Origin of the sequence: Mycoplana rhizolycopersici (assembly GCF_013378445.1) — a bacterium.
Taxonomy (GTDB): Bacteria; Pseudomonadota; Alphaproteobacteria; order Rhizobiales; family Rhizobiaceae; genus Mycoplana; species Mycoplana rhizolycopersici.
Genome location: NZ_JABXYK010000018.1, coordinates 1 through 57,235, shown reverse-complemented (window position 1 = coordinate 57,235; position 57,235 = coordinate 1). Strand labels below are relative to the sequence as shown.

Genomic DNA, 57,235 nt, shown 5'->3' with positions numbered 1-57,235 from the left:
TAGGAGCGGAAGATGAACACGTCCGTTGCGCAGAAAGTCCAGGTACCGGACATCGCAGCGCAAGTGACCTATGCGATGCGCGTCATGGGCATCGCTCCCATTCCCAGGAACTACGAGCTTTTCTATGAGGCCTATATCGGCTCCAATCCGAAGTTGACGCGGGAGATCGCCGCACTCGGCAACCGCGCCTCTCAGGAAGAGCTCGACGCGATCGGCCGCCAGTACTTCGGCCACCATCACCGCGCCGAGGCCATAGACGGCGCGCACACCAAGATGGTCGCCCAACTGGAAGGCCTGCTGCACCTGCTCAAGCAGGAGCAGAACTCGCTCGAAAGCTATAACCGCATCCTCGACGAGACCTACAGCCGCATCAGCAGCAAGAACACGACCAGCACCGAGATCATCCGCAGCGCGATCGACGTTCTCTCCGATGCCACCGGAGACTCGATCTCGCAAGGGCGCAACATGGTCGAGAACGTAACGCAGACGTCGCTGGAAATGGCGGTTGTTCGCCGCGAACTGGACGAATACAAGCGCATCGCCCACACGGATTCGCTGACGCAACTGTCCAACCGCCGGGCCTTCGACGACAAACTGGCCGCGATCTACGACAATGCGATGCTGCTGAACGTCACAGCGCTGGTACTCGTGGACATCGACCATTTCAAGAAGATCAACGACACCTATGGCCATCCCGTCGGCGACAAGATCCTCGCCTCGGTCGGCAGCATCATCCGCGCCAGCCTGCGTAAGGACATCTTCATCGCACGCACCGGCGGCGAGGAGTTCGCCATGATCATCGAGGGCAACAACCAGGACGAGGTCATGACGATCGCCGAGCGGGTCCGCATCGCGCTTGAACACACGCCGTTCAAGAACTCCAAGACCGGCGTCAACTATGGGCCCATCACCATCTCGCTCGGCCTGTGCATGGCAGCCGAAGCGGAAGCGCCGGCCGAACTCTACAGCAAGGCCGACATTGCGCTCTATTGCGCCAAGAATGCCGGCCGCAATCGCACGATGGCCTATGAGGACGGCATGAAGAAGGAATTCTCCAAGAGCTGGCTCATCTATCGAAAGTAGCCGGCCCGCCGCCGTGTTCGGTCGTATCTCGATACCTTGCAGACAGATCGACGGCGCCGGAAGGCGCCTTCTTTTGCGTGCAGTTCCGCTGGAAACCGCAAGGCAGCCCGCCGGACGCTAGGAGTTGTTCATCGCACTGAACGCCCGACGGCCTCCCGGCATTGCAGCGTTCGTGCGACAGGTGGGGCACCTGGGTGCGTGCCTCCGGATGCCGAGAGGCATTTCCGGGGGCACGCGTCCCGCCAGAAGACGAGCTGCGCTAGCCCTACCACATGGTCTTCGCCGCGCGGCCGGGCCATTCCTTGTCGTACGCCGCTCCGTCAAAGCCTTTCTTGGCGGAAGCCAGCATCTGTCCGACACTCGGTAGTTTGCCCGAATCGCGATGCTTCGCCGGGTTCCACAGGTCGGCGCGCAGGACTGCGCGCGCGCACTGCGAATAGGCCTCGTCCACCGTAATGACGACGACCGATCGCGGGTGGCGCCCCTCCATTTCGAAACGTCGGGTCAGTTCGTCATCGATGCGCAGGACGGCGCGACCGTTGACGCGCATCGTGGTGTTCGACCCGGGAATCAGGAATAACAGCCCGACGCGCGGATCGCGGACGATGTTGGAAAGCGAATCGACTCGGTTGTTGCCCCGCCAGTCCGGCAGCATGAGCGTGCGTTCGTCCTCGACATGGATCACATGACCAGCGTCGCCGCGCGGCGAACAATCGAGCCCCTCCGGTCCGACCGTCGCCAGCGTCATGAACGGCGAAGCCTCGATCATCGCCTGATATTCCGGCGTCAGAAAATTCGTGACCTTGACCAGCGAGGCTTCGCCGGGCTCGCCATAAAGTTCATTCAGTTGTTCCACGGATGTGACGACCGTCATGCTTTGCTCCAGTCAATGGGTTCGCTCCGCGATCGCACTCTCTCATGACAGGCGCACAACAGTGAAGCTTCTGTCTGACGCACCGAGTCCCTCATGCCCGACCGCTACGGCCTGAAATGACGGACGCGACCGGGAAAGCCTAGCGAGGCCTCTCGGCGCGGTCGCGGGTCATCCCCTTTTCGTCCAGTTCGCGCTCGTAGGCGGCGAAGAGCTCATCGCCCTTCTCACCCAGTTCGCGCAGATAGCTCCACGTGTAGATGCCCGTCTCGTGGAGATCGTCGAAGCCGATCCGCACGGCGTAGTTGCCCGTCTGCGTAACGGCGAGGATGGCGACGTTTCGCTTGCCGGGCACGGTGACGCGCTGGCCGGGACCGTGCCCCTGCACTTCCGCCGACGGCGAAAGCACGCGCAGCATTTCCGCAGATAGATCGAAGCGCTGTCCGTCGTCGAAGGCGACGGTCAGGCAGCGACGATCCTTCGATACCCGTAATTCCGTCGGCCAGTGCTCGCTCATCATCGCTCTCCGTGCATGCCCGGGCAGCAGTATGACGCGAACGGGACGTAGGCAAGGTTCAATTTCGTGAGATAATGCATGGATTGGCCTTGACGGTTGACGGCGACCGGCCAACATTGCGGATCAGAACGGAGCATGGAATTGAACAGTTTCGCAGGCACGATGGACAGGGCGAAGGCGCTTCTACACTCGGACGCGCCGATGGTCGATCCGTTCGGCCGCGCCGTCACCTATCTGCGCGTCTCCGTCACCGATCGCTGCGACTTCCGCTGTACCTATTGCATGGCGGAGAACATGACGTTTCTGCCGAAGAAGGATCTGCTGACGCTGGAGGAGCTGAACCGGCTCTGTTCCGCCTTCATCCACAAGGGGGTTCGTAAGCTTCGACTGACCGGTGGCGAGCCGCTGGTGCGCAAGAACATCATGTTCCTGGTGCGCGAGCTTGGCCGCCATGTCGAGGCCGGCCGCCTCGACGAACTCACGCTTACGACGAACGGATCGCAACTTTCCAGGCATGCCGCCGAGCTTGCCGATTGCGGCGTTCGCCGCATCAATGTCTCGCTCGATACGCTCGACCCGGACAAGTTTCGCGCCATCACCCGCTGGGGCGACCTTCAGAAGGTGCTGGAAGGCATCGATGCGGCGCAGGCAGCCGGCATAAAGGTCAAACTCAACGCCGTCGCGCTGAAAGACTTCAACGATCGCGAGATCCCGGCAATGCTGCGCTGGGCGCACGGCCGCGACATGGACCTGACCCTGATCGAAACCATGCCGATGGGCGAAATCGACGAAGACCGCACGGAGCATTACCTGCCTTTGTCGGAGATGCGCCAGCGCCTTGGCGAAGAGTTTACCCTGACCGACATCGACTATCGCACCGGCGGGCCGGCGCGCTATGTCCGCGTGGCTGAAACCGGTGGCCGTCTGGGCCTGATCACGCCGATGACGCACAATTTCTGCGAAAGCTGCAACCGGGTGCGCCTGACGTGCACGGGCACGCTCTACATGTGCCTCGGCCAGAACGACGCCGCCGACCTGCGCCTTCCGCTCCGTGCCTCCGAGGACGATGCGCTCCTTTCGCAGGCGATCGACGAAGCGATCACGCGCAAGCCGAAGGGTCACGACTTCATCATAGACCGCAACCGGCGGCCGGCCGTCGCGCGCCACATGAGCGTTACCGGCGGCTAACCTTTCGCTGGAAACCCCGGCGCGAAACTTCGCCGGGGCTTTCTGTTGCTGCACGCCGCTTGGTTCAGGCGGCGTAGTGATCCCGATAGCCCTCGCGCCTGCCATCGAAATCGCGCATCTTGAAGCGGTCGATCTTCTGGTTGAGCAGTTCCACGCGCCGGCGCAGCCCGTGAATTTCGGCCGTGTTTTCCTCCACCATGGTCGCATTCTGCTGGGTAATCAGTTCCACCTGATGCACTGCGGCATTCACCTCGTTCAGGCCTTCGTACTGTGCGGCCGCCGCCTGCTCGATATTTCCGACAAGCTGGTGGATCGTCGAGATGTGCTCGTTGATGACCGACAGTGCATTGCCGGTCTCTTCCACGAGCGACACGCCGTTTCGGACCTGCGCGGAGCTGTCCGAAATCAGCCCCTTGATCTCGCGCGCAGCTCCAGCGCAGCGCTGCGCCAGTTCACGCACTTCCTGGGCGACCACGGCAAATCCCCGCCCCGCCTCGCCGGCGCGCGCGGCTTCCACGCCCGCATTGAGCGCCAGAAGGTTGGTCTGGAAGGCGATCTCGTCGATGACACCGATGATCGTGCTGATCCTCTCGGAAGATGTGTTGATCTGCGCCATCGCCTCCACCGCCTTGGTCACGACCGCGCTGGAGCGGATCGCATAGTCGTGCGTCTCGTCCACGGAGAGCGCGGTGCGCTGGGCGCTTTCGGCCGTCGAGCGGACAATGTCGGTCAGTTGGCGAAGCGCACGGGAGCTTTCCTCCAGAGCTGCCGCCTGCTGCTCCGTCCGCCGCGCCAGGTCGTCGGCGGAAGTCGCGAGATTTCCGGCGCCGCCGTTGATCTCCAGGGTCGTCGCCCGGACATCGGCCAGCGTTGCCCGCAATGCTTCGACCGCATTGTTGTAGGTGCGGGCCATGGTCACGTATTCCGCAGCCAGCGTCTCGGTCATGCTTTCCTCCAGGTCGCCCTCGGCAAGCTTGCCGAGCACGTTGGAGAGGGCCGTGAGCGCTTCCATCTGCTCGGCCTCGATGCGCGCCTGCTCGGCGGCGCGCCGGGCCTGCTCCTGCGCCGTCTGCGCCCGCTGCGCCTCGGCCTCCTGCTCAAGCCGGACGTTCTCGACTGCGGCATCGCGGAACACGGCCACGGAGCGGACCATGTCGCCGATCTCGTCGCCGCGGTTGCGGCCTTCGATCGGCACGTTGAGATCGCCGCTGGCAAGGCGGGACATCACCTCGGTCACCCGCTTCAGCGGGCCGCGCAAGGTCTCGACCAGCATCAGGCCGCCGATGATCGCAAGCAACGTTCCCGCCACCATTGCGATGATGGAGACATCGGCCGAACGCTGGCTGTCGCGCTTGCCTGCCTCCTGGGCGCGGCTGACGAAGGCCTCCAATGTCTGGCTGGCGTCGGCGACGAGCGAACGGCCGAGGCTGCGCGCGTCGCGCCAGCGCTGGCCGACATCGATCAGAGCCTGTGACCCATCCTCGATCGCCGCAAGATGCGGCGCGATGCGCCCGGAAAGATCGCGCAGCGCCGCATTGCGGGCGCCAAGCTCGGAAAGCTGGGCAGCACTCGCCGCGACGGCCTGCACATCTGCAAGGATCAGATCCCGGCTCTCCTGGTCGAGCTTGCGGTGAAGCTCGCTGATGTGCAGTCGCGTCCGGTCGATATTGGTAAAGGTGTCGTTCATGATCGAAATCAGCGACTTGAGCAGGCCAATCTCTGCATCCATGGTCACAAACCGCTTTGCCGCGAGGTCCGAATTCTCCTGGGCCGCCTTTACGAAATCGGCATCGTACTTCGAAAGCTTGGAGAGTATGGGCGTGAAGGCCTGCTTCTTGGCTTCTGCGTCGTCCGCACTTGCCAGAACCTTCTGGATCGCTTCGATCTCCCGCTTCAGCAGCGCGAACTGCCCCAGCGCCTTGGGCGAGGCGATCTTTTCGGATTCGCCGACCTGCTTGATCAGCGCAGGCAGATAGGTCTGCGCGGCCTTGACCTTGTCTTCCGCCTTCATGGCAAGCGCAACGGGCTTGCGGAATTTGCCGACCCGCTCTGCGAGCCCCTGATATGCGGCCGCATCGAAAAGAAGCGTGCGGGCGAACTTTTCCTTCTCGTCGGATTCGCTGCGGATCACGCCGATCTGTTTTTCGGCGAACTGCCCCTGTTCGGCCAGCCCGGAAAGGGCTGACTCGAGATCGTTGGTGATCTTGTCCTGCTCCACCTTGATGGACCAGAGAAGGTCGGTCTCTTCGCGCATCTTCGGCGCAAGCGCAACGACCGAGGCGATCTTGTCCTTCACGGCCTGTTCCGGCAGCAGATCGTTGAGGGTCCCGATTCCGGCATTCTGATCGTCCACGCGCGCGCTCAGCGCGTCGCGATTTTCTTCCGTAGGCTCGTCGACGAAGTCTTGCAGCGCCGTCCTGAGCTTCTGGAAGTCCGACAGGCTGTTGATGGTCTCGCGCGTTACGGTCATGTGTCCGTTCAGCGTCCGGGCGGTAAAGAACCCGACGAGACCGATGCCGGCGATGAGGACCACCAGCGGAATGACGAAAAGCAGCACCTTGGTGACGATGCGGCGGCGCTGCAGCATGCGATCGATAATGGACATGGGTTCCCCGGATATTTTTCTTCTGTCCGATTGCATCCCCGTGAATGGCAGGATCGCCGGTCCTGCGGATAGGTCGCCGGCGCAAACTCGGGCGCAACAGCAGAAAAGAACAAGCGACGGTCGCTGCGAGAAAAATCGCGCGCACCGGCCATCCGTCGCATCATGCGAAGGTCTTTCGGGTGACGTAACGATAGGACGCGAACATTAACGAAATGCGAAGCGTGCATTGCAGCATCTTCCCATCTGCAGCAGCCCCCGCGGATCGGTCCCCGATCGCCGCGGCGGCCTGCATAGACAGCGGAAAGAGACAAGACTTGCTATAACTTCTGTCGCAGACTCATATGGATGGCCCGAGGCATTTGAGGAATGAAGGCATTACAGAGTTCGGCAGACAGCGGCACGGCATTTCCCGGTGTCGTGCTTGCGGGAGGCCGCTCCAGCCGCATGGGGCGCAACAAGGCGCTCCTGCCGTTCGGACCCGAATCGCTTGTCCTTCGCGCCACCCGCCGGCTGACGCCACAGGTTACCGCCGTCGCGATCAACGCCAACGACCGGCCGCCTGAACTGGAGGCGCTCGGCTTCTCCGTGTTCAGCGATCTGGACGACAGCCGCAGCGGGCCGCTCGCCGGCATCCTGGCATCGCTCCGTTATGCCGGCGTCGCCTCATGGTCCTCTTCGCATGTGGTGACCGTTGCGATCGACAGCCCGTTCTTTCCGACCGATCTCGTCGCCAGGCTTGCCGGTGCAATCGACCGCCCCGACCGCATCGCCGTCGCCGCCTCCAGCGGCGGCCTGCATCCGGTCTTTGGGCTCTGGCCGCTTGCGCTTGCCGACGACCTGGAACACTGGCTGAGCAGTGGGCGCAGCCTCCGGCTGCGCGACTGGCTCGCCCGCCATGGGGCTACCGAGGTGCATTTTGCCGACCACGAGACCGGGCTTGGCCGGCTCGATCCGTTCTTCAACGTCAACACGCCGGCCGATCTGGTCGCCGCGCAGCACTGGCTGGGAGCACTCGACCCATGACGGCAACACGTCCCCGGATTTTCGGCATCGCGGGCTGGAAGAACTCCGGCAAGACAGGGCTTGCCGTGCGCCTTGTCGAGACGCTCGTCTCGCGCGGCTACCGTGTGTCGACCATCAAGCATGCGCATCACGACTTCGATATCGACAAGGTCGGCGCCGACAGCTACCGCCACCGCCAGGCGGGCGCGCATGAAGTGACCATCGTATCCGGCACCCGCTTTGCCATCATGCACGAGTTGCGTGGCGAGCCTGAACCGAGCTTCGAGGATATCCTCGCCCGGATCGCTCCCTGCGACCTGGTGCTGATCGAGGGCTACAAGCGCGAGCCGATCCCCAAGATCGAGGCGCGGCGGCTGGAGGCTGCCAACCGGACGCCGCTGGCGCCGCAAGATCCCCACATTGTGGCGATCGCCGCCGACCATCGCGTCGAAGACAGCGCTCTGCCCGTCTTCGATCTCGACGATACGGACGCGATCGCTGACTTCGTCATTCGCACCGTGGGGCTGGATGCGGCCAAAAGCCGGACATAGAACGGCCGCCGGATCGCTCCGGCGGCCGCGAGGTCATTTCGTGGTGCCATGCCTATTCGGCTGATGCGACCGGCTTCACCAGCGGGGTAACCCGGCGGATGGTGACGCGGCGATTGAGCTGTTCCGGCCCGTCCGTCGTCACCTTCAGATAGCGCTCGCCATAACCCTGCGTCGACAGGTTCTCCGGCGGAATGTCGTAGACGTCGGTCAGAACGTTTGCCACCGATTCCGCCCGCTCGTCGGAAAGGATCAGGTTCGATTCGTCCGAGCCGACCGCGTCGGTGTGACCTTCGATCAGGAAGGTCTCGCTTGGATCCTGATCAAGCAGGTCGTTGATCGCATCGGCGACGCGGCGCAGCGTCGAGGCCTGCTCCATCGATATGTCGGCGCTTCCGGTCGCAAACGTGATCGTGTCGAGATCGATGCGGCGGACCTTGTCGCGGATACGCGCCGAATACTTCACTTCGTCCAGCGTGTAGACGCGTTCAACCGGTTCCACCGGCGGCAGATCGAGGAACGCGCGGTAGTCACGGTCATAGTCGGACGACGTGTCGATGATGTACTCATCGACCGGAATTCCAAGCCGCATCGGCGGCAGGTCGAGACCGGGATCGTAGAACGGGCGGTCATCCACATAGTCGACCTCCGGCACGTAGTAGAGCACATATTCGCGATCGCCGACGAAGCGCGAGCGCTGGATGACGGTGCCGTACTCGTTGCGGATCGTTACCACCCGGACGCCACCGGGACGCTCGATCGTCTCGCGGACGCGTCCGCCGCGCAGGGTCTCGTAATAGGTGTCGCCCCCCCGGCGCGACAGGCGGTCGCTGTCGTAGTGGCGCACGAAGGTGCGGTTGTCGATGTTGTAGATGACGCGATTGTCCTCGCGCCGGCCGATGCGCACGTTGTCCGGATCGCGATAGTTCGGCCTGCGGTCGCGCCGCTCGCCACGCTCGCGGTCGATCGCTTCCCGACGCTCGTAGCTGCGGCGGTTGCCGTCTCGGTCGACCTGGGCGTCGGCATCGGATCGGGGCACGCGCACGTTGACATTGCGGCGCTCTTCCTGGCGCTTCCTGCGGCTTTCCTCTCGGGACTCGCGCGATCCGGCGCGGCGGTCGGCGTCCTTGTCGCTGTCGAGAACGGCCGCGCCGCCCACGACGGGAAGGTCGATCGTCTCGGTCGTGCGCGACGGGTCGCGGGCAATGCGCTCGCGTTCGGGATCACGTTCGCGGCGCGGGCGCTCGCGGTTGTCTTCCGACGTGCGGCGATCGCGGTCCGCCTCGGCCTTCTTGCGGCGCTCCTCGCGCGCCTTTTCACGGTCCGACTGCTCGCGATCGGCCTGGTTTCGGTCCTGCGCACCGCGATTCTGGCCGGCATCCTTCCGGTCGCCCTGCTGCTCGGCCTGGTTGCGATCACGGTTGGGCCGGCCCTGCTCTTCGTTGCCGCCCTGCTGGGCTTCGCGCTGCTTGCGACGCTCTTCGCGCGCCTTCTCGCGATCGGACTGCTGTTCCTTCTGCGCCGGCCGGTTCTGGCCGTCGCCCTGCTGCTCAGCCTGGTTGCGATCGCGGTTGGGCTTGCCCTGCTCTTCGTTGGCACCGCCCTGCTGGGCTTCGCGCTGCTTGCGGCGCTCTTCCCGCGCCTTCTCGCGATCGGACTGCTGCTCCTTCTGCGCCGGCCGGTTCTGGCCGTCGCCCTGCTGTTCGGCCGGCTTGCGCTCGCGGTTGGGCTTGCCCTGCTCTTCGTTGCCGCCCTGCTGGGCCTCGCGCTGCTTTCGACGCTCTTCGCGCGCCTTCTCGCGATCGGACTGCTGCTCCTTCTGCGCCGGCCGGTTCTGGCCGTCGCCCTGCTGTCCGGCCTGCTTGCGCTCGCGGTTGGGCTTGCCCTGCTCTTCGTTGCCGCCGCCCTGTTGGGCTTCACGCTGCTTGCGGCGCTCCTCGCGGGCCTTCTCGCGGTCGGACTTCTGTTCGCCGTCCTGCGCCTGCTCGCGGTTCTTCTTGCGCTCCTGCTGCTGACCGCCCTGCTGTTCCTGTTGCTGACGCTGCTGGCGGCGCAGCTTGCGCTGCTCCTCTTCGGAAAGATCGCCGTCATTCGACTGGACGAGAATCACCCCCTGCTCGTTTCCAACCGTCTGCATGGCGCGATACGGAGCCGCATAGGCAGGCTGCAACAGCATCGACGCAATCGGCAGTGCGACCGTAGCAAGCAGTTTCGTTCGATTACCCATAATGTCTTCCTTGTCTCCGATGATCCCATCGTGGCGAGCGGTGAGTCAGTGATTCCGGGCGATTTTGTGTTTCAACCGCAGGATCCGATTCGTCATGTCGAGCCTATCCACACCGGCTGAACTGCCGATGAACGTTGCGTTGCCTCCACATTCATGCAGGCCCGGAATGAACGTCGCTCGCGTCCAACGGTTCCGAAATCCACAAGGCTGCGACGGCGCTTCATTTGTCATACGATTAGCCGTTGATTTTTGCTCAATAAGCAGTCGATTATCTGCCCAATCGGACCACACCGGCGTCCGTACGCATACCGGCGAAAATGAAAACAAACCCGCCGGATCAAAAAAGAGAGGATCGAAATGCGCATTTCAAAACGTCTCACCATGGCCGCGTCGGCCGCCGTCTTCACGCTGATGGCAGGGGCTGCGATGGCCGATGGTGAAAAGATCATCATCGGAACCGAAGGCGCCTACCCGCCCTTCAATAATCTTGAAGCGGACGGCACGCTGACCGGCTTCGACATCGACATTGCCAAGGCGCTTTGCGAAGAGATGAAGGCCGAGTGCACCTTCGTCACCCAGGACTGGGACGGCATCATTCCGGCCCTCGAAGCCAAGAAATTCGACGCCATCATCGCTTCGATGTCGATCACCGAAGAGCGCAAGCAGAAGGTCGACTTCTCCGCTAAGTACTATAACACGCCGCCGGCGATCGTGGTCCCGAAGGACTCCGACATCACCGCCGCGACCCCGGAAGCGCTTGCCGGAAAGATGCTCGGCGCGCAGTCCTCGACCACCCATTCCAACTATGCCGAAGCGCACATGAAGGGTGCAGAGCTCAAGCTCTATCCGACGGCCGACGAGTACAAGCTCGACATCGCGAACGGCCGCATCGACGCCGTCATCGACGACGTGGTCGTGCTTTCCGAATGGCTGAAGAGCGATGACGGCGCATGCTGCAAGCTGCTCGGCACGCTGCCGGTCGATCCGGTCATCAACGGCGACGGCGCCGGCATTGCCGTGCGCAAGGGCGAGACCGATCTTGCCGACAAGTTCACCAAGGCGATCGCCGGGATCCGCGCCAGCGGCAAGTACCAGGAAATCAACGCCAAGTACTTCCCCTTCGACGTCTACGGCGAGTGATCTGGCCGCCCGGCCATGCCGGGTTTTTGTGGCCCGGTAAGGGCCTATAGCGCATTCTGTGGACGGGAGGGCTTGCCCTCCCGTCTTTTTTGTTTGAGAACAGCCTGAAATGAAAGGCGTTCACAAGCGCCTTAACGACGAGCGCAAAGCGCCGTGGGGGTTCTTTTGGCATGAGCGGGTTCTTTTCCGCCATAGCGGAGGCGGTCTCCGCATTTTTAGGTTTCATCGATCCCCTGTGCGGTCCCGCCGGCGTGTTTCGCTGGTTCGCAGAGGGCACCCTGCTGGCTTGCGGCGACACCGGCTGGGGCGATGAGATCGCGGTCGGCTTTCTCGTCACCGCCAGCCTTGCCGTCGCCACGCTGCCGGTCGGCCTTCTGATCGGTTTCTTCATCGCGCTGGCGAAGCAATCCGAAGAACGCTCGCTGCGGATGGCTGCCGACATCTACACCACCATCTTTCGCGGCCTGCCGGAACTCCTGACGCTGTTCATCGTCTACTACGGCCTTCAGATCCTCGTGCAGAACCTGCTGTCCGCGCTGGGATATCAGGGCGCGATCGAAATCAATGCCTTCTTCGCCGGCATGATCGCGCTGGGCGTCGTCTTTTCCGCCTATTGCTCGGAAGTGCTGCTGTCCGCCTTCAAGGCGATACCGCGCGGCCAATACGAGGCCGGCTACGCGCTCGGCCTGCATCATGGCCGCACGATGCGCCTCGTCATCCTGCCGCAACTCGTCCGCATCGCTCTTCCCGGCCTCGGCAATCTGTGGATGGCGCTCCTGAAAGATACGGCACTCGTCTCCGTCGTCGGCCTCTCCGACATCCTGCGGCAGACCGGTATCGCCGCGCGCGTCACCAAGGAGGCCTTCCTGTTCTACGGCATTGCCTGCGCGCTGTTCCTCGTTCTTGCTTTCCTGTCGTCACTGGCTTTTTCAGCCATTGAAAGCCGCGTGAAGCGTTCGGAGGTGCGCCGATGAGCGTCGTCACCAACCTCATCCCGCCGCAGGCCCCGCCGCCTGCTCCGGCACAGCCCTATACGCTTTCCCGCTTTTTCGGCAGCGTCGCCCTTGGCATCTGGCTTGCGCTGGCCGTTGGCATCTTCCTGACGGTCGTGGACGGCTGGGATCCGGACAAGTTCGCCAAATACGGGCCGAGCTACCTGTCCGGACTCGGCGTGACGCTTCTGCTGGTGTCGCTGTCGGTGACGCTCGGGGCGATCGTTTCGCTGCCGATCGCCTTTGCCCGGATGTCGAACAACAAGGTCCTGTCCTGGCTGGCCTACGGCTATGTCTATTTCTTTCGCGGCACGCCACTGCTGACGCAGCTCTTTCTCGTCTATTACGGGCTCGGCAGCTTCTCGGCCGAACTGAAGGCGCTCGGGCTCTGGGGTTTCTTCCGCGACGCCTGGAACTGCGCGCTGCTGACGTTCACGCTCAATACCGCCGCCTATCAGGCGGAAATCCTGCGCGGCGCCATCGAAAGCGTACCGCGCGGCCAGCACGAGGGCGCCGCCTCCCTCGGGCTGCCCAAGCGGGTGACCTTCTTCAGGGTCATTCTTCCACAGGCGCTTATCGTCGCGCTTCGCCCCTACGGCAACGAAATCATCCTCATGATCAAGGGCTCCGCCATCGTCGCGATCGTCACCGTCTTCGACCTGATGGGCGAGACGCGGCGCGCCTTCTCGCGCACCTTCGACTATCAGACCTATCTGTGGGCAGCACTTCTCTACCTGATGATCGTCGAAATCATCCGCAACCTGTGGGCCTGGCTTGAAGCCCGCCTGACGCGTCATCTCAAGCGTTGAGGCGCAAAGTGAGGTCTTGGCAGCACTCGCGCCGATATGCTGCCAAGGCATTGTTTTCCAAGAAATATTTGTTTTCATCGATGATAATCAGCAATTGATTAACCGATGTGACGGCTCAATCATAAGGACCATCATTCGCGATGAAATGAGGTCCTGAATGACACCTGAACTGGAAATGCAGCTCAAGGGATACGGCCTGACGACGGCGCAGATCCTCTACCGCATGCCCGACCATCCTTCCCTGCTTCAGACCTACGTATGGCAGCACTACGATCTGGCGCCGGACTTCCCGGAAATGCGGCAATTCCTGAAATTTTGGCAGGAGGAACTGGACGGACCGCTTCATTCGGTGCGCTACGTCCATCGCAGGCTGATATCGGCGACGGAATGGCGGGCCCTTAAGGGCGAGCTCATCATACATTGACCGGTGAGGCACGGGCGCCGGTCCGCGGGGACGATGGGCAGGGCTGGCAGCGCTCGCCGCCCATCTCTTCGGACCGTCAGACATGCGCCTCGCCGCGCACCCGTTCACTCTCCTCGCGGTCCTGATGCAGCACGCCGATCAGAATGAGGCCATAGAGGCACGCCACCAGCACCAGGACCGCGCCGCCGGGAACGGGGCCGAGCGCGGCGTTCTTCAGCACCTGATTGAACGACAGGGCGACGTCGAAGGTGCCGGTTCCATCCGTCATCATCGAAGAGGATATCTTGAGCACCCAGGCCAGAAGCAGGATCAGATACATCCACGAATAGTTCCGCCTGAGCCTCCGGCACATGGCATTGCGATAGCTGATGAGAAAATGCGGCTTGCGCAGGCTGCTGGCGATCGAGGCGGCCCAGTCGGGCGCCAGATCGCCGCGCGGATGCAGGAACTCGGCGAAATACCGCTTCTCGATCTGGCGCACCCGCGTGCGGTAGAGGTCGAAGAATCGATAGCGCCGGGCCTCGATCAGAAGCAGCAGCGAGACCAGCAGCATAGCAAACAGGAGAACGCCATGGTGGGAGCTCGGCGTGGATAGCGAGACCGACAGCAGCGCCGCCACAACCGTAATCGCCCAGTTCGTCGTCCGGTCGATCCTGTCGCGCCAGCCCGCCATCCGCGCGATCTCGCCGCGATAGTAGTGCACCATCAGGTTGATCGTCTCGATGGACGTGCCAGGCAGTGCGGGAGACCGCGCCAGCTCCGTCTCTGTCTGCGTCGAGAACGCCGCAACCTCGCCAGGCATCTTCACCTCCCATATTCCTATTTGTGTTGAAGGGAATGATGCCCCTCTTTGTTCCGATTGTGAAATGTCAATTTCGGCTTACGCCGTGAAGGCGCACCGCCGACACGCACATTGCCAAACGGCTTCGCCGGCCCTATGAGACAGCCATGAAAAAGATCGACGAAGAAGCGCTTGCGGAAGCCTATAACCGCGCCCTTGCCCTGGAAAAGTCCGGCGATTTCGATGCGGCGGCGGCGGCCTATGCGCAGGTGCTGGCGCTCGATCCGGAAGATCACGGCGGGGCTGCCGTCCGCCTCGCTTCGATGGGACGCGGCGATACGCCGGAGAAGGCGTCGGACGCCTATGTGGCGACGTTGTTCGACCAGCACGCGGAAGTCTTCGAGGATGTGCTCGTCGAACAGCTCGGCTATGCCGTGCCGGTCCTGGTGAGGCAGCGGCTGCAGGCGCTGGAGCTCGGCCCGTTCAAGCGGATGCTCGATCTCGGCTGCGGCACCGGCTTGACCGGCGGCGCCCTGCGCGACATGTGCGACGACATCACCGGCGTCGACCTGTCGGAAAACATGGTCGAAGTCGCCCATGAAAAGGATCTCTACGAAACGCTCTATGTCTCAGAGGCCGTGGACTTCCTCGACGACAACGATGACGAGCCGTTCGACCTGATCACCGCAACCGACGTGCTGCCCTATCTCGGCGCGCTGGAGCCGCTGTTCTTCGGTGCTGCGGACAATCTCGTCCCCGGCGGCCTCTTCATCTTCTCCTCGGAGACCCTGCCGGATGATAGCTTTGCCGGCCGGGGCTTCATGGTCGGCCCGCACCAGCGCTTCGCCCACGCCGAGCGCTACGTCCGCGAGCGCCTCGACGCCACCGGCTTCGGTCTCGTCGAGATCTCCGACATCACCGTCCGGATGGAAGAAGGCGAACCCATCGCCGGCCATCTGTTGATCGCCCGCTACCGCGGAGAGCAGTAAAGCAACCCTTGATTGCGTCCGGTTTCTGGAACGGACGCAGGAAACCTCCTAGAGTTGCGCCTGTATCTCGCTAGCGGGGGCGACGCAGATGGAAGGCGCGGGGGCTGCATCCGACATTGCGACCTATGGATATATTCTGGGGCCACTGCTTTACGCATGGGATCATATCAACGGCTGGGCGCTGCTGATCGCAATCCTGACGCCGGCGCTGATCATTTTCAGCCGGCAGGAAATCCGGGTGAAACGGGTTCGGCAGATCTACGACTTCGAACACACGTTCGGCCACATTCTCGAATCGGGACAAGACAGGCGGATCAATCCCTCATTCGAGTTTGTGCGCAGCAAGTATCTCTCAGACGTCGATATCGAGAACGGATGGGATCCGCGCTCGCCTCTGCCTGTCGGCGTTCCGCTGACCGACCTGCTCAACCGAATCCGCCGGCAGGGGCTCCGGCGGGATCTTGGCCTGTTCGTTTCGGCAACCGGCCTGATGCTGATCGTCTATGTCGGTTTCGACGCATTGATGGCAGCGGTGCGCTGCGGTCTCGATAATGCGACCTGCGCCTGCGCAACCACGGCATTCACAGCCTGCCCCGCCGCCGTCGCCGCCGTGCCGGACGACGGGCGGAGGCTGAGTTTCGACAATCTGATCGTCATCGGGGCACTGGCCTTTGCGGGCGCCTATGTCGGCGCCGTTCGCAACTTCCTGCGCAATCTGTCGGTCTACGATCTCGGCTCCTTCACCTTCATCAAGTACAGCTGCGAAATCCTGGCCGCCAGCGTCTTTGCCATGATAGCCTTCGCCGCCCTTCCCGATCCCTTCTGGCTGTTGGCCCCGCTCAACAGCGATGCGACGGCACCTGAACATACCGGGCAGATCTCCGGTGTCTGGATCGCTCTGGCTCCCATTCTCGGCCTCACACCGCGCTCGGCAACACAGTTCGTCTACACCAAGACGCGAAATCTGATCAGCTGGTTCAAATCAGAGGACGACCGATTCGAGAAGGTGACGCGTATCACCCCGATGGACGTGATCGACGGTATCGACTTTGCGACGCGTTTCCGGCTCGAGGATTGCGGCATCTACGATGTTCAGAACCTTGCAGCGGCAAATCCGATCATGCTGCACATCGAGTCTCCCTATGGCATCTACCAGTGCATCGACTGGGTCGCACAGGCGCAGCTCTGCCACATCCTCGGCATCGAAAAATTCCTGATGATGCGCGAGCTCAACATCCGCACTATCTTCGACCTCGAACGAGCGATCGACAGCAAAGGCGAGCCTGATGAAGTGGACACGCTCTATGCGGGGATCCTCTTTGCCGCGACGAACAACCTGCGTACCGTGGCGGAAATCGGCAATAGTCATCCGATGATCATCGAAGATGGGAAGATCAGCCCCGCGTCCATCGACGAATTCTGCATCTGGGCGCGCAAGGTCATCGGGACCAGTCCCGAGCAGACCACGAAATGCATCGAGCATGTCATGCGCTGGATCGGCGACGATCTCCATGTCCGCCGCCTGCGGCTGATCTGGAACGACATCTCCGATTCTCTCGGCCCGAGGGCCGTCCGTCTCATGGACGCCAAGCCCGAAGACACGCCTCAGAACGACGGGCAGACGCAACCAGGCGATCCTCAATAGCTTGCTCCGGCTGCCGTCGCGGATATGCTGGCGAAATGGACACTGTCGAAGCCTTTCAGCGCCTTGGGGTGGCGCTCGCGATCGGGCTGCTCATCGGTATCGAGCGGGGTTGGCAGGAGCGTGAGGTCCGCTCCGGCGGGCGAACCGCCGGCGTACGCACGTTTACGCTGATCGGGCTGCTCGGCGGCCTTGCAGGCTATCTTCGGCCGTCGATGGGAACGATGTTCGCAATATCGCTGCTTGTCCTCGTCGGCGCGATCTACACGCTCCTCAAGTGGCGGGAAGCAAACGAGGACGGCGACTACAGCATCACCGGCCACGTCGCGGCACTCGTCGTCTTCGCGCTCGGCGCGCTCGCTGTCACAGGCGACCAGGCAGTCGCAGCCGCCGGCGGCGTGGCGGCGGCGGCGATGCTGGCAGCCCGCACACGGCTGCACGGCTTCCTGCGGCGGCTCACCTGGTTGGAGTTGCGATCCGCGCTGGTCCTTCTGGCCATGACGCTGATCGCCCTGCCGCTTCTGCCCGACCGAACCGTCGATCCGTGGGACGCGCTGAACCCGCACAGCCTGTGGCTGATGACGGTCATGATCGCGGCCCTCTCCTATGCTGGCTATGTCGCCGTGCGCGTGGCGGGACCCCATCGCGGCATCCTCTTTGCGGGCGCTGCCGGCGGTCTCGTCTCCTCGACCGCGCTGACCCTCTCCTTCGCCAATTTCTCAAAGGAGACCCCGGAGAACGGGGGCCAACTCGCTGCCGGCGCCATGATCGCCGGGAGCCTTTCCCTCGGCCGCGTCCTCGTCATCACGGCACTGCTTGCCCCGAACCTTGCCGCCGCGCTCGCCGTTTCGCTCATGCCGGCGCTGCTGGCCATGCTCGCGACCGCCTTCTGGTCGATCCGGCACGCGTCGAACCATGCACAAGCGCCGGCGCTGAAGCTGAAGAACCCGTTCGAGCTTCGCGTCGTCCTGCAGTTCGGCGCGCTGCTCGGCCTGATCATCTGGCTGTCCAAACTGATCATCGACTATGCGGGGCCTGCGATGTTTTACGTCGTCGCCGCCGTCTCGGGCCTGATGGACGTCGATGCGATCACCCTTTCCACGGCCAGAATGACCGCCAGCGGCCTCGCGCCTGCCACAGCACTGGACGCCATCCTGATCGCCGCCTGCGTCAACATGTTGACAAAAGTGGCGCTTGCCGGATCAATCGAGGGCAGGGGAACCTTTGCCGTCCGGCTCGGCCTTGCCACGCTCGCCAGCATCGGCGCAGGCCTCGCCGGCTATTTGCTGCTCCCGCAAAACCTTATTGCCGGGACGGGTCCGTAGTCCGGCGAAGGTCCATCGCACCCTTTTCCTGACGCGTCGTATCCGGTACACCTCGGCTACGTTCAGAGGAGAACTCAAGCATGGCAAACGTCGCTTTCATCGGTCTTGGGGTCATGGGCTACCCCATGGCCGGCCACCTCAAGGTCAAGGGCGGACACACGGTCACTGTGTTTAACCGGACATCCGCCAAGGCGGAGAAATGGGCGACGCAATATGGCGGCACGGCAGCGCCCACACCGGCCGAGGCCGCCCGCGACGCCGACTTCGTCTTCGTCTGCGTCGGCAATGACGACGATCTCAGGCAGGTGACGACCGGCAAGGACGGCGCCCTGCAGGGCATGAAGGCCGGCGCGATCCTGATCGACAACACCACCGCTTCGGCGGAAGTGGCGCGCGAACTCTACGAGGCGGCCAAGGCACGCGGCTGCGCCTTCATCGACGCCCCGGTTTCCGGCGGCCAGGCCGGCGCGGAGAACGGCGCGCTCACCGTCATGTGCGGCGGCGACGAGGCGGATTTCGAGAAGGCCCGGCCGGTCATCGAGGCTTATGCGCGCATGGTCGGGCTGATGGGAGCCGCCGGCGCCGGGCAACTGACCAAGATGATCAACCAGATCTGCATTGCCGGCCTCGTCCAGGGCCTGGCCGAAGGCATTCATTTCGGCAAGCGCGCCGGTCTCGACATCGAAAAGGTGGTGGAGGTCATCTCCAAGGGGGCCGCCGGTTCCTGGCAGATGGAGAACCGTCACAAGACGATGAACGAGGGACGCTACGACTTCGGCTTCGCCGTCGACTGGATGCGCAAGGATCTCGGGATCGTTCTGGCCGAAGCCCGGCGCAACGGCGCCAAGCTGCCGGTGACAGCGGTCGTCGATCAGTTCTATGGCGACGTGCAGGATATGGGCGGCAATCGCTGGGACACTTCATCCTTGCTCGCACGACTGGAACGGAAGTAGCCACTACCTGCTGACGTCCACCCGGATTCCGGGTCGCCTTCGCGCGATCCGGGCCGACGGCAATGAGGCTTGCGTCCTCGGCCTATTCCGCCCATTCCGGATCGGCGGTAAAGGCGATGGTCAGCCAGCGATTGTCAATGTCGCCGCCGACCGCCTCGCCCACCTCGTCGCGGATCGCGTCCCAGTCCTCGATCCGCTTCGCCGCCATGCCGCGCGGGACGATGAAGTAGAGTTCGATCTGACGGGCACGGCCCACGCGCGCGACATAGGAGCGATGGGACAGGAAACCGTGCCTCGCCACCGTTTCCACCCCAATACGATCGACCATCTCCTGCAGGTCGGACGGCGCCAGCAGGAGCACGTCCGCCATCGCCTGCCGCACCGTGCCGACCGGCATGGGTATGATCACGAGGCAGACCAGAGCCAGCACGGCGGGATCCACGTACGGCGCGATCCAGTCATGCGCCGTCCCCTGCACCGCGTAGCCGATCAGGAACGCGATGAGCAGCGCCACGGTGATGCTGCCCGACATCAGCCAAGCCTTCACGTCGAGGGCGACGAAATCGGAACGCAGGCTGCGGTTCGCCCGCCAGCCATAGACGGCCATGCCGAAGCAGGCGACCAGCGTCACGCACGCATAGACGATCGCCAGCCCGAACTCCAGTTCGCGCCCACCGTTCAGTATGCTCGCGATCGCATTGATGAAGGCATAGATGGAAACGGCGATCAGAAGCACGCCGTTCAGGCCGAGCACCATCGGCTCAAGGTGCCAGAAGCCCATCGTGAAGCGGCGCGCGAACCGCCCCTTCGGAGCACCCTGAACAGACCGGACGATGAGCACCGACACCCACAGGGCCAGCACGGTCATGCCGGCGTCGGCAAGCGCATAGATGCCATCAAAGACGATGGAAAAAGAGCCGGACAACAGACCGAAAACGATACCGAAGGCTGCGACCGCGACGGTCGCCGCGATCGACATGCGCAGCACGCCCTGCTCCGTTCGCATCGTCCCTCCGTCGTCACGCCGCAGTTCGGCGGCGGCGTACCGCCGCAGCCACGCCTCAAAAGCGCATTGTCTCAGTCTTCAGCGGATTTCTGATTGTCGACCGCCATGTAGTCGAGCGGCAGTTCGGTCGTGTACTTGATCTGCTCCATCGCGAAGCTCGACGAAACGTCGCGGATCTCGATGCGCGCGATGAGACGCTTGTAGAACGCGTCATAGGCGGCGATGTCCGGAACGACCACGCGCAGGAGATAATCGACGTCGCCGCTCATGCGGTAGAATTCGACCACCTCGGGAAACTCCACCACCACTTCGGAGAAGCGCTTAAGCCACTCCGTCGAATGCGAGCTCGTACGGATGGAAACGAATACCGTCACCTTGGTGTTGACCTTGACGGGGTCGAGCAGCGCGACCCGGCGACGGATGACGCCATCCTCTTCCATCTTCTGGATACGCCGCCAGCAGGGTGTGGTGGACAATCCGACCTTCTTGGCAAGATCGGCCACCGCCAGCGTGGAATCCTCCTGCAGCAGGCGCAAGATCTTGCGGTCGAGACGGTCCATGAATTGCATTCCTCTTTGAAACGAATTTTCTATTTGAACCACTCTCGTGGCAAAAGAAAGAACAAGATTTCAGCCTGCAAGTGTTTTCACACGCTTTTGCAGTTCGGGAAGCAATTCCTCGGCGAACCAGGAATTGCGCTTGAGCCAGGCCGTGTTGCGCCAGCTCGGATGCGGCAGCGGCAGGATCGCCGGCTGCTCGTTGCGCCCCAGATGGCGTCGCCAGTCCATGACCGTCTCGGTCATCGTCCTTCCCCGCGCAGGGCCTAGATGCCACGCCTGCGCATACTGGCCGATTGCCAGCACAAGCTCGACCTGCGGCATCGCCGCCATTACCCGCTCGCGCCAATGCGGCGCGCATTCGCGCCGCGGCGGCAGATCGCTGCCCTTGGCGTCATAACCGGGAAAGCAGAACCCCATCGGAACGATCGCAAACCGGTCCGCATCGTAGAATTCCTGGCGGCCGACCTGCAGCCAGTCTCGCAACCGGTCACCGGACGCATCGTTGAACGGCAGGCCGGTTTCATGAACCCGCAATCCCGGCGCCTGCCCCGCGATCAGTATCCGAGCCTTGCCGGAAATCACCGCAACCGGACGTGGTTCGTGCGGCAGGCGGAACTGCGGGCCGCCCCTGGGCGCGTCGCGACAGAGCCGGCATCTGGCGATCGCTGCGCCTAGCTCCTCGACGCCCGGCGCGACGGCGGCATCGGTCATCGCCGCGCGCGCCCTACCGAATCCCGAGGAACTTGAGCACGGCGGTGAGATAGTCCGCGACCGGCTCATGCGGCTCTTCCTGCGGCCTTCCGTGCTGACGGCGCCAATCCTGCGGCATTTCGAACGTGCTGCTCCAAAGTCCCTTGCCTTCCGCCCGGGCCAACGCCTCGGCATGCTCATAGTCGCCATAGGAGACGGCAAGCCCGTCCCGGACCATGCGCTCGCCGACATCCTCCTCGCCGATACGGCAACGCGCGAGCGTGCGGCTGTATTTGTCCGTACCGATCAGGCTGCAGGCAATGTCGCCGCGGCGCAGCATCTCGGCGAGGTGCGAGCGGGCGGATGCCCCGCATAGCCAATCTTCCTCGCCCCTGCGGCAGGATTGCGTCAATTCGGGGGCGTCCATGCCGGACAGGCGGATCCGCCGTCCGCCGAGCGTCAGCGTATCGCCATCGGCTGCGCGCGCCGCACCGCCGAGCAGTTCCGCGACCGGCTGGTCGTTCACGCGCGCGGCAATCAGGGCCATCAGGGCCAGAATTGCAACCGTCAGCATCGCATCGCGCCATTTGCCGATCTTCGACGCAGTTCCATATCCAAACATCGTATGCACCCTCGGGTTCTGCCCCGACCGGCATTCATGCCGCGTTCCGTCATACCGGCCGGGCGTTCCTGCCCGGCCTTCGCTTTTGTCCTGCCGTCATCGTGACCGACCGGCAAGGCGTGCGCAAATTCAATGTGTTGCTAGCCGTCGCTGCATCTGGGCGGCACAACCGTGCCGCATCGAGGCAACCATCCGCGATTAGCGGTGAAATGGTTCGCAAATTCCTAACGCACGGCAGCATCTTCTTAAGAATTCCACAATAGACTTTCACAAGTGATCACAAGCGTTTCGTAGACCATGAGCCCCGGCGTCAGCACCACGACCGACAAGAATATCGTCGACAGATCGCGCAGCCATCGAAACAAGGCTGTCTCGCGAGCTGTCCGCGCGACCCGCGAGCGCCTGCAGACCGCGACGGGGACATCTCCCGTGTTCGAACGCGAGATGCTGCTTCTCTATATCAATTCCATTCTGAACAGCGCCCTCGTCATTCCCGCGCTGATCACGGTCATCGCCGGCATAGGGCTCAGGCTGACCCGCGATCCCGTCTTCGTCGCCTGGGGCCTTCTGGCACTGAGCCTGCACGCCATCACCGTGTTGCTGGCAAGGCACGTCCACAGGAAGGGCCTTTCGGCGGAAGAGGTTCGGCGCTGGCAGAGGTGGTTCCTCGCAGCACAGATCCTCATGGGTCTGGGATGGGCGGTTTTTGCCCTGCAGGATTGCAACAGCTGCGGCGGAAGCACCTTCGATTTCTACAAGGGCACTTCCGTGCTCGTCGCCTTGTGCGTCACCTCGATCGGCTCTTTGATGCTGCGGAACGCCACGCTCTATGCGTTCATGCCGACCGTGATCGTCATGTTCCTGGTCGCGAGCAGCAAGCCGGACGGAGTGCTTTTCGGGATGACGGCCATCCTCTCGGCCGCCCTGATCTTCCTGACCTTCATCACCCATCGCCTCCGCCGCACCAGCATACAGTTGCTGTCATCGCAGTCTGAAAAGGACGATTTGATCGCTGAGCTCGAAGTAGCGAAATCGATGTCCGACGAAGCCCGCCGCCGGGCCGAGGAAGCCAATCTCGCGAAATCGCGTTTCCTCGCCTCCATGTCGCATGAGCTTCGCACGCCGCTGAACGCCATCCTCGGCTTTTCCGAAGTCATGAGCACGGAGGTGATGGGGCCGCTCAATAACCCCACCTACAAGGAATACACCGCCGACATCCACCGGTCGGGCAAGCATCTGCTCAACCTGATCAACGAGATCCTCGACCTTTCGCGCATCGAGGCGGGCAAGTACGACCTGACGGAAGAAGCCATCCGACTGGTGGAGATCTGCGAGGACTGCGTCGGCATGGTGCAGCTTCGCGCCCGCGCCAAGAACATCTCCATCCGCCAGCAGTTCGAAAGCGGCATGCCGGACGTCTGGGCGGACGAGAAGGCGTTGCGGCAGGTGGTGCTCAATCTCCTCTCCAACGCCGTGAAATTCACGCCCCAGAGCGGCGAGGTCACCGTCAAGGTCGGCTGGACCGCCGGCGGTGGTCAGTACATCTCGATCAGGGACAACGGCCCGGGCATTCCCGAAGAGGAAATTCCGATCGTTCTGTCGGCCTTCGGCCAGGGCTCGATTGCGATCAAGAGCGCCGAGCAGGGCACCGGCCTCGGCCTGCCGATCGTCCAGGCGATCCTCGCCAAGCACAACGGCGAATTCATCCTGAAATCGAAGCTGCGCGAAGGAACCGAAGCGATCGCGATCCTTCCCGCAAAGCGGGTCCTTCAGAGCCTCCTGCCGGTGGAAGAGATCAGGACGGTCGCACCGAAAAAGCGCAGCTTCGCCTGATTTTCACGCTTTTGTGTGCAGGTCACCCGACAAGGTCGAGGAACGGCTGATAGTCGTGAAAATCACGCAGGTCGTTGTCGTAGGCGCTCGGCCGCGACAGGTTCTTCAGGCGCTGCTTGTACCTTCCGTCGAGCGCCACCGCGTTGCGGACGCAGGTCAGCACACTGTTCTTGATGTCGATCAGTGCCTGCTGCGTCTTGTCGGCCGGTTCACCGGCAAGGTCCGGCCGTTCGAGAAGAGCGTGATGCTTCTGCCCGAATGCGCAAGCCATCAGTAGCCAGTATTCCGGATTGCTGCGCGCCGAGCTTCCGCTGATCCGGTTTCCGAGGTCGATCGCGCGCTGGTACCCGTCCTCGACGTAGAGAAGGGAGCGAATGATATCGAGCGTCTGGTTGACCGAGGGTGCAGCGCCGCCCGAGACCATCTTCACAGAGGGGTTCTCACTGTCGGGGCTCAATTCCTCTGCCGCCCTTGTGACCTCATCCGCGCCCTCCTCGATTGGATCGTTGAGGTGATCGCCCAGCACGCGTTCGACATACTGGAACAGCGCCGAAAGGTAGATCCGCGTATAGAGGTAGAAGAATATGAAGCCGGCGACGAGGCCGAAAAGAAGAATGAACGGGCCGACGATCGGTATGGACTGGCCCGACGGCCCCAGATGCGCCGTATTTAACTTCAGGTATTCGGAAAAGCTGTAAAGGCGATCATCAAGAGTGCCGATTTGGGTCAGGCCGACGCCGACCAGCATCGTCGTCAGCCATTCCGAAATGCGCTCCAGATTCGAGTTCGAGCGCAGCAGACTGAGCCGCCGCCTGCCTCTCGCGTCATCGCCCGGTTGCTGGTCCTCCAGTTCGGAGACCGGCGCCAGCGGATCTTTCGCAAGAATTCGCGGGACTGAAAACAAGAAGCCGACGACACCGCCGAGTGCTGCCGCCATGGCGAAGATCAGGCCACAGATGCCGATCGCCGCCAGATAGCCGTAGGTCTGCGACGCGATGAGGAACAGTGCGGAAATGCCGAGCAGCACAAGAGCCACGAGCCCGAGGAACCTTGCCTTCCCGTTCCGGTCTCGCTCTTCCCGATCCTCCTCCCCCAGGTCTGTGAATGTGCCGATACCCACGCTCATGGCGCCCTCCCCGTTTGCGTAGGATCATAGGGGGCAGAACCACGGCCGTCAATCTTTAGGTTGTATAAATAACTTAATACAACCAGTGCGACAGTATCACCACATAGACTGCGTAGACCGCATTCGCCACGATCATGCAGAAGCAGGCGAACGAACCGAGATCCTTGGCGTTCCGGCCCATGTCGGATATTTCGGGCGAGACACGGTCGACGATTTCCTCGATCGCGGTATTGATCGCCTCGAAGGCCATCATCAGCAGAAACAGGATCCCCATCGCGACATACTGGAACAGCGTCGCGCCAGTTGCGACGAAGCCGATCATCACGCCGCCGAAGGCAAGCAGTTCGTGGCGGAATGCGGCCTCGCCCAGCAGGCGCCTTGCCCCGCCCAGTGAATAGCTGGCGGCGGCAAAGAGGTGCCGGATGCCCTTCTGCTTCTTCACCGGGCTCGTATCAATCCTGCCATCCGCCATGGTCATCGTTCTTCTCTCGCTCGCACGATTGCGGCCGCGCACGCCCACGTTGTCATATCTATCATGCCAGCAACGCCCGACGAAAGCATTGCCGGCTTGCCGCTTCGGGCCATATTGGCGTCCGGTGGCCGAAACAAGGCAGCAAGGAGCGCCTAAGCGTCCACGCCTTGATGTTGCCGGCAGGTGCGGTCCCCGCCTATTGCTTGTTGCTGACGCCGGCCTGAACGAACGTCGCCATGCCGGAATGGCAGGCGGCGGCGGATTTCACGATGCCGGCTGCAAGTGCTGCCCCCGTCCCCTCGCCGAGCCGCATGCCGAGCGCCAGAAGCGGCGTCTTGCCGAGCTTTTCGATCGCGCGCATGTGCCCCGGCTCCGCCGAGACATGGCCGATCAGGCAGTGATCCAGCGCGGCCGGGTTGGCCGCCTTCAGGATCGCGCCCGCGCAGGTGGCGACATAGCCGTCGAGAATCACCGGTACCTTCTGCATGCGCGCCGCCAGGATGGCGCCGGCCATCGCGGCGATCTCCCGCCCGCCGAGCCGCCGCAGCACCTCGAGCGGATCGGAGAGATGCGCCTTGTGAAGGGCGACAGCCTTTTCCACCGCGGCGATCTTGCGGGCAAGCACGTCGCCTTCCGAGCCGGTGCCGGGACCGACCCATTCCGCTGCGGTGCCACCATAGAGCGCGAGGTTGATGGCGGCTGCGATCGTCGTGTTGCCGATGCCCATTTCACCGATGCACAGAAGATCGGTACCGCCTGCCACAGCCTCCATGCCGAAGGCCATGGTCGCCGCGCAGTCACGCTCCGACAGGGCGGCCTCCTGCGTGATGTCGCCCGTCGGATAGTCGAGCGCGAGGTCGAAGACCTTCAGCCCGAGGTCGTGGGTGACGCAGATCTGGTTGATCGCTGCCCCGCCCGCGGCGAAGTTCTCCACCATCTGGGCGGTCACCGAAGACGGATAGGGGGTCACGCCCTGCTTCGTCACGCCGTGGTTGCCGGCAAAGATCGCGACCAGCGGCCGCGTCACAGCGGGCGCACGGCCGGACCAGGCGGCGAGCCAGAAGGCGATCTCCTCCAGCCGGCCGAGCGAACCCGGCGGCTTGGTCAGCTGGGCATCGCGGTCGCGCGCCGCCGCAAGCGCTGCCGAATCCGGCCCCGGCAGATTGCGCAGCAATTCACGGAAATCATCGAACGGCAGGCCGCTGGCACTCATATTGGGGAATTCCTCGTATTCGGCTTCCAAAGCAGGATCGGTTGCCCCCTATTAGAGATCGGCGGCGCGTCCGACAACCGAATTTGCGGCGGACACTGTCGCCGTTTCGGCATGGCAACGCGGCGGCGACACGCTAGGATGAGGTGCCCGCACTTTGGCTCGGGCGGCAAGGGGAGATGCAGGTGGAACTGCGCGACTATATCAACGACGTTGCCCGATCAGTCGCATTTCTGTCGCGCATCCGTGTACCCGGGCGCTATTTCGAGGGGCATGACGGCCGGCTCAGCGTGGCCGTCCGGGCGTTTCCGACCGCCGGCGTATTGATCCTGCTGCCGGCGGCGGCGCTGCTGGCAGTCCTGGCGATGCTGGAGACTGCTCCCTATCTGTCCGCCTTTCTTGTGCTCGCCGTCCAGACGCTTTTGACCGGCGCGCTGCATGAAGACGGGTTGTCGGATGCCGCCGACGGGATCGGCGGCGGGCGCGACCGGGAAAGCACCCTTTCCATCATGAAGGACAGCCGCGTCGGCTCCTACGGGGTCGTCGCCCTTGTCCTGTCCTTCGGCCTTCGTGCGTCTGCGCTCGCAGCGATCATGACCGCCCTTTCGCCGATCGCTTCCGCCTGCGCGCTGCTTGCCGTCGCCGCCGCCAGCCGCGCCGCGATGGTCTGGCACTGGCAGGCGTTGCCCCCGGCCCGGCCGGACGGCGTCGCCGCCGCCGCCGGCCAGCCGGAGCGCGGTGCGGCGCAGGCCGCACTCGTTTCCGGCGCGGCAATCGTCCTGCTGCTGCTTCTGCCAGCGGCGCCGCTTCTCGGCATCGCCTCGATGGTGCTCGCCGCCGCCGCCGCCGTCTTCGCCTTCAGCGACGTCGTTTCCGACAAGATCGGCGGCCATACCGGCGACACGATCGGCGCCAGCGAACAGGTCGCCGAGATTGCGGCGCTCGCCGCCCTTGCGCTGGCGCTCTGAGCCGACGATATAGAATGGCATCTGTATCCGCTGGAGACCCGATGGAATCGCCTTGCATCCTCGTCTGTTCGATCGATGACACGACCGGCTATTGTTTCGGCTGCGGCAGGACGCGCGAGGAGATCGGCGGCTGGATAAGCTACAGCGCCGACCAGCGCCGCTCTGTGATGGCCGAACTGCCGGCCCGTCTTGCCACCATCGAACGCAAGCCTCGCCGGGAAACCCGGCGGACGCGCATGGCGCGGGAGCGCGGCGAGGCATGAGATTGTGGATCGTCCTCGGCATCCTCGGCTTCGGACTGGCGATGCTTTTCCTGAACCACGGGACGGGGCGCACCTTCGGCCTCGGCAATGACGACTTCGGCCAACTCGTTCAGTTGGCCGCGATCGGCGCGTTGCTCGCCACCGGCTTCCTCGCCAGCCGCGGTCGCATGAGCGAAGCGCTGCGCAATGCGGCACTCTGGCTGCTGATCGCGCTCCTCTTCGTTGCTGGCTATATCTACCGCGACGATCTGCAATCGGTCGCAGGCCGGCTGACGGCTGGGCTCGTACCGGGCCGCGCCGTCACGACGACCGATGCTTCCGGCGAACAGATCCTCGTGCTGCACAAGATGGAGCATGGTCATTTCCAGGTCGATGCACAGATCAACGGCGGCAGCGCCAATCTCCTGGTCGATACCGGCGCGAGTTCGGTCGTCCTCAGCTATGCGGACGCCGAGCGGCTTGGACTGGCGCCCGAAACGCTCAATTTCAATCTCATGGTATCGACCGCCAACGGCACGGCCGTGGCTGCGCCCGTCCGCCTCGACAGCGTCGCCATCGGCCCGATCGAGCGTCGCAACGTCCGCGCCGTGGTGGCGGGCCGGGGCCGGCTTGATCAGAGCCTTCTCGGCATGACCTTCCTCGGAACGCTCGGCTCGGTCGAAATTCGCGGCGACGAACTGCGTTTGCGGGACTGAAGCGGCACCCGACTTCCCTGCGCCCGCTTTCGACGCTTCCGCCTTTGAACCGATCCGTGTCGTTACCGCAAATGTGCCATGTACATCGGCGCTGCCCCTTTGGCGGCGCCGTTTCAAGAAACCAAATCCGGCCGGTTGACCAGCAGGTCAGGCAACCAGACTTTGTCCCATGCAAGGCGAATTACCGGTGAATCGGTTGCCAGTGCGGAATTGCCCCACCAGTCCCGACAACTCCGCAGCCTCATCCGCAAGCCCAGCGCTGGCGACTGCCGATTCCTCCACCAGCGCAACGTTGCGCTGTGTTCCCTGATCAATGGCGTTCACCGCCTCGTTCACCTGGCTCAGGCTTGCCGATTGCTCGCGCGTCGCCTCCACGATGGCGCCGACATTCTCATGCACGCGCGTCACCTGCCCGACGATCTCCTCTAGCGCCCCGCCGGCCCGACCGACAAGGCCCACTCCGTCGCGGACATGCTTCTCCGATTCGGCGATGAGCGCCTTGATCTCCTTCGCCGCCGTCCCCGTGCGCTGCGCCAATTCGCGCACCTCGTGGGCCACCACCGCAAAGCCCTTGCCTGCATCCCCGGCCCGCGCCGCTTCCACGCCGGCGTTCAGCGCCAGAAGGTTCGTCTGGAACGCGATCACGTCGATCACACTGACGATGCCCGCAATCTGCGTCGAGGACGCCTCGATCTTCGCCATAGCGTCTACGGCCTGCCGGACGACATTGCCGGATATGTCCGCACTCAGCTTTGCGCCTTCGACCAGCGTGCCCGCCTCGGCGGCGCGCGTCGCGGTCTCATTCACTGTTACCGTGATCTCGTTGACCGCGGAAGCCGTCTCTTCGACGGCGGCTGCCTGCTGTTCGAGTTCGCGTGCCAATGCCTCGGAGGCAATGCGTACCTGTTGCGAACCGGACGCCATGGTCGAGGCGCTTTGTGAGATTGTCCGTACCGCGCCGCCAAGACGATCGACGGACATGTTGAAATCCGCCCTCAGCTTGTCGAGTGCGGCGCCAAAAGGTTGCTCCAACCTGCATCCGAGATTACCGTCCGCCAGCTCGTGCAAGGCGCCGCCGAGTTCGTTGACCGCGCGAACGCGGTCGCTCACGTCGGTCGCAAACTTCACGATCTTGAAGACCTTGCCGTTCATGTCGAAGATCGGATTGTAGGACGCCTGGATATGAACCTTCCTGCCGCCCTTCCCGATCCGCGTGAACTCATCGGATACGAATTCACCGGCAGCCAGCCTGTTCCACATTTCGCCATATCCGCGGCTCGCGACATAGCCCGGATCACAAAACATCGAATGGTGCTGGCCGACGATCTCGTCGATCCCGTAGCCGAGAGCCTGCAGAAAATTGTCATTGGCCGTCAGGATCTGTCCGTCGGTATTGAACTCGATGATCGCCTGGGCGCGTGATATCGCGTCCAGCTTGCCGGAATATTCGGCGTTTCTCTGCTTCGCCTCGGTGATGTCGGTCGCAAATTTCACGATCTTGTACGGCTTGCCGCCGCGGGACACCGGGTTGTAGGAAGCCTCGATCCAGACCTCGCGGCCGTTCTTGCCCAGGCGCCTGTACTGACGGCGATCGAATTCGCCCTGCCCCAGGCGCCGCCAGAATTCGCGATATTCCGCGCTCTTGGCGTATTGCGGCTCCACGAACATGCTGTGATGCCGGCCGACGATCTCCGACAGCTCATATCCGAGCGCATTGCAGAAATTCCGGTTCGCAGTCAGGATTTTTCCGCCGAGGTCGAATTCGATAATCGCTTGCGACCTGTCCATGGCCTCGAGGATGGCCGCGGCGTCGACCGTGCGGCCAAACGAAAGCAACGACATGATCCGACTCCAGCAAAGAACGATAATAATTCAGGAATAGGCACAGTCCTGATCGGGCCATGCTGAAAGACAAGTCCATTAAGTGCCGAAAAGATAAGCGGTCGAACGTTTACATTTGTTTAAATTGCAACCGAAGGAGGAAGCATCCGTACCGGGAATCCCATGTCCGATAAAGGCGGCCGCCTCCAATGCAGATATCCCGGGTGCGGCGGCATCGGCGGCAAAGCCTTCAGTTCTTCAGCTTGTAACCGGTCTTGAAGATCCAGGCCGTGATCGAAAGGCAGGCGGCCAAAAACACGACGACGATGCCCAGGCTGATCAGTGGGTTGACGTCTGCGATCTCGAAGAAGCTCCAGCGGAAACCGGAAACGAGATACAGCACCGGATTGAAGTGGCTGACCGTCTGCCAGAACGGCGGAAGCATGTCGATCGAGTAGAAGCTGCCGCCCAGAAAGACGAGTGGCGGGATCACCAGCATCGGAATCACGTTCAACTGCTCGAAATCCTTCGCCCAGATACCGATCATGAAACCGAAAAGGCTGAAGCTGACCGCTGTCAGGACGAAGAACAGAACCATCAGGAAGGGATGGGCGATAGAGATGTCCACGAAAAGCGACGCCGTGACGAGGATGATCGTTCCGATCAGCAGTCCCTTGGTCGCGGCCGCGCCGACATAGCCGATGACGATCTCGACCACCGAGATCGGCGCCGACAGGATTTCATAGATCGTGCCGGTGAACTTCGGGAAGTAGATGCCGAACGATCCATTGCCGATGCACTGGTTGAGCAGCGTCAGCATGATGAGGCCGGGCGCGATGAAGGCGCCGTAGGGCACGCCGTCGACCTCCTGGATACGCGAGCCGATCGCCGCGCCGAACACGATGAAATAGAGCGAGGTCGACACGACCGGCGAGATGACGCTCTGCATGAGGGTGCGGCGGGTGCGCGCCATCTCGAAGAGGTAGATCGACTTGATGGCCTCGAAATTCATTTCGCCTCTCCCACCAGTTCGACGAAGATGTCTTCCAGCGTGCTCTGCTGCGTCGAGACGTCCTTCAGCCGAAAACCCTCTTGCGCGATCGCGCTCAATAACCCCGTGATGCCAGTGCGCTCGCCGCTCGTTTCATAGTCGTAGATCAGGGCGCGGCCTTCGCTCCCGATCCGCAGATTGAAACGCGCCAAGGCTTCGGGAACGACAGCGACCGGTTCCGCAAGCTCGACCGTCAACGTCTTGCGTCCGAGTTTCTGCATCAGCGCCGCCTTATCCTCCACGAGCAGGATCTCGCCCTTGTTGATGACGCCGATGCGATCGGCGATCTCCTCGGCCTCCTCGATGTAGTGCGTCGTCAGGATGATCGTGACGCCGGAGGCGCGCAGCCGCTCGACCAGTTGCCACATGTCCTTGCGCAGGGCCACGTCGACGCCCGCGGTCGGCTCGTCGAGGAAGAGCACCTTCGGTTCGTAGGAGAGCGCCTTGGCGATCAAAACGCGCCGGCGCATGCCGCCGGACAGGTGCCGGAGCATGGAATCCTTCTTGTCCCACAGCGACAGCTCGCGAAGGATGCGTTCAATCAGTACCGGATCGGGCTTCTTGCCGTGCAGTCCGCGGGAAAAGGCCACGGTGTTGAACACGGTCTCGAAGGCATCGAGCGTCAGCTCCTGCGGTACGAGGCCGATGATCTCGCGCGTGCGACGGAAATCCTTGACCACGTCGTGGCCGGCGACGGTCACGCGGCCGCCGCTCGGCATGACGATGCCACAGATGATGGAAATCATTGTCGTCTTGCCGGCGCCGTTGGGGCCGAGCAGCGCGAGGATTTCGCCTTCCTCGATGTCGAGGTTCACCCCCTTCAAAGCCTGGAAGCCGCTGGCATAGCTCTTGGTGAGGTTCTGGATGCTGACGATGGGAGCCATGAATGGACCAATGCAAGTGGCGGGAAGCAGGCAGGACGGTCTCTGGGTACCCGGAGACGCGCGCTCTGCCGGAAATGGCGGGGTGCGCCGCTATATGGGACCGGCTGCGGCCGATTTCATCCCCCGAGGCGAAAAAATGTCACGTGCACACGCAGATGCTGCAGATCGGCGCAGAGCTCCAAGCAAGACCGGTCAACTGTCATGAAACCGTGACGGTCTTCAATCATCCTCGGAGCCGAGGCAGGAAGCCGCCACCGCGTCGCCCCGGCGCTTTCCGCTCGCAATGATTGCGACATCGCCTCCGCCTTGCTGTCCCCTTGGCAAGGCCGGACGGATGGATGAACCATCCGCAAGGAAGCGCCGCCCGCGGGATCCCCTTCCGCTGGCCACCTGTATCGCGTCGGCGCAGCCGCGACGCCCTGATGAAGCGTAACTTGGCCGGCTCCAGGGCCGGTCCTTTTTTTCCTTCAGCCCAAACAGGGTGAAAGCCGATCAAAGGCTGCAGTGACGATATCCCGACTTGCGCATCCTGAGATCGAAGTGAAAGTGATCCTTGTGGAAGCGGTCGCTTCCAGGGCCGAGCACCGTGGTGAAATACTTGCAGCTGTCGCTGCGCACCGCCTTCAGCAACCCCTTCTCGCGAAAGGCGAAGAAGCTCTTGTTGCGGACGAGGATCGCCTTGCCGCTGTTGAGGACGATCTTGCCGACGTCGATGGCGTTGCCCTTGGCGTGTTCCGACATGGCGGCGCCGCGCCGCGAGTTCATCGTACGGCAGGAATAGGACGACATCTGGTGGATCGACTTGACGCCGGAGAGGTAGCGCATGCGCGCTGACGGCGCGAGTTCGTTCTTCACCCAGCGCGCGAACGCCTCGGTGATCTGGCAGTTCACCTGCGCGGCCGGCTTGATCTGGATGCCGCCGGACAGGCCCTGCAGTTCGATCGGATAGGCTATGCCGCAGGAATTGCCCTTGCCGATCCGCGGCAGGTCGCGGAACTTTACACCCAGCCGCTGCAGCCGCTGCCGACAGGCCTTCTCCGCCGCCGGCATCCCGCCCAGCGTTTCCGGCACCGACATCGGATTGCTGAAGCGGGGGATATAGGCGACCTTCTCCTGCTGCGATGCCGGTGCTGCCGTTGCAGCCGCCGGGGCGGAACCGCCCAGCTCCGCGCCGGCGCCAGACATCGGCATTGTCGTCGGCATTGACATCTGCTCCGGCGTGGACGCAGGCCCGTCCAGTTGCCGGGGCGCATCCGTCCCGATGCCGTCGACCACGACCTGGGTGGCGTTGCCTTCCGCGATCTCCTCGGCCTGCGCCTCGGCAAGCCCTTGGACGGGCGCAACGCCGAGCCCGGCATCCATGTTCACGCCATCCTGCGGTACCTGCATCGTCCCGTAGGCGACCTGCGGCTCCGTCACGCCCATTGCCTCGTCGCTGTCGATCTTCGGCAAGGCGCCGGCTGGCTGAGCCTGCCCCCCACCGTATGCGTCGTCCGTGACCACGGCGCTGTTTCCCGCGACCGTGACCGGCATCCCCGTCGCGGGATAGGCCGCGGCGGCGTCGCCGGACATACGTCGCGCACGCGGCTCACCCGCAGGCCTGATCGCGTTGACCGTGCTTTCGCCGTCGATGCTTGCCGGCGGCATCATCCCGTCCGAGCACGCGGCGAGCAGCAGCGTCGCCAGCAGCGCGGCCGGAAGACCGGATGAAAAGGCAGACGCGATACTCATGGCACTTCCCATTCCGCTTGCGGTCCGACAGCCGGCAGAAGGCCAACCGCCACGTATTCCGGCATGGTGCAGACATCCTATGTTCGCATTTGGGACGAAACGGACACGCCGCGCGGCGCAATGCTACGCCCCTGCAAATCAACGAAATTTTAGAACGGCAGGGTAAACGAAGGGTTTCGCGGCAACTCGCCGGATAGAGCGGCAGCCCATGGCCGCTATGGGAAACGGCCCGGCGCAAGCGCCGAGCCGTTACTGTCTGTCAAACCTCCTGGCCGCATACCGTTGACGGAACTGCCGATTTGAACGTCAGGCCGCGCGCATCTGCGCGGCTTCCTGCTGCGTCGAAAGGCGGAAATTCTGCAACAGCGACCGCAGCTGCGCGCTTTCCTCCGTCAGTGTCTGGCCGGCCGCGTTGGTCTCCTCGACCATCGCCGCATTCTGCTGGGTCATCTGGTCCATCTGGTTCACCGCGGTGTTGACCTCGGCAAGACCGACGGACTGTTCGCGGGCGGCGGTCGCAATCAGCTTGACCTGATCGTTGACCTGGTTGACGAGATGCTCGATCTCCGCCAGCGCCTCGCCGGTCGAGCGCACCAGCGCCACCCCGTTTTCGACTTCCATCGCCGAATTTCCGATCAGCCCCTTGATCTCCTTGGCGGCCTTGGCGGACCGCTGGGCCAGTTCGCGCACTTCCTGTGCCACGACCGCAAATCCCCTGCCCGCCTCGCCTGCGCGCGCCGCCTCGACGCCCGCATTCAGTGCAAGAAGGTTCGTCTGGAACGCGATCTCGTCGATCACGCCGATGATCTGGCTGATGCGGCTGGAGGCGTCCTCGATCCGGCCCATGGCCGCCACCGCGTCGCGGACGATGGCGCCGGAACGACCGGCACTGTCGCGCGTCTGGGCAACCATGCGGCTTGCCTCGGAGGCACGATCGGAGGCGCTGCGAACGGCGACGGTGATTTCGTCCAGCGCGGCTGCCGTCTCCTCGAGGGAAGCGGCCTGCTGCTCGGTGCGATGGGACAGATTGTCGGCCGCAGCAGCGATGCCGCCAGCGTTGCCGTGCACCACGTCGGTCGAATGGGCGATCGCGGAAATCACGCCGTTGAGCGCCTGCGCCGCCTGGTTGAAGTCGTCGCGCAGCTTGGCATATTCCGGCGCCATGGCACCGATCCGTGCGGACAGGTCGCCGCGCGCCAGTTGTTCAAGAGCCTTGCCGAGGATCGCCATCGCATCCGCCTGCGACTGGCTGTGTGCGCGCTGACGGTGTTCGCCCTCGCTGCGCTCGGCATCGAGCCGGCGCTGCTGCTCGCCTTCGCGGCGGCGCAGTTCGGCCCGCTCCTCAACCGTGTCGCGCAGGACCGCGACCACCTTCGCCATGTCGCCGATTTCGTCTCCGCGCCCCGTTTCCGGCACCTCGCCCGAAACATCCTCGCGTCCGATCGCTTCCATCGATGCCTTCAGCCGTTCGATCGGCAGCACGACGCTGCGAACGATCGCATAGGCGAGCAACACGATTGCACCCGCACCCAGTCCGAGCAGGCCCGCCATGAAGAGCGCGTTGCTGCGGAACATGGCGGCGAGGTCGTCGGAATAGACGCCAGTGCCGACCACCCAGCCCCAGGGCGCAAAGCCGGCGACATGCGAATATTTCAGCACCGGCTCGTCGGCACCGGGCTTCGGCCAGTAATAGTCGACGAAACCCTCACCTTTGGTCTTCGCCACCTGTGCGAATTCCTTGAAGATGAATTTGCCGTCGGGATCCTTCATGCCGGACTGGTCGGTGTTGTCCATTTCCGGCTTGATCGGATGCATCAGGACGCGGGCATCGAGGTCGTTGATCCAGAAATAGCCGCTGCCCTCGTAGCGCAGCGCCCGGACCGCGTCCTTGGCGCGCGCCTGCGCTTCCTCGCGACTCAGCACGCCGGCCGTCTCCTGCCCGTGATAGAACTCGAACAGCTTGACCAGGCTCTCGTCCATCGCCCGTAGTTTGGCCTTGCGCTCCACCACCATCAGATCCTGGTAGTGAAACAGCGTGTAGACGGATACAGCGGAAAACACGGCCAAGGCCACGCCGACCAGCAGATAGAGTCTGGCAGAAATCTTCAAGTTGCTCACGAAATGCCCCCTCATAGTCCGGTCGACAATTCCTCCCGGTTTGCCCGGATATTTGGTTGGATAGGTTAAATTCGACTAAATTATCACATATCAAATCATGGGTCTGGACGCCGGTTTTACCGACATATTCCCGCTTGCCAGGCACCGCCGCCCACCGCCGCCTTTCTCACCGCGCGAGACTGGGCTAAACGGAGATGCGATACAGGGAGCACCGATTCATGACCGACCCCGCCTCTCCACACGGCCAGTTGACGCTCAGGACCCTTGCCATGCCCGGCGATGCCAATGCGGCCGGCGATATTTTTGGCGGCTGGGTCATGTCGCAGATGGACCTTGCTGCCGGCATCCGCGCGGCCGAGCGCGCCCGCGGCCGCGTCGTCACCCGTGCCGTTCGCGAAATGGCATTCGAGCTGCCCGTGAAGATCGGCGATACGATCAACGTCTATACCGAAGTCACACACGTCGGGCGCACGTCGATCACGCTTCTGGTCGAAGCCTGGGCCCACCGTTATCTGACCGGCCGCCTCGACAAGGTGACAGGCGCCACCTTCGTCATGGTGGCGCTCGACCACGAAGGTCGTCCTGCCGTCGTTCCTGCAGAATAGGACGCGCCGCGCGCTCCGTGGCCGGGCGGACGGTGGACTTCGTCGCGCGCCTCTGACAATCTGCCGCAAAAGTTGCAATGATCACGCGGCCGCGGGAGCCCCAGCCCGTGCACTGCGACCGCACGCCGCTCTCACCGGCCCGGTCCCTTCGCCGCCTCCCGACATGGAGACAGTGTCCGATGGACCACCCGGCGACGGATCCAGCCCTGTTCAACCATATCCGCGTCGTCGTCGGCATGGTTCTCAGCCTCTCGATCGCACGCCTACTGACCGGCCTGGCGGTATTCATCCAGCATCCCGGCCGGACGCGCATCTATTGGGTCCATCTCGGCTGGGTGCTGTCGATGTTCCTGTTCCTGCTGCATTTCTGGTGGTGGGAATACCGGCTGGCTGCCCTGACGTCGATCGACTTCGCCGTCTACATGTTCCTGATCGGCTTCGCCTGCCTGTTCTTCTTCCTGTGCGTCCTGCTGTTTCCCACCTCGATCGAGGAATACAGCGGCTATGAGGATTACTTCCTGTCGCGCAGGGCTTGGTTTTTCGGCTTTCTGGCGCTTGCCTACACAGTCGACCTTGCCGACACCGCATTGAAGGGGCTGCCCTATTTCGAGTCCTTCGGCTACGAGTATCCGCTGCGCAACGGCACCTATATAGTGCTCTGCGCTATCGCGATGATGACGGCCAACCGGACGTTTCACGCGGCTTTCGTCTCCGCCGGCCTGATCTACCAGATCAGCTGGATCTTCCGTGCCTTCGACGTCCTCAATTGATCAGCCGCGCAGGTAGCTCGCGCCGGTCTCCAGCGTCAGCCCCGGAAACACGCTGCTGCCCAGCGCCTTGGCGGAAATGCCGAACTGCTGATAGAGCATTGCGGCAGCGAGCTGCCGCAAGTCCGTGGTCGGCTGCAGGTCCCGCCCATCGAGAAGGCTTGCTTCGGAAAGCGTTGGCCAGTTGCCGTGTATCCTGCCACCGGCAACCGCACCGCCTGCAATGATCGCCACGCCACCGGTACCGTGGTCGGTGCCGGCGGAACCATTCTCCTGCGCCGTCCGGCCGAATTCCGTGATCGCCAGGATCGCCGTCCTGCGCCAGACGTCCGGCCGCAGGTTTGCCTTTAGCGTCAGGATCGCCGTGCAAAGCTCGCCGACCGGCTTTTTGAAGGTGCGATCCTGACCGACATGGGTGTCCCAGCCGGAGATCGAGAAGCTGGCGATTCGGTGCTCCCCGGAAAGCATGCCGGCGGCGAGCCTTGCCACCGATTCGACGCCGCTGCTGCGTTTTTCGCCCGCATAGATGCCGTCGGAAAACATGTCCGTCGCGACTGCCTCTGCCATCGCGGCGGCAAAGACGGGATCATTGCGATACAGACGTGTGAAAAAACTTCGCTCGTCGTCGGCCAGCTCCAGGTTCGCCCGCGTCGACCAGACGTCGACCGGGTTCGGCCCCGCAAGGATGAGTTCGGACGTCGTATTCACGTCGATGGCCTTTCGCGCGCTGCCGCGCGTTATGCCGGCGATCGCCCTGTTCAGCCACCCCGTACGCTCGTCTTGCACGGCGGCGCCGCCGCTCTCAAGCATGTCCTGCCCGTCGAAATGGCTACGGCCAGAGCGGTAGGGCGTCGAAATGGCGTTGACGAAGCCGAGCTCGCCCGCACGCCACAGCGGCAGCAAGGCCTCGGCGGCCGGATGCAGGCCGAAGTAACCGTCGAGATCGTGCAGGCCCTGCTCCGGCAACAGCGACAACTTCGGGCGCAGCAGCCGCAGGGCGGGATCGCCATAGGGCTGCACGAGCGCCAGTCCGTCCATCGCGCCGCGCAGGACGATCGTGACGAGCCGGTTGTCGCCGGGCAAGGCCGCAAAGGTGACGGGGGTCGCGAGCGGTGCGGCCGCCACGCAGCAGGCGGCGCCAAGGAATGTGCGGCGGCTGAAATCTGTCGTCATCGCATCCGCTCCTCAGCGCCTGTTGAATTCCGGCGAGGCCAGCACCATCGCCAGTCCGATCTCGCGGCTCGGTGCGCGCGCGACCGACTGAATGGTGTCGTCCCGGGCCAGATCGCCCAGCGTCGCCTGCAGGAGCCCGCGCGGATCCTGCCCTTCGCCGAACCGAGCGACCAGCGTTCGGGACCAGGCGATCCGCTCGGTCAGCTGGCTGGCGGTGATCCAGCTTGCGAGATTCTCATCCCATCCGGCCGGGCTGGCCGGCTTCCACATCGGCTGACCGAACCGGCTCAGCGCGCCCACGGAATAGGGGTTGGCCCGGAACGGAATGCGCCCGTCGGCAGTCGGAGCGGCCACGAGCCCCACCCCGCCGGTCTCGCTCATTGCCGCCGGTGTGTTTCTTTCAACGCCGGCACCGGAAACTCCCGTCATGTCCATGTCGTTGCCAGCCACCGGCTTCGCCATGGCCGGCTGGGCCGGCTCAGCCATCGTTCCTGTCTCCGCTCCTGCCGCTACCATCGATTGCACGTCCGCCACCCGAACCGGTGCGAGCGCGTCGCCCGGCACGTTCAGCGCGCGAAGCCCGGCGACGACGAATTCATAGGGCTGCCGCGCCTTCTGCCCTTCCTGTTCCCAGCTGCGCGGATGCTCCAGCATCGCCCGGTAGACGTCCGGCAGATTGCCGTCGCTTTCGGACCACGCCGCCACCATGGCTTCGACGACCTCTGTGGGCGGATCGTCCGCGATGAAATGGACAACGAGCTTGCGGCAGATGTGGCGCCGCGTCGCCTCCTTCCCGGCCAGATCCGACAGCAGGGCCTTCACGTCTTCCAGGCGGCGCACCGGACCGCCATAGTCGGTGCCCAGAACGCGGTGGATGCCGGGTTCGGCCCGGTCCTGGTGATAGGCCATTCTGAATTTCCAGCTTTCGCTGTCCAGCCCGGTCAGAACACAGGCCGCCGCACGCACGTCGTCCTGCGTATAGCCGCTGCCGGCGCCCAACGTATGCAGCTCGATCAGCTCGCGTGCGAGGTTCTCGTTCAGCCCGAGCCCCTTTTTGACGCCGTAGGCGGAGCCGGGCCCGACCGACTTGGTCTGGTCGAGATAGATCAGCATTGCCGGATGCAGCGTCGCCGCAGTCAACAGCTGTTTGAACGACCCGGCGAGATTGGGACGCAGCGCCTCGGCCTCGTAGAGCCCTACCAGCACGCGCATGGCGCTCGACTTGCCGGCGCTGATGGCGAAATGACCGCACCAGAACGAGGCCAGCCGCTCGAAGAAACCGTTCGGCGATTCGACCGCGTGACGGATCTTGAGATGCTGGTCGCGCAACGATGCTGCCGTCAGCCCGATTTCGTAGGGGTTGACCGTACGGTCGCCGACCTTGCGTACGGTGCCGTTCTTCTTGGCGTCCTGGTTTGCGCGAAACAGGGTTCGGAACTGCGCGAAGCTCGCCCGCCGTCCGTCGATCCCGTCATAGGGGAATGGACAGGTCTCGGCGACGCCGCGCTGCACCTGCGCCATCAGCGCATCCACATCCTCCGCCGGCGGCTCGCCCGGTCTCGGGCCGAGGCCGAAGCGATGCGCCGCGATCGTGCCGAAGGACGGGATCATGAGGCTTCATCCTCTCTATGGAGAACCACTAGCGCGCGATTGCGACTTCTTTTCCGCCGAGACCCGCGTTCACTAACCCTTGAAGACGAAGGCGGCGCCGGCGGCGATCAGGGCGAAGCCGACGAGGTGGTTCCAGGTCAGGCTCTCCTTGAGGAAGAACACCGAGAAGCCAGCGAAGATGACCAGCGTGATCACCTCCTGGATCGTCTTCAGTTGGGCGGCGGAATAGACCTCGTGGCCGATGCGATTGGCGGGCACCGCCAGGCAGTACTCGAAGAAGGCGATCGCCCAGCTCGCCAGGATGACGAGATAGAGCGGCGCGGCCTTGACCTTGAGATGGCCGTACCACGCGAAGGTCATGAAGACGTTGGACAGGCAGAGCATCACGATCGGCCACACGGCCGCGGGATTGAAGGCGAAAGGCATGGGCGGGGTCCGGTTCCTGAGGGGATTTCGCAATGTCATAGACGATTCTCGCGCGGCCTGCGAAAGGCATTCGCGACGCCGAAGCGGAACGCCAAAACCATGGCGGCATGATGGCCCCCGCCTGCCGACGCCGCGCGCGATCCGTTTCCCTTTTGTACTCGTGCCCCCTTCCCTTTCCCGGTGACTCTCTCCATATTCCGCCCATGGCCAGATCACCGAAGAAATCATCCCCCTCGAAACCCGGCTTCGAGGAAGCTCTCCAGTCCGAATTCGAGGGCGCGCCGATCTCCGGCAGCGTCTCCGACTGGGTGAAGCAGCTGGAAGCGGATGCAGAGGCCTCGTCGCTGGAAAGCCAGCGCGAGATCGCCTCGAAGGCCGGCAAGCACCGCAAGAAGGTGGAGAACGCCGCACGCCAGCACGCCGAGAAGGTAGCGCTGGAAAAATCCGCCGGCAGTGCGAAGGGCCGTACGGCCGTCACCGCCCAGAAAACCTCCCGCGGCGTCTCGATCGGCGCCTCCTCCGATCCGAAGACCCGCGCGGCCGCCGGGCTCAATCCGGTCGCCGGTCTCGACGTCAACCTCGAGGAGGCCTCCTCGCTCAACGCCGGTGCGGCCGTCACCGCCACCGTCGAGGCGCTGGCGAAGCTGATCGAGAGCGGCAACCCGCTGCACAAGAACGGCGAGATCTGGACGCCGCACCGCCCGCCCCGGCCGGAAAAGTCGGAGGGCGGCATCGAGATCCGCATGGTCTCCGAGTATGAACCGGCGGGCGACCAGCCGACTGCCATCAAGGATCTCGTCGAGGGCCTGAACAGCGGCGAACGCAGCCAGGTTCTGCTCGGCGTCACCGGCTCGGGCAAGACCTTCACCATGGCCAAGGTGATCGAGGCGACGCAGCGCCCGGCGCTGATCCTCGCGCCGAACAAGACGCTCGCCGCCCAGCTCTACTCCGAATTCAAGAACTTCTTCCCGGACAACGCGGTCGAGTACTTCGTCTCCTACTACGACTACTACCAGCCCGAGGCCTATGTGCCGCGCTCGGACACCTACATCGAGAAGGATTCCTCGATCAACGAGCAGATCGACCGGATGCGCCACGCCGCCACCCGCGCGATCCTCGAGCGCGACGACTGCATCATCGTCGCCTCCGTCTCCTGCATCTACGGTATCGGCTCGGTCGAGACCTATACCGCCATGACCTTCCAGATGACCGTCGGCGATCGCCTCGACCAGCGCCAGCTGCTCGCCGACCTCGTCGCCCAGCAGTACAAGCGCCAGGACATCAATTTCGTCCGCGGCAGTTTCCGTGTCCGGGGAGACACCATCGAGATCTTCCCCGCCCACCTCGAGGATGCCGCCTGGCGCATCTCCATGTTCGGCGACGAGATCGACGCGATCACCGAGTTCGACCCGCTGACCGGCGCCAAGACCGGCGACCTGAAGAGCGTGAAGATCTACGCCAACTCGCACTACGTCACCCCGCGCCCGACGCTCAACGCAGCGATCAAGTCGATCAAGGACGAGCTGAAGCTGCGCCTGGCGGAACTGGAGAAGGCCGGCCGCCTGCTGGAGGCGCAGCGGCTGGAGCAACGCACCCGCTACGATCTGGAGATGCTCGAGGCCACCGGCTCCTGTGCCGGCATCGAGAACTATTCGCGCTACCTCACCGGCCGCAAGCCGGGCGAGCCGCCGCCAACGATGTTCGAATACATCCCCGACAACGCGCTGGTGTTCATCGACGAGAGCCACGTCACCATCCCGCAGATCGGCGGCATGTACCGCGGCGACTTCCGCCGCAAGGCGACGCTGGCCGAATACGGCTTCCGCCTGCCCTCGTGCATGGACAACCGCCCGCTTCGCTTCGAGGAATGGGACGCGATGCGCCCCGACACGATCGCCGTTTCCGCCACGCCCGGCAACTGGGAGATGGAGCAGGCCGGCGGCGTCTTCGCCGAGCAGGTGATCCGCCCGACCGGGCTGATCGACCCGCCGGTGGAGATCCGCTCCGCCAAGACGCAGGTCGACGACGTGCTCGGCGAGATCCGCGACACCGCGCAGCGCGGTTACCGCACCCTCGTCACCGTGCTGACCAAGCGCATGGCCGAGGACCTGACCGAATACCTGCACGAGCAGGGAGTCCGTGTCCGGTACATGCACTCCGACATCGACACGCTGGAGCGCATCGAGATCATCCGCGACCTGCGGCTCGGCGCCTTCGACGTGCTCGTCGGCATCAACCTCTTGCGCGAGGGCCTCGACATTCCCGAGTGCGGCTTCGTCGCCATCCTCGACGCCGACAAGGAAGGCTTCCTGCGCTCGGAGACCTCGCTGATCCAGACGATCGGCCGCGCGGCGCGCAACGTCGACGGCAAGGTCATCCTCTATGCCGACCAGATCACCGGCTCGATGCAGCGGGCGATGGACGAGACGGCCCGCCGCCGCGAAAAGCAGATGGCCTACAATGCCGAGCACGGCATCACGCCGGAATCGGTCAAGGCAAGGATCTCCGACATCCTCGACAGCGTCTACGAGCGCGACCACGTCCGCGCCGACATTTCCGGCGTCTCCGGCAAGGGTTTTGCCGATGGCGGCAACCTCGTCGGCGCCAATCTGCAGACCCATCTCAACGCACTGGAAAAGCAGATGCGCGACGCCGCGGCCGACCTCGACTTCGAAAAGGCCGCCCGCATCCGCGACGAGATCAAGCGCCTCAAGGCCGCCGAACTCGCCGTGATGGACGACCCTATGGCGCGGGAGGAGGCAAGGAGCCTGGAAAGAAGCGGCAAGGCTGGCCGCCCCTTATCCGCCCTGCCGGGCACCTCCGCGTCTGACGGGGAGAAGGGACAAGCCGCAGCCTCTCGATCCCCCTCGCCCCGCCAGCCGGCAGACGGCCGGGTTGAGGGGCAAAGCCTCTTCCAGAAACCCTCGCTCGACGACATGGGTCCGGGGACCGACACCGAAATTCCTTCTCCCCGTTCACGGGGAGAAGGTGCCCGAAGGGCGGATGAGGGGCAGTCGCTGTTCCGGAAAAATTGCCTGGACGAAATGACCGTCGGCCGCACCGAAAAACCGGTCACGGGCGCCCTGCCGGAAAAACCCGAAGAGGCAAAGAGCACGAAGAAGCGCTTCTCGCCACTGCTCGAAGGCCAGCCGGAACGCGGCGACGCCCCCGCCCCGCGCCCGTCATCCCCCACGCCGTCATCAGGCGCGTCCCGTGGCTCCGCCGACGACGCCAAACCCGTCGTCCGCGGCAAGGTCGGCGTCGGCAGCTACGAGGACCCGGGCGAGGAGAAGCGGAAGGCCAAGGGCAAGGGCAAGACGGGGCGGCCTGGGCGGTAGCCCCGGACAGTCGGCGGACCGGGGCGACAGATCCAGCGCGCCGCCCCATCCTCTACCGTCATGCCGGACTTGATCCGGCATCCAGCGCGCGATGTCCATTGCGCAGAAGACTCTTCCATGTGAGGGTCCTAAGACTTCATTCACGGCGCAGACGCGCCGTGTCTGGATGCCGGATCAAGTCCGGCATGACGGGTGAAACAGGCCGCCATGCAACCCCGACTTGCCTTCACGCAAGACCACCCGCATCATCGCCGCATGAAAGGCTACGTCTACATCCTCGCCTCACAACGCAACGGCACGCTCTATACCGGCGTAACCACCGACCTGCCGCGTCGTCTCTTCGAGCGCCAGAACGACCTGACGCCCGGCTTCACTTCCCGCTACGGCGTCAAGACGCTGGTCTGGTTCGAGGAGCACGACCTCGTCACCGACGCCATCGCCCGCGAAAAGGCGATCAAGAACTGGCCGCGCCGATGGAAGCTCGACCTGATCGAAGCCGCCAACCCCGACTGGGACGACATCGCACACTACTTGCACGGCCTCTGATCCGAACGGCGCCAGCCTCGACCCGTCCTGTCGCCACCGCCATCCCTGTCAGGCTCCCCACCATCCGTCATGCCGGACTTGATCCGGCATCCAGCCACCGCGCGTCCGCGCGGTGAATGGCTCCCGAACGCTAGTCCTCGGTAATTTCAACCAGTTCTTCCGCGCGATGGACATCGCGCGCTGGATGCCGGATCAAGTCCGGCATGACGGAAGAACTGGCGCGTCGTCCGCAGCAAGGTCGGAGTCGGCAGCTACAAGGACCCGGGCGAGGAGAAGCGGAAGGCAAAGGGCAAGGGCAAGACGGGGCGGCCGGGCCGGTAGCCCCCGACAGGGCGCGGACCGGGGCGACAGATCACGCGCGCCGCCCCCTCCTCTACCGTCATGCCGGACTTGATCCGGCATCCAGCCACCGCGCGTCTGCGCGGTGAATGACTCCCGAACGCTAGTCCTGGTAATTTCAGCCAGTTCTTCCGCGCGATGGACATCGCGCACTGGATGCCGGATCAAGTCCGGCATGACGGAAAGTTGGCGTCACGTCCGCGGCAAGATCGGCGTCGGCAGCTACGAGGATCCGGGCGAGAAATCGCGCAAGGTGAGGACATAGCGCGAGGCGGGCAGACCGAGGCGGTAATTCCGCAACAGAACGCGTACCTGAACGACAGATCCCGCGCGTCGTCCCGTTTCCCTTTCCTCCGTCATGCCGGACTTGATCCGGCATCCTGCCACCGCGCGTCTGCGCGGTGGCAGCAATTCCGCGAGAGGTTCCAGCAGGCCACAATTTCTTGTTGAAAAACACTTCTCTACAGCTTCTTTGCCTTCGATGGTGGTCATACACTGAACACCTGACGCGGAGGGTGGAATTTAATGGCTAAATATTTGCGCAAGAGTTCAAATCCAATCATCCTTCGCCCGGACGCAAACATTGGCAATTCGTCAGCGGAGGCTGACGACGAGTTTCTATTTGATTGTTTCTTTGATCATCCTTCACTGGCCGTCCTGAGAGATTTATCGAGTGCGAAGCTGTTTGCGTCAGGGAGAACAGGGATTGGAAAAACTGCACTCCTTCGAATGATCGCGAGAAAGAGTGAACATGTATCACACGTTGATCTGACTGACTTAGCACTAAATTACGTAGCAAATTCGGACATAATTCAATTTCTAAACGCCATAGACTTAGACTTAGACCTGTTTTACCAAACCCTATGGAAGCACGTTTTATGCATCGAGTTCATAAGGCTAAGGTTTAACGTTGACGACAGCGATGCATCTCGGTTTGCATTCTCGCGTTTATTTGAAATATTCTCCGGAGACGCACGCAAGAAGGCAGCTTTGGACTACCTGCGAGAATGGGAGAGCCGATTCTGGATAACAATGGATGAAAATATAAAGGAGATCACACAGAAGGTTGAGAGCACAATCGACGCCGAACTCTCCGCGGAGGTCGAGAAATTTAAAGGGCGAGCCGGGTATGCGCGCACCCTAAGCGCAGAAAAAAAATCTGCCTTGACCCACAGAGCTAAGAAGATTGTAAACTCAGAGCTTCTAACCGATCTCTCAAAGGTCCTCGACCTTCTTTCAGAATACGATGGCAAAGATAGATACTCTAGCAATTATTACATATTGATAGACAAGCTCGATGAGAAATGGGTTGATGATCGCATCCGCTATCAACTTATTCGCGCCCTGATCGAATGCTTACGATCATTCCGAAAAGTCAGAAATCTCAAAGTTATAGTTGCATTGCGCTCTGACGTTCTTGAACGCGTGGTGCAGGAGAGCTCTCACGCTGGATTTCAACGTGAAAAGTATGACGACTATTTCCTTAGAATAAGGTGGACCAAGGATCAACTGTGGCAATTGGTAGAAAAAAGAATAAATTTTCTATTTAGAAGAAAATACTCTTCCGAAAATATCTTCTTTTATGATGTATTTGAAAAGAAAGTTGGGGGAAAGGATTCTTTTGATTATATGATTGAGAGAACACTTTTGAGACCAAGAGACATAATTTCATACATAAACATTTGCCTTTCCCTTGCGCAGGGGCAAGATCATGTTTCGCAAAAAATTATTCGCCAAGCAGAGTCTGAATATTCAAGAATTCGACTGCAAGCCCTCACTCAAGAATGGGAGAGTTCCTACCCATCCATCAAGATTGCCTTTAATCTCATTTCCGGACGGGGTGGTCGGTTTAAACCAGGTGATATTTCCGGCCGTGAATTTATCGAAGAGTTTATTCTTGAGGTGGACGACAAAATTCAATCCGATACTGACCCAATCGCTAAACACGTAAGGGATTACCTGAGACGCGAAAGCCCGGAAAAACTGTTAACTACTGCACGCTTGCTCTTTTCCACACTTTACCGAATTGGCGCCGGGGGCCTTAAATTGGCACCGAACGAACCGTATCTTTATGCGTACAAAGATGTATCGGTTGTGCTGCCTGAAGCAATTACGGGCGAAGCCAAATTCATCGTTCATCCGATGCTACACAGGGCTCTGAATATAAGTGAACACGCTTAAGGATCACCTGGCAGTTTAATACATCGGTCTGGCACTTGCTCATTTTCCGGCTTGGAGCATTGCTTAGTGGTGGCTCGCCTGAGAGGCGGTAGGCTACCATCGGAACTGGGAACGATCTTTGAATTTCCCCCAACAAAATCAACACCCCCGCCCCAGTTTACGCAGGCGAGTTCGCGCGGGCAGGATCGCGCAGGCAGGGTCTTGCGGTCGGGAGCCGCGCCGGCGAGCCGTCCCTTCGCCGCCGCCATCGCCGGCCGATCGCGCGGCCATGCCCTCGCCTGCCCTCCTTCCGCACGCCATCTCCGCCGCCACGTCCACCAGCCCATGGAGCCGAACGATGTCCGACGACCCATTCCAGCTCGACCGGACCGATGCCGCCGGCCGCTGCCTCGATCCGCCGATCCACCGGGAGGTGGAGCGGGCCGCCTGCGCCCTGCTGCTCTTTCCGGAATTCGTCTGCCGCCGCCCTCCGTGCCGGCGGGCGCTGAGCTGCGTCCTGCTCGACGGCCGGGACCGCCGGCCCTGCCTCGGCGAGGCGACACCGGCGGCGCGCGCGCTGCACCGGGCGATCTCCTGCGAGGCGCTGCGGCTGATCGAGATGCTGGCCTTCGGGCCTTCGACGCCGGTCACGCCGCCCAGCCGCGACCCGGACGAGCGCGAGGTGCAGGAGGCGGCGGCTGCGATCGTCCGCGCGATGCTGCCGCGCGGCGGCCTGCTGGAGGCGCGGTTTGACACTTGGCACCGCGGCCGCAAGGCCGCGACCGCTCCGCCCTATGCGGGCCGCGACCTTGCGGAATACCGGCATTTCCTGCGTTTCATCGGCGCCCGGCGGATCGCCCCGGAGCTGAAGTGCCGCCGGAACGCCCCGCCCATCCGGACGGCGCACCCGTAATGCCTGCCATGTCGGTGAAGACTTGGGCAGTTGTGCTGGCAGTCGCGGCTGCAATGGCTGCGCTGGCGATGACGGCTGCGATCGCTGTGATCGCGATGATGCCTGTGAGGCTGGTCATGGCGGCGACCGCTGTGACGGCCATGACGACAGTGACGGAAGTGACGGTGGTCATGCCCGCCATGCCTGGAAGGCAACCGCTTCGGTCCCGCGGCGGCACCGAAGCCGCCTTGACGCCGCCTTGCCCCCGTGGGCCGTTACTCGGCCGCCGCCCTGTCGGCGCCCGCCTCGAGCACCGCGGCAAAGGCCGCCGCGATCACCTCCGGGCCCGCGCCCGGCCGGGTCGCGTCGGCGGACAGGATCTGGCGGTAGCGCCGTGCTCCCGGAAAGCCCTGGAACAGGCCGACCATATGGCGGGTCACGTGGTTCAGCCGTCCGCCGCCGGCGACCACGCCGTCCGCATAGACCATCATCGCATCGCGCACGCCTTCCCAGAAGGCCGCGTCGGACAGCGCGCGCCCCTCTCCCCCGCGGGGAGCAGGCGCGTGCCGGACGAGGGAACCCTCAGAGGCGGCGCTGGCGCCAACGCCCCCCTCGCCGCGTCGCGCTGCACGGCACGCCTCCCCGCTGCCGATTAGTGGGTGCGTGTCGCCGACGCTCTCAGGCGGGCCGTCTGCGGCATCGCGTGGTCGACCTCCTTCTTCCCGCCGGGAAGAGGACCCGGTTGGCCGGACGAGCGGGCCGTTGGCGACGGCCGCGGACGGCGATGCATCGAGACTGCGGATGCCCGCCGGCGCGAACACCGCATCCACGCCGGCAAGCACGGCGCTATCCTGATAGGCGGCGCGGCCGAGCATGGCGCCATCCAGCGCCTCCCCCGGCCTGCCGATCTCGGCCTGGGCCTGCTCCAGTGTGTGTAGGCCGCCGTTAAGGCCGATGAACAGGTCCGGGTTCTCCGCCTTCAGCCGGCGCACCAGGGCGTAGTCGAGCGGCGGGATGTCGCGGTTTTCCTTCGGCGACAGGCCCTGCAGCCAGGCCTTGCGGGCGTGCACCCAGACGGCGTCGACGCCGGCGGCCTTCACCCGCGCGACGAGGTCGCGGAGCGCAACCTCCGGATCCTGGTCGTCGACGCCGATGCGGCACTTCACCGTCACCGGGATCTTTACGGCCGCCTTCATCGCAGCGACGCAGTCGGCGACCAGTTGCGGCTCGCGCATCAGGCAGGCACCGAAGGTGCCGGACTGCACCCGGTCGGAGGGGCAGCCGACGTTCAGGTTGATCTCGTCATAGCCGAATTCGGCGCCGATGCGGGCCGCTTCGGCAAGCTTTGCCGGATCGCTGCCGCCGATCTGCAGCGCCAGCGGGTGCTCGACCGTATCGTAGCCCAGCAGCCTGTCGCGGTTGCCGCGCAGGATCGCGTCGGCGACGATCATTTCGGTATAGAGCACGGCGCTCTTCGTCAGCTGCCTTGCGAAATAGCGGTAGTGGCGGTCGGACCAGTCGATCATGGGCGCCGTGGCGAAAAGCTTCGCCCCGGAAATCAGCGCGTTCTCATAAAAATCAGACACTTGCGTCTCTTCCTGCTTGTCTCATTTGACGCGGTTTCAGCTCTTTTTTGCCCATTTGCATCGTGATATTGCTACATTGTAGCAAACGAATATGGCGTGTAGCAAATGGGTACCATTACTGAGCGAAAGCGGCGCGACGGATCAAAGGCTTATATTGCACAGATCCGGATAATGCGAGACGGCGCCACTGTTCACAGCGAGGCGCAGACGTTCGACCGGCGGCCGGCCGCCTCCGCCTGGCTCAAGAAGCGAGAGACCGAGCTTTCCGAACCCGGGGTCCTAAAGAAGCTCACCAAGCGTCAGGCAACGCTGGCTGACGCAATTGACCGCTATATCAAAGAAAGCCGTCGGCAGATGGGGCGGACCAAGGCGCAATGCCTGGAGACGCTGAAAGGTTTTCCCATTGCATCTAAAGCGTGCCGGGACATCGGCTCGTCCGATATCGTCCAACTCGCCTCCGAACTGTCTGACGGGCGTGAGCCGCAGACCGTGGGCAACTATCTGTCCCATCTAGCAAGCGTATTCGCTATCGCCCGTCCCGCATGGGACATCGATCTCGATCGCAGCGCGATGGCGGATGCCGCGGTAGTGCTGAAACGCCTCGGAGTAACCTCGCGGTCGAAACAGCGCGACAGACGACCAACGCTCGACGAACTGGACGCGCTGATGACCTACTATGGCAATCGAGAAGTTCGCCACCCCAACGCCTTGCCGATGCGCCGCGTCGTCGCTTTTGCAATCTTCTCGACCCGACGACAGGAGGAAATAACGCGCATAACGTGGGAGGACCTGGATACGGAACACGGCCGTGTGCTGGTCAGGGACATGAAGAATCCAGGCGAAAAAATCGGCAATCACGTTTGGTGCGACTTGCCGACCGAAGCCTTGCGGATCGCAAATGCCATGCCGCGCACCGCTGAGGCCAGAATATTCCCCTACGACAGCAAATCAGTCAGCGCCTCTTTCACGCGCGCGTGCCTGCTGCTGGGTATAGATAATCTTCACTTCCACGATTTGCGACATGACGGCATATCACGCCTTTTCGAACTCGGTTGGAACATCCCGCATGTAGCGGCAGTCTCCGGGCACAGGTCATGGAACTCGCTCAAGAGGTATACCCATATCAGGCAACGCAACGACAAGTACCTGAGCTGGGAATGGCTGAATGAAATCGCGCCGGTGGTTCAGGATGAAAGCGCTACATGAGAAGCCTTCTCGCACTTCTTTTGCATACTGGCGGAAGGCGTGACAGTAAATCTACCGTGAATTAAGCATTGACTTTAAAATGTTGTCCAGCAAGTGCGCGAGGCGAAACTACTGGCGGAGAGCCATGCCGGCGTAGTCGCCTGCACCCGCGATGCCGACCCGCGGCTTGGCGAGTTAAGCAAATGTTCAGGATGCATAGGTAGCCTTGCGATAGGCGCGACTTGTCATTGCGTACGCGCCGATTTTTCTCTGCCCGCTTCGGCGGGTTCTTTTTTTGGTCAACCGTACCGGATTCGCGGAATCAGACCTTCCCGCAGCGACATACACTGTCGTAGATAGGAACGGCTCGCTATTGCTGAGCCTCCCCCGCGCCGACCTGAGCCAGCAGCGGCGCGTTATTGCCCCGCCATCGTGCGGGGCTTTTTTCGTTCTGGCTTAAGCTGCCGAGCTTGCTGTTGCGCTTCAATGGCCGCAGCGTCTCCACTAGGCGAATACAAGATTCTGCGGAACCGGATCAACGTATTAGCGTTCTCTAAATCACCTTTCCTCGTCCTCCAAGCACTTAACGCGGGAACCAATGGCGTTCCGAAAGCGGCCACCAGGGCGCCGGGGCCAGCGACAGCTGCGGGCGCGCTTCCTGGTATGCTCTGACTTCGCAGACTGCCTCCGGCGAATGGATGGATCCGTCGCAATTGACGGCCGCACACAAGACGATGAAGCTGGGCACAAAGATCAGGGTCAACAGCCCAAAAACGGGCAAGAGCGTCGTCGCGCGGGTCAATGATAGGGGCCCATTCGTTCGAGGTCGCGTGCTGGATCTTTCCAAAGCTGCAGCGATCGAGATCGGCATGATTTCGGCCGGACATGCCCGCGTCTGTTTCGAAGACGTTGATGATGATGCTGCCTGGCACCCGCTGTTGCGACCATCTATTATCGTCCGCCCGATTTGGTAGCCCCGTGGCTGCCGAGCTGGCGTGATCGGCTGCAGCCGCATTAGATATATTTCCCGGGTCCGTAGGCTCGTGGAATCTGAGGGGCAACACTCCGAAACCGCATGATCCGAGGAACCGATCTCGGCGCGAGGGGTTCTACAAACCATCATGCAGACATCATCGTTTGCTTGATACTACAGCCAACCCAGATTTTTGAGGATCACCGACGTGGCGACTGGCACTGTGAAATGGTTCAATAACGACAAGGGCTACGGCTTCATTCAACCAGACGACGGCTCCCCAGATGTCTTCGTCCACATTTCGGCCGTGCAGCGAGCAGGTCTGTCGGGACTAAAAGATGGCCAGAAAGTCTCGTTCGAATTGGCGCGAGACAGGAAGAGTGGAAAGACGTCTGCGGATGACCTTCGGGCGCTATAGGGGTGGCAGCGACGATACTCTGAAACGACGGCGCAGCCAGTGCTTCCCCTCCTGAGGCCATCGCCGCAGAGCCAAGCTCGATAAAGGGCTCGATATACTGCGTGGAGATGGCTCGGCAATGTCAGAACGCTCGCCATGCGTAATTGTTCCGGGTCCTAGGGAACTTTTTTGCTTCAGCGCTGTTCGAGTGCCACGGACGCATCAACGCCCCACTGCGTCCCACCTGCGCAGGAGGCCCGTCGCTTCGCTTTTGGAGCGGCGGGCAGACTGACGGTCCCGCTCCGGTCCAAAAACGAGCGCCAATCGCGGGGCGAGGGAGTGTGCTGTGTTAACAATTTTGCTCGGCGCGGCCCTGGTTGTCGGCGGAATCTTGTTCATCTTTCGTGGTGCAATTCGCCGACGGCCCTTAAGCGATCTGCACAGCCCGTCACCATCCGCCACTGACCCTACCCTTGAGCCCCGAGGGCAGACATTGCGATTCTTGGGACTGACACGAAACTTGCCCGGAATTCTAATGATTGCCGTCGGAAGCGCGATGTTGCTGTTTGGTGCCTACTTTGCAGTCATGTAGCGCGAGAAGCATTTGCCAAAGCTAGCAACAGCTCCGGTAGAACCCTAACTTTTGCCGATGATCACCATTCCAATCCTGCCGATCGCGTCGGTGAAGGTCACACCAAGCGCAATTCCGCCGATGCCGATCACACCGAGCGCGCCGATCCCCATCCGCTCCACCGCTTTACGTCGTCGGTGACGGGCTTCATCTGGGAGACGTCCGAGGTGACCGACGCGTGAGACGATTTCGTCTGTGCGCCGATACACCACCGCATTCCCCCGACCCGAAGCTTGGGCTATGCCATCGGTCACCGATGATCGCTTAGCTTACCTTTTTCGCTGCAGGGAGCACCCAAGATCCATCGAGGATCGACGGATTTCCCTCCTTGGGCCAGTACAGTCGCATCATCAAGATGAACTTGTCCTTCGGAGCCGGGAGCCAGTTCGATTCTTTGTCGGCGCCGGGGGATTCATGCTGAATGTATATGTCGGTCGATCCGTCCGGGTTGGCCTTGAGATCCTGACGCGGGCTGATCGAGTACCGGTTAAGAGGATTTTCGACGAAGAAATAACCGGAGTCATACATCGTGATCGACCAGAACCCGTTGGCCGGGGGCAAATGGCCTTTCGGGAAATTGATCACGTATTTCTCTGACCCATTGTAGTCGCGGGAGATCAGGCCGCCGCCCGACTTGGTGCTTGTCGGATAGACGGCGTCCTGGGGCCGATTGGCTCCAAGACCAATGGCAGTAATCAGGGCCCGCTGGAGATAGTCCGTGCCATACAGTCCGGTCTTCGTCGTATAGGCCCAGCCGTTGATGTCCTTGATATCTCCGCCGCTGTCTTTGAAATGCAGCATGATACGGGCAAAGGCTATTTGCGGCAGCCGCTTGTGCAGGATGATATCCAACTTGCTGGCGTCGAAATCCTGACCCGGCACGATCCCGATGGCAGCCAGTTTCTCCAAGATTGGCGCGTCGGCGGCCGCCGGCGGATTATTCTTCATCAACTCGCAGAACAGCGTGAAATACGACACCGCATCCAGCGCATTGACCTGCTCGCGCACCGCAGTCTTCATATCGATGGCAGGGTCGACCTTGCCGGGAGGTGGTGTGTATTCGGCCCCGTAGGCACTCAACGGCACGAGTTTCACCTCGTCCTGGACTTTATGCACTGCTGCATAGTCTTCAGGCGTCCCAGTGCAATAGATGCGGCCGAGTAGCCAAACCATACTTGTCGGTGATTTATATTCTATGACGCCCTCGGGCAGTTCACCCGACCACCCCGGGCCAGTTATCGCGTAGGTCTGAGCACCAGTTCCGGTCGTCCGCTTGCCCGGCACTTCAAAGACATTGGTCCAGCCGTCGAGCATCGGAAACAGGGCGTAACGATCCCCCATGTCTGGCAGGCTCAGGACGTAGGGCTCCTCGCCGACATCGAAGAACGCATAAGTATAGAGGGTGTCGGCATTTGGCGCGGTCACATCTCGGAACGACGCGTTTGGATATTCGCGCAGGCGGCCGATCTGTCCCATCGGGGCTTTCGTGCCGCGCGGCTCAGCGACGTTTGTAATGACCCGTCTTGTATACTCCATAGTGACAAGCGGATACGCGTATGCGTAAGCCTCTAACGCGGTCCAGAAGTCCGTGCGTCCTAGTAACTCATCGCTGATAGACCCATCCTGTGCGGCAACGCCTCCCCCCATTAGTGCTGCTGCAACACCACCACATGAAGATGCCGTAAACGCTCGACGTGAGATCTTCATCATTGTCTCCCCAACATGGTTGCACTCTGCTAGGGAAAGCTATCTGAAGTAACGTGCATAATCGAGTCCCAAAACTCAACGTAGTAAAACCCGCCCTGGCTTATTCGCTCCAACTGCGCTTTCAGCAACCACCAAAACGACTGCGAGGCCGCGAAAGCCCCGGGAGTAGGGCCGCAGAATGCTGGAACATTTCTTCCCAATCAAAGTGTGAATAGGCAGGTGGCCGCAAAGCCAGCGGAGGATTGACATGGTCTACGCTGTGCGCCGCCCGGGCCTAGGTGTCGATCGCTATTGCAGCATCCCGTCATGTTTCAGCCTGGAAAGCTCCGCACGGATCTTTTTGACGTCAGCGCGGTCGATACGTTTCAGCGACAAGAGTTCCTTATCGCTCATTCGCTCCAACTCGCTTACATTCTGGAAGCCTTGAGACAGTAGGACCACCGTGAGGCGGACGCTTAGTCGAGAGAAATTCAAATCGTTGGGCCCGGGCTTCAACATGCGCACATGGTAATCGGGATAGAGCCCTCCGCAATGCTCCAAAAGGAGACGTTGCCGTTACTTTTGGCGGAGCTGCGAATTTTGAGTAAGCTGAGCGCGTTACTCGGGCTGGGCATGAAGGGGTTATTTGCATGGATGAGCAGAGGAGGAAAATCACAATCGTTCAGCAAAACGGCAAATGGGTAGTCAGCGTAAAGACAGACGAATACTCCAGTCACAAAGCATTTGAAACCGAGGCTGAAGCACGCCAGTTCGCGAGGCAACTGTCAGCAACCGAGTTCACGACAATCGCCGATGAAACGTGATCCGTGGTGGGTCTACGCGATTATCATCGTCGCCATGCTGGGTGCTCTGGCGAGTGCGGTGGGGCGTGTCTGGATGGCGTTCGGCGGATGATAAAACAGCCACCTGAGTGGAACATTTTGCTTCGTGTAGCGTTACGCGACTTGGGCCCGGGAGGCCTTTTTTGGGCCCAATGCGTGCGTCGCGGGGAACGGACGCGAAACACGCGGAGCCAGCGGAGGATGTGACAGGACCTCCGCTGGTGCGTCTGGAAGGCGGCCCTCATGGACTGGACCAAAACAATATGCCCTATAAGTGCCCACCCGGCTACGGAGTTCCGGCCGCCGATCATTGATGGCATTCGAGAGTTCAGCTGTCCCGCCTGCGGGCGATTTCGCGTATTCGAAGATGCAGTGGGGTTGATGGCCAATCTATCCAAAGGCAAGAAAGTGGCGGCGCTTGCGCACGCAGAGCAGCGTTCCAGGAGGGACGGCAGCGTGCCAACGATCGGGCGGGCCGATATCGAGCATAGCTTGGCGATGGGAAACTAATGGCCCGCCTCGTGGTCACAAAGCCCGTAGAAACTCTTTTTGGTTCAATGGAACAATTCATGTGTGCAGCAGTTTATGGGTCGCCGATCCCGGTCGGCAGGTTGCACACGTTCTCAACTGCCTAGCCGGCGGAAATTCCGCCGGTTCTTTTTTGCCAGTGGATTGATATCCTTGGGACTCCAGGAGCTACGACAGTCGGCTTTTTGAGAGGTCGAAGCGCTGGCAGACCTTTAGCATTTCGTGGAGCACGGCGCGATCCGGTTGCTCGCGCCTCTCGAAATCGCCATCCGGATTCGACGGGTTGTTCACACTTCCCATGATCGGCACTATGTGAAAATCGTCGTTGCTGAACGGAGAGTTCCCCGTGATGCGGAATTCGTACCCCGGGAAGTGATCTGATAGGTATGCTGAAAAGCGGTCCTTTGCGTCGACGTATTCTGCCACTCGCCTCCTCGGCGGGACTATCACGAACTGGCTGACTGCTTTTCGGGGCATTCCGTTCTCCCTGGGCTTAGGCTTGATAAGCACGCTTTCCATTGGGAGTCCAATCCTTCCGTTTGCGCCCGTCGCCATGCTGATTTCGTTTTCTGGGTAACTATCCCGGGACACCCAGCGTCTGCTTCTCCGCCCGCCGGCCATTCACGTTATCCAGCCTCTGCAAGATCTCCCGCATGACCCGGATATCGCCGTTCATGTCGTTAAGACTGTCCTGAAGCTCTTTCATCGCCGTGGCCGTGGTTGCGGTGGACTGCTCCGCCACAGACAGCCGGTATTGAAGGTTGTCGATCTTGCCGATGTCCTTTTCCGTGCTCTTCACGCGCTCTTCGAGCTTAGCCATACTGGCACGGTATTCGGCTGACTTCTCCTTTCGGTCCTGTTCGATCGCTGTGCGCCAGGCCTGTAGCTCTTCAATGTCCCTGCTCTTGTCCACCCAGATCGCAACGCCGCCGACACACATGCCGACGAGCGTTATGATTTGGATGATCGTGTTCAGGTTCCATTCGAGCTTCGGGGCGCGTCTCGGTAGTTCCATAGCATCCACCTCTGCCATTTAGTCCCCTGCCTGCATGTGTGCTGTCCGCGGAGCGCCTTGACGCGCGCCAACGCAATTCTCATCTTCTTGCTGTCTACCGCGGCGCCATGGACGGGCGCCGCAGGATAGGAGAACCGCCATGATCCAGCGCTACCTTCCCAGGGAAAGTTTCGTCGATCCTGCTGGCCTCTCAATGCTCGGGAGCACGTTCGACGTGATCTGTCGCCAACGCGGAATAGAGGCCGAAGGCCCAGAGGCAACCGCACTCGCTGGCCTCTTGCTCCGCCACTACCGCGCCGGCATCCATGACCGCGAAAAGCTGCTCGCCATGGCGGGCGAAGCCGATCAGGCTTTGTTCGGCGGCGCCCAATAGGTCAGCACCGCCGGCA

General features: G+C 62.5%; 52 protein-coding genes and 1 pseudogene. 26 read left to right on the top strand and 27 right to left on the bottom strand.

Annotated elements, in window-relative coordinates:
• Positions 1-12: 12 nt before the first annotated feature.
• Positions 13-1,083 carry a GGDEF domain-containing protein gene (locus HV823_RS22155; RefSeq protein WP_176951871.1) on the top strand — a complete coding sequence of 357 codons (1,071 nt, stop codon included), beginning with the start codon at positions 13-15 and terminating at the stop codon, positions 1,081-1,083.
• Positions 1,084-1,348: 265 nt separating this feature from the next.
• Here the strand turns inward: HV823_RS22155 and HV823_RS22150 are convergent, their stop codons facing one another.
• Together HV823_RS22150 and HV823_RS22145 are read right to left on the bottom strand one after the other, a co-directional pair.
• Complete coding sequence (locus HV823_RS22150) at positions 1,349-1,957, bottom strand: pyridoxamine 5'-phosphate oxidase family protein (RefSeq protein ID WP_176951870.1); 609 nt, start codon at positions 1,955-1,957, stop codon at positions 1,349-1,351.
• 139 nt (positions 1,958-2,096) lie between these two features.
• On the bottom strand, positions 2,097-2,471 hold the full coding sequence (locus HV823_RS22145; protein WP_176951869.1) for a gamma-butyrobetaine hydroxylase family protein: 375 nt from the start codon (positions 2,469-2,471) through the stop codon (positions 2,097-2,099).
• Between the two features lie 162 nt (positions 2,472-2,633).
• Here HV823_RS22145 and moaA point away from each other — a divergent pair, with 162 nt between their 5' ends.
• Entirely contained in the window at positions 2,634-3,659 is a 1,026-nt protein-coding gene (gene moaA, locus HV823_RS22140; RefSeq protein WP_176951899.1) for a GTP 3',8-cyclase MoaA, read from the top strand.
• A gap of 64 nt (positions 3,660-3,723) precedes the next feature.
• Here moaA and HV823_RS22135 read toward each other — a convergent pair whose 3' ends face one another.
• Complete coding sequence (locus HV823_RS22135; RefSeq protein ID WP_176951868.1) at positions 3,724-6,264, bottom strand: methyl-accepting chemotaxis protein; 2,541 nt, start codon at positions 6,262-6,264, stop codon at positions 3,724-3,726.
• 366 nt (positions 6,265-6,630) lie between these two features.
• Here HV823_RS22135 and mobA point away from each other — a divergent pair, with 366 nt between their 5' ends.
• Entirely contained in the window at positions 6,631-7,287 is a 657-nt protein-coding gene (mobA, locus tag HV823_RS22130; protein ID WP_176951867.1) for a molybdenum cofactor guanylyltransferase MobA, read from the top strand.
• Entirely contained in the window at positions 7,284-7,817 is a 534-nt protein-coding gene (mobB, locus tag HV823_RS22125) for a molybdopterin-guanine dinucleotide biosynthesis protein B (protein ID WP_176951866.1), read from the top strand. The genes mobA and mobB overlap by 4 nt, the downstream gene beginning before the upstream one ends.
• A 52-nt stretch (positions 7,818-7,869) precedes the next feature.
• Here mobB and HV823_RS22120 read toward each other — a convergent pair whose 3' ends face one another.
• Positions 7,870-10,041 carry an OmpA family protein gene (locus HV823_RS22120; protein ID WP_246301875.1) on the bottom strand — a complete coding sequence of 724 codons (2,172 nt, stop codon included), beginning with the start codon at positions 10,039-10,041 and terminating at the stop codon, positions 7,870-7,872.
• Positions 10,042-10,398: 357 nt separating this feature from the next.
• On the opposite strand from HV823_RS22120, the gene HV823_RS22115 reads away from it, so the two are divergent.
• From HV823_RS22115 to HV823_RS22100, 4 genes are all read left to right on the top strand, one after another.
• Positions 10,399-11,181 (top strand): ABC transporter substrate-binding protein, encoded by a 783-nt coding sequence (locus tag HV823_RS22115; protein ID WP_176951865.1) that lies wholly within the window; start codon positions 10,399-10,401, stop codon positions 11,179-11,181.
• Positions 11,182-11,351: 170 nt separating this feature from the next.
• On the top strand, positions 11,352-12,155 hold the full coding sequence (locus tag HV823_RS22110; protein ID WP_176951864.1) for an ABC transporter permease: 804 nt from the start codon (positions 11,352-11,354) through the stop codon (positions 12,153-12,155).
• Positions 12,152-12,982, top strand: a complete 831-nt coding sequence (locus HV823_RS22105) for an ABC transporter permease (protein ID WP_176951863.1) — start codon at positions 12,152-12,154, stop codon at positions 12,980-12,982. The genes HV823_RS22110 and HV823_RS22105 overlap by 4 nt, the downstream gene beginning before the upstream one ends.
• 157 nt (positions 12,983-13,139) lie before the next feature.
• Positions 13,140-13,406: an usg protein gene (locus tag HV823_RS22100; RefSeq protein ID WP_176951862.1), complete on the top strand. Its 267-nt coding sequence runs from the start codon at positions 13,140-13,142 to the stop codon at positions 13,404-13,406.
• 76 nt (positions 13,407-13,482) lie between these two features.
• Here HV823_RS22100 and HV823_RS22095 read toward each other — a convergent pair whose 3' ends face one another.
• Entirely contained in the window at positions 13,483-14,208 is a 726-nt protein-coding gene (locus tag HV823_RS22095) for a DUF2270 domain-containing protein (protein ID WP_176951861.1), read from the bottom strand.
• 146 nt (positions 14,209-14,354) lie between these two features.
• Here HV823_RS22095 and HV823_RS22090 point away from each other — a divergent pair, with 146 nt between their 5' ends.
• From HV823_RS22090 to HV823_RS22075, 4 genes are all read left to right on the top strand, one after another.
• On the top strand, positions 14,355-15,176 hold the full coding sequence (locus tag HV823_RS22090) for a class I SAM-dependent DNA methyltransferase (protein WP_176951860.1): 822 nt from the start codon (positions 14,355-14,357) through the stop codon (positions 15,174-15,176).
• 88 nt (positions 15,177-15,264) lie between these two features.
• Positions 15,265-16,821, top strand: coding sequence for a hypothetical protein (locus HV823_RS22085; RefSeq protein ID WP_176951859.1), 1,557 nt, complete (start codon positions 15,265-15,267; stop codon positions 16,819-16,821).
• 35 nt (positions 16,822-16,856) lie between these two features.
• A complete protein-coding gene (locus HV823_RS22080; RefSeq protein ID WP_176951858.1) occupies positions 16,857-18,143 on the top strand; it encodes an MgtC/SapB family protein in 1,287 nt (428 codons plus the stop codon).
• Between the two features lie 80 nt (positions 18,144-18,223).
• Positions 18,224-19,096 carry an NAD(P)-dependent oxidoreductase gene (locus HV823_RS22075; RefSeq protein WP_176951857.1) on the top strand — a complete coding sequence of 291 codons (873 nt, stop codon included), beginning with the start codon at positions 18,224-18,226 and terminating at the stop codon, positions 19,094-19,096.
• 82 nt (positions 19,097-19,178) lie between these two features.
• Here the strand turns inward: HV823_RS22075 and HV823_RS22070 are convergent, their stop codons facing one another.
• The 4 genes from HV823_RS22070 to HV823_RS22055 all read right to left on the bottom strand — a co-directional run bounded on the left by HV823_RS22070 (position 19,179) and on the right by HV823_RS22055 (position 21,974).
• Positions 19,179-20,102, bottom strand: a complete 924-nt coding sequence (locus HV823_RS22070) for a cation diffusion facilitator family transporter (RefSeq protein ID WP_176951856.1) — start codon at positions 20,100-20,102, stop codon at positions 19,179-19,181.
• Positions 20,103-20,173: 71 nt separating this feature from the next.
• Positions 20,174-20,662 (bottom strand): Lrp/AsnC family transcriptional regulator, encoded by a 489-nt coding sequence (locus HV823_RS22065; protein WP_097138740.1) that lies wholly within the window; start codon positions 20,660-20,662, stop codon positions 20,174-20,176.
• A gap of 69 nt (positions 20,663-20,731) precedes the next feature.
• A complete protein-coding gene (locus tag HV823_RS22060; RefSeq protein WP_176951855.1) occupies positions 20,732-21,373 on the bottom strand; it encodes a uracil-DNA glycosylase family protein in 642 nt (213 codons plus the stop codon).
• A 13-nt stretch (positions 21,374-21,386) separates the two neighbouring features.
• Positions 21,387-21,974 (bottom strand): thermonuclease family protein, encoded by a 588-nt coding sequence (locus HV823_RS22055; RefSeq protein WP_176951854.1) that lies wholly within the window; start codon positions 21,972-21,974, stop codon positions 21,387-21,389.
• A gap of 297 nt (positions 21,975-22,271) precedes the next feature.
• Here HV823_RS22055 and HV823_RS22050 point away from each other — a divergent pair, with 297 nt between their 5' ends.
• On the top strand, positions 22,272-23,807 hold the full coding sequence (locus HV823_RS22050; RefSeq protein WP_176951853.1) for a sensor histidine kinase: 1,536 nt from the start codon (positions 22,272-22,274) through the stop codon (positions 23,805-23,807).
• Between the two features lie 22 nt (positions 23,808-23,829).
• Here the strand turns inward: HV823_RS22050 and HV823_RS22045 are convergent, their stop codons facing one another.
• The 3 genes from HV823_RS22045 to cobT form a co-directional block, all read right to left on the bottom strand.
• Positions 23,830-24,933 (bottom strand): hypothetical protein, encoded by a 1,104-nt coding sequence (locus HV823_RS22045; RefSeq protein ID WP_176951852.1) that lies wholly within the window; start codon positions 24,931-24,933, stop codon positions 23,830-23,832.
• Between the two features lie 73 nt (positions 24,934-25,006).
• Positions 25,007-25,411: a diacylglycerol kinase gene (locus HV823_RS22040; RefSeq protein ID WP_176951851.1), complete on the bottom strand. Its 405-nt coding sequence runs from the start codon at positions 25,409-25,411 to the stop codon at positions 25,007-25,009.
• Positions 25,412-25,601: 190 nt separating this feature from the next.
• Positions 25,602-26,618, bottom strand: coding sequence for a nicotinate-nucleotide--dimethylbenzimidazole phosphoribosyltransferase (gene cobT / locus HV823_RS22035; RefSeq protein ID WP_176951850.1), 1,017 nt, complete (start codon positions 26,616-26,618; stop codon positions 25,602-25,604).
• A gap of 182 nt (positions 26,619-26,800) precedes the next feature.
• Between cobT and HV823_RS22030 the strand changes: the two genes are divergently transcribed.
• The 3 genes from HV823_RS22030 to HV823_RS22020 are packed head-to-tail and all read left to right on the top strand — an operon-like array spanning position 26,801 to position 28,541.
• Positions 26,801-27,583 carry an adenosylcobinamide-GDP ribazoletransferase gene (locus HV823_RS22030; RefSeq protein WP_425487691.1) on the top strand — a complete coding sequence of 261 codons (783 nt, stop codon included), beginning with the start codon at positions 26,801-26,803 and terminating at the stop codon, positions 27,581-27,583.
• A 41-nt stretch (positions 27,584-27,624) separates the two neighbouring features.
• Positions 27,625-27,846, top strand: coding sequence for a DUF1289 domain-containing protein (locus tag HV823_RS22025; protein ID WP_176951849.1), 222 nt, complete (start codon positions 27,625-27,627; stop codon positions 27,844-27,846).
• A complete protein-coding gene (locus tag HV823_RS22020) occupies positions 27,843-28,541 on the top strand; it encodes a retropepsin-like aspartic protease family protein (protein WP_176951848.1) in 699 nt (232 codons plus the stop codon). The genes HV823_RS22025 and HV823_RS22020 overlap by 4 nt, the downstream gene beginning before the upstream one ends.
• A gap of 147 nt (positions 28,542-28,688) precedes the next feature.
• On the opposite strand, the gene HV823_RS22015 is transcribed toward HV823_RS22020, so the two are convergent.
• From HV823_RS22015 to HV823_RS21995, 5 genes are all read right to left on the bottom strand, one after another.
• Complete coding sequence (locus tag HV823_RS22015) at positions 28,689-30,383, bottom strand: methyl-accepting chemotaxis protein (protein WP_176951847.1); 1,695 nt, start codon at positions 30,381-30,383, stop codon at positions 28,689-28,691.
• 229 nt (positions 30,384-30,612) lie between these two features.
• Positions 30,613-31,374, bottom strand: coding sequence for an ABC transporter permease (locus HV823_RS22010; protein WP_176951846.1), 762 nt, complete (start codon positions 31,372-31,374; stop codon positions 30,613-30,615).
• Entirely contained in the window at positions 31,371-32,297 is a 927-nt protein-coding gene (locus HV823_RS22005) for an ABC transporter ATP-binding protein (RefSeq protein ID WP_176951845.1), read from the bottom strand. Before HV823_RS22005 ends, HV823_RS22010 begins: the two co-directional genes overlap by 4 nt.
• Before the next feature lie 492 nt (positions 32,298-32,789).
• Positions 32,790-34,028, bottom strand: coding sequence for an extensin-like domain-containing protein (locus tag HV823_RS22000; protein ID WP_425487690.1), 1,239 nt, complete (start codon positions 34,026-34,028; stop codon positions 32,790-32,792).
• A 306-nt stretch (positions 34,029-34,334) separates the two neighbouring features.
• Positions 34,335-36,146 carry a methyl-accepting chemotaxis protein gene (locus HV823_RS21995; protein WP_176951843.1) on the bottom strand — a complete coding sequence of 604 codons (1,812 nt, stop codon included), beginning with the start codon at positions 36,144-36,146 and terminating at the stop codon, positions 34,335-34,337.
• Between the two features lie 218 nt (positions 36,147-36,364).
• On the opposite strand from HV823_RS21995, the gene HV823_RS21990 reads away from it, so the two are divergent.
• Both HV823_RS21990 and HV823_RS21985 read left to right on the top strand, forming a co-directional pair.
• On the top strand, positions 36,365-36,751 hold the full coding sequence (locus tag HV823_RS21990) for an acyl-CoA thioesterase (RefSeq protein WP_176951842.1): 387 nt from the start codon (positions 36,365-36,367) through the stop codon (positions 36,749-36,751).
• Between the two features lie 179 nt (positions 36,752-36,930).
• Positions 36,931-37,521: a hypothetical protein gene (locus HV823_RS21985; protein ID WP_176951841.1), complete on the top strand. Its 591-nt coding sequence runs from the start codon at positions 36,931-36,933 to the stop codon at positions 37,519-37,521.
• Here the strand turns inward: HV823_RS21985 and HV823_RS21980 are convergent, their stop codons facing one another.
• The 3 genes from HV823_RS21980 to HV823_RS21970 all read right to left on the bottom strand — a co-directional run bounded on the left by HV823_RS21980 (position 37,522) and on the right by HV823_RS21970 (position 40,728).
• Entirely contained in the window at positions 37,522-38,691 is a 1,170-nt protein-coding gene (locus HV823_RS21980; RefSeq protein ID WP_176951840.1) for a DUF1501 domain-containing protein, read from the bottom strand.
• A gap of 12 nt (positions 38,692-38,703) precedes the next feature.
• A complete protein-coding gene (locus HV823_RS21975; RefSeq protein WP_176951839.1) occupies positions 38,704-40,302 on the bottom strand; it encodes a DUF1800 domain-containing protein in 1,599 nt (532 codons plus the stop codon).
• A gap of 72 nt (positions 40,303-40,374) precedes the next feature.
• Entirely contained in the window at positions 40,375-40,728 is a 354-nt protein-coding gene (locus HV823_RS21970) for a DMT family protein (RefSeq protein ID WP_176951838.1), read from the bottom strand.
• 203 nt (positions 40,729-40,931) lie between these two features.
• On the opposite strand from HV823_RS21970, the gene uvrB reads away from it, so the two are divergent.
• Both uvrB and HV823_RS21960 read left to right on the top strand, forming a co-directional pair.
• Positions 40,932-44,066, top strand: coding sequence for an excinuclease ABC subunit UvrB (gene uvrB, locus HV823_RS21965; RefSeq protein ID WP_176951837.1), 3,135 nt, complete (start codon positions 40,932-40,934; stop codon positions 44,064-44,066).
• 255 nt (positions 44,067-44,321) lie between these two features.
• Complete coding sequence (locus tag HV823_RS21960; protein WP_176951896.1) at positions 44,322-44,612, top strand: GIY-YIG nuclease family protein; 291 nt, start codon at positions 44,322-44,324, stop codon at positions 44,610-44,612.
• A 561-nt stretch (positions 44,613-45,173) separates the two neighbouring features.
• Here HV823_RS21960 and HV823_RS21955 read toward each other — a convergent pair.
• Complete coding sequence (locus tag HV823_RS21955) at positions 45,174-45,443, bottom strand: hypothetical protein (RefSeq protein ID WP_176951836.1); 270 nt, start codon at positions 45,441-45,443, stop codon at positions 45,174-45,176.
• Between the two features lie 33 nt (positions 45,444-45,476).
• Here HV823_RS21955 and HV823_RS21950 point away from each other — a divergent pair, with 33 nt between their 5' ends.
• Together HV823_RS21950 and HV823_RS21945 are read left to right on the top strand one after the other, a co-directional pair.
• Entirely contained in the window at positions 45,477-47,132 is a 1,656-nt protein-coding gene (locus tag HV823_RS21950; RefSeq protein WP_176951835.1) for a P-loop ATPase, Sll1717 family, read from the top strand.
• A 337-nt stretch (positions 47,133-47,469) separates the two neighbouring features.
• Positions 47,470-48,024 (top strand): hypothetical protein, encoded by a 555-nt coding sequence (locus tag HV823_RS21945; RefSeq protein WP_176951834.1) that lies wholly within the window; start codon positions 47,470-47,472, stop codon positions 48,022-48,024.
• 254 nt (positions 48,025-48,278) lie between these two features.
• Here HV823_RS21945 and dusA read toward each other — a convergent pair whose 3' ends face one another.
• The gene (gene dusA, locus HV823_RS26825) at positions 48,279-49,589 is read right to left on the bottom strand and encodes a tRNA dihydrouridine(20/20a) synthase DusA (RefSeq protein ID WP_343051987.1); all 1,311 of its coding nucleotides are present in this window, start codon (positions 49,587-49,589) and stop codon (positions 48,279-48,281) included.
• 105 nt (positions 49,590-49,694) lie between these two features.
• Between dusA and HV823_RS21930 the strand changes: the two genes are divergently transcribed.
• From HV823_RS21930 to HV823_RS21920, 3 genes and pseudogenes are all read left to right on the top strand, one after another.
• Positions 49,695-50,795 (top strand): site-specific integrase, encoded by a 1,101-nt coding sequence (locus HV823_RS21930; RefSeq protein WP_176951833.1) that lies wholly within the window; start codon positions 49,695-49,697, stop codon positions 50,793-50,795.
• Between the two features lie 605 nt (positions 50,796-51,400).
• A pseudogene (locus HV823_RS21925) lies at positions 51,401-51,748 on the top strand (septal ring lytic transglycosylase RlpA family protein); the annotation flags it as partial.
• Positions 51,749-51,955: 207 nt separating this feature from the next.
• A complete protein-coding gene (locus HV823_RS21920; protein ID WP_176951832.1) occupies positions 51,956-52,165 on the top strand; it encodes a cold shock domain-containing protein in 210 nt (69 codons plus the stop codon).
• Between the two features lie 615 nt (positions 52,166-52,780).
• On the opposite strand, the gene HV823_RS27410 is transcribed toward HV823_RS21920, so the two are convergent.
• Together HV823_RS27410 and HV823_RS21910 are read right to left on the bottom strand one after the other, a co-directional pair.
• A complete protein-coding gene (locus HV823_RS27410) occupies positions 52,781-53,029 on the bottom strand; it encodes a DUF1515 family protein (RefSeq protein WP_425487689.1) in 249 nt (82 codons plus the stop codon).
• Between the two features lie 10 nt (positions 53,030-53,039).
• Entirely contained in the window at positions 53,040-54,482 is a 1,443-nt protein-coding gene (locus HV823_RS21910) for a DUF1254 domain-containing protein (RefSeq protein ID WP_176951831.1), read from the bottom strand.
• A 629-nt stretch (positions 54,483-55,111) separates the two neighbouring features.
• Here HV823_RS21910 and HV823_RS21905 point away from each other — a divergent pair.
• Complete coding sequence (locus tag HV823_RS21905) at positions 55,112-55,285, top strand: hypothetical protein (RefSeq protein ID WP_176951830.1); 174 nt, start codon at positions 55,112-55,114, stop codon at positions 55,283-55,285.
• Positions 55,286-55,999: 714 nt separating this feature from the next.
• Here HV823_RS21905 and HV823_RS21900 read toward each other — a convergent pair.
• The 3 genes from HV823_RS21900 to HV823_RS26525 form a co-directional block, all read right to left on the bottom strand.
• A complete protein-coding gene (locus tag HV823_RS21900) occupies positions 56,000-56,350 on the bottom strand; it encodes a hypothetical protein (protein WP_176951829.1) in 351 nt (116 codons plus the stop codon).
• Between the two features lie 58 nt (positions 56,351-56,408).
• A complete protein-coding gene (locus HV823_RS21895; RefSeq protein ID WP_176951828.1) occupies positions 56,409-56,864 on the bottom strand; it encodes a hypothetical protein in 456 nt (151 codons plus the stop codon).
• A 172-nt stretch (positions 56,865-57,036) separates the two neighbouring features.
• The coding region (locus tag HV823_RS26525; protein ID WP_210270902.1) for a hypothetical protein at positions 57,037-57,235 on the bottom strand (199 nt) is incomplete at its 5' end.

Bases quoted from the DNA above. Each gene is read 5' to 3' on its own strand.
- HV823_RS21900 (WP_176951829.1), bottom strand. From the start codon at position 56,350: ATGGAAAGCGTGCTTATCAAGCCTAAGCCCAGGGAGAACGGAATGCCC.
- HV823_RS21990 (WP_176951842.1), top strand. From the start codon at position 36,365: ATGACCGACCCCGCCTCTCCACACGGCCAGTTGACGCTCAGGACCCTT.
- HV823_RS22050 (WP_176951853.1), top strand. From the start codon at position 22,272: ATGAGCCCCGGCGTCAGCACCACGACCGACAAGAATATCGTCGACAGA.
- uvrB (WP_176951837.1), top strand. From the start codon at position 40,932: ATGGCCAGATCACCGAAGAAATCATCCCCCTCGAAACCCGGCTTCGAG.
- HV823_RS22115 (WP_176951865.1), top strand. From the start codon at position 10,399: ATGCGCATTTCAAAACGTCTCACCATGGCCGCGTCGGCCGCCGTCTTC.
- HV823_RS22090 (WP_176951860.1), top strand. From the start codon at position 14,355: ATGAAAAAGATCGACGAAGAAGCGCTTGCGGAAGCCTATAACCGCGCC.
- HV823_RS21980 (WP_176951840.1), bottom strand. From the start codon at position 38,691: ATGACGACAGATTTCAGCCGCCGCACATTCCTTGGCGCCGCCTGCTGC.
- HV823_RS22085 (WP_176951859.1), top strand. From the start codon at position 15,265: ATGGAAGGCGCGGGGGCTGCATCCGACATTGCGACCTATGGATATATT.
- cobT (WP_176951850.1), bottom strand. From the start codon at position 26,618: ATGAGTGCCAGCGGCCTGCCGTTCGATGATTTCCGTGAATTGCTGCGC.
- HV823_RS22105 (WP_176951863.1), top strand. From the start codon at position 12,152: ATGAGCGTCGTCACCAACCTCATCCCGCCGCAGGCCCCGCCGCCTGCT.
- HV823_RS22025 (WP_176951849.1), top strand. From the start codon at position 27,625: ATGGAATCGCCTTGCATCCTCGTCTGTTCGATCGATGACACGACCGGC.
- HV823_RS22055 (WP_176951854.1), bottom strand. From the start codon at position 21,974: ATGTTTGGATATGGAACTGCGTCGAAGATCGGCAAATGGCGCGATGCG.
- HV823_RS21955 (WP_176951836.1), bottom strand. From the start codon at position 45,443: ATGACCACCATCGAAGGCAAAGAAGCTGTAGAGAAGTGTTTTTCAACA.
- moaA (WP_176951899.1), top strand. From the start codon at position 2,634: ATGGACAGGGCGAAGGCGCTTCTACACTCGGACGCGCCGATGGTCGAT.
- HV823_RS22020 (WP_176951848.1), top strand. From the start codon at position 27,843: ATGAGATTGTGGATCGTCCTCGGCATCCTCGGCTTCGGACTGGCGATG.
- HV823_RS21930 (WP_176951833.1), top strand. From the start codon at position 49,695: ATGGGTACCATTACTGAGCGAAAGCGGCGCGACGGATCAAAGGCTTAT.
- HV823_RS22095 (WP_176951861.1), bottom strand. From the start codon at position 14,208: ATGCCTGGCGAGGTTGCGGCGTTCTCGACGCAGACAGAGACGGAGCTG.
- HV823_RS22120 (WP_246301875.1), bottom strand. From the start codon at position 10,041: ATGGGTAATCGAACGAAACTGCTTGCTACGGTCGCACTGCCGATTGCG.
- HV823_RS21950 (WP_176951835.1), top strand. From the start codon at position 45,477: ATGGCTAAATATTTGCGCAAGAGTTCAAATCCAATCATCCTTCGCCCG.
- HV823_RS22015 (WP_176951847.1), bottom strand. From the start codon at position 30,383: ATGTCGTTGCTTTCGTTTGGCCGCACGGTCGACGCCGCGGCCATCCTC.
- HV823_RS22145 (WP_176951869.1), bottom strand. From the start codon at position 2,471: ATGAGCGAGCACTGGCCGACGGAATTACGGGTATCGAAGGATCGTCGC.
- HV823_RS21985 (WP_176951841.1), top strand. From the start codon at position 36,931: ATGGACCACCCGGCGACGGATCCAGCCCTGTTCAACCATATCCGCGTC.
- HV823_RS21945 (WP_176951834.1), top strand. From the start codon at position 47,470: ATGTCCGACGACCCATTCCAGCTCGACCGGACCGATGCCGCCGGCCGC.
- HV823_RS22040 (WP_176951851.1), bottom strand. From the start codon at position 25,411: ATGACCATGGCGGATGGCAGGATTGATACGAGCCCGGTGAAGAAGCAG.
- HV823_RS22060 (WP_176951855.1), bottom strand. From the start codon at position 21,373: ATGACCGATGCCGCCGTCGCGCCGGGCGTCGAGGAGCTAGGCGCAGCG.
- HV823_RS22075 (WP_176951857.1), top strand. From the start codon at position 18,224: ATGGCAAACGTCGCTTTCATCGGTCTTGGGGTCATGGGCTACCCCATG.
- mobB (WP_176951866.1), top strand. From the start codon at position 7,284: ATGACGGCAACACGTCCCCGGATTTTCGGCATCGCGGGCTGGAAGAAC.
- HV823_RS21895 (WP_176951828.1), bottom strand. From the start codon at position 56,864: ATGGCAGAGGTGGATGCTATGGAACTACCGAGACGCGCCCCGAAGCTC.
- HV823_RS21910 (WP_176951831.1), bottom strand. From the start codon at position 54,482: ATGAAGATCTCACGTCGAGCGTTTACGGCATCTTCATGTGGTGGTGTT.
- HV823_RS22110 (WP_176951864.1), top strand. From the start codon at position 11,352: ATGAGCGGGTTCTTTTCCGCCATAGCGGAGGCGGTCTCCGCATTTTTA.
- HV823_RS22065 (WP_097138740.1), bottom strand. From the start codon at position 20,662: ATGGACCGTCTCGACCGCAAGATCTTGCGCCTGCTGCAGGAGGATTCC.
- HV823_RS21905 (WP_176951830.1), top strand. From the start codon at position 55,112: ATGGATGAGCAGAGGAGGAAAATCACAATCGTTCAGCAAAACGGCAAA.
- HV823_RS22135 (WP_176951868.1), bottom strand. From the start codon at position 6,264: ATGTCCATTATCGATCGCATGCTGCAGCGCCGCCGCATCGTCACCAAG.
- HV823_RS22080 (WP_176951858.1), top strand. From the start codon at position 16,857: ATGGACACTGTCGAAGCCTTTCAGCGCCTTGGGGTGGCGCTCGCGATC.
- HV823_RS22000 (WP_425487690.1), bottom strand. From the start codon at position 34,028: ATGAGTATCGCGTCTGCCTTTTCATCCGGTCTTCCGGCCGCGCTGCTG.
- HV823_RS21960 (WP_176951896.1), top strand. From the start codon at position 44,322: ATGAAAGGCTACGTCTACATCCTCGCCTCACAACGCAACGGCACGCTC.
- HV823_RS22155 (WP_176951871.1), top strand. From the start codon at position 13: ATGAACACGTCCGTTGCGCAGAAAGTCCAGGTACCGGACATCGCAGCG.
- HV823_RS21975 (WP_176951839.1), bottom strand. From the start codon at position 40,302: ATGATCCCGTCCTTCGGCACGATCGCGGCGCATCGCTTCGGCCTCGGC.
- HV823_RS22045 (WP_176951852.1), bottom strand. From the start codon at position 24,933: ATGAGCGTGGGTATCGGCACATTCACAGACCTGGGGGAGGAGGATCGG.
- HV823_RS22100 (WP_176951862.1), top strand. From the start codon at position 13,140: ATGACACCTGAACTGGAAATGCAGCTCAAGGGATACGGCCTGACGACG.
- HV823_RS22005 (WP_176951845.1), bottom strand. From the start codon at position 32,297: ATGGCTCCCATCGTCAGCATCCAGAACCTCACCAAGAGCTATGCCAGC.
- HV823_RS22150 (WP_176951870.1), bottom strand. From the start codon at position 1,957: ATGACGGTCGTCACATCCGTGGAACAACTGAATGAACTTTATGGCGAG.
- HV823_RS21970 (WP_176951838.1), bottom strand. From the start codon at position 40,728: ATGCCTTTCGCCTTCAATCCCGCGGCCGTGTGGCCGATCGTGATGCTC.
- HV823_RS22070 (WP_176951856.1), bottom strand. From the start codon at position 20,102: ATGCGAACGGAGCAGGGCGTGCTGCGCATGTCGATCGCGGCGACCGTC.
- mobA (WP_176951867.1), top strand. From the start codon at position 6,631: ATGAAGGCATTACAGAGTTCGGCAGACAGCGGCACGGCATTTCCCGGT.
- HV823_RS22010 (WP_176951846.1), bottom strand. From the start codon at position 31,374: ATGAATTTCGAGGCCATCAAGTCGATCTACCTCTTCGAGATGGCGCGC.